We start from the raw sequence: 57,671 nt of genomic DNA, 5'->3' as shown, positions 1-57,671 counted from the left end.
CGGCCGCACCCCCGCGCGGGGCGCTCCTCGCCGGCACGCTGTGCCTACTGTTCGCCCTCACGGTCGGCATCGCCGCCTCCGGCGGCGCGCCCTACCTCCAGAGCGTCGACGACCTCTGGATGCACCGCATGCGGGGCTCACATCACGGCGGAGCCGCCACCCTCGCCGACGCCCTGGACACGCTGGGCGGGCCGCTCGGCCTCGTCGTCCCCCTGACCGTCGCCGGATGCCTCGCCATTTACGGGCGATGGAGATCGGCCCTCTTCTTCTTCAGCACCGCCGTCGGCGCCAACATCATCGTGATACTGCCCCTCAAGCAGCTCGTCGACCGCCCTCGACCTCCGGAGCCGTGGGTCCTGGTCAGCGGTGGCTCCTTCCCGTCCGGCCAGGTCTTCACCATCACCACGCTCGTACTGGCCGCCGGCGTGACGCTCTTCCCCTCTGTCGCACGCAAGGCGTGGTGGGCCTTCTCGGCCGTCGTCGTCGCGGCCACGATGTGGAGCCGCACCTGGCTACACGCCCAGTGGCTCTCCGACACGGTGGCCGGCGCGGCTGCGGGGGCGGGAGTCACGCTGCTGCTGTGGCGCGCCTTCGCCCCCACACTCAAGGAGGAGGCTCGGCGCGCCGCTACGGACCGCCTGTGGGAGTAGCCACCCCCACACAGCGGCGGAGCCGCATGCACCTCGCAACCCCCGTCGAGCCCCGGACGCTCCCGCCCGGACCGCGCGAGAGCAGGTTCTCGCAGATGCGAATCTAGCCCCATCATATTACACGTGTAACATGCGATGGGGTCGAGGCGGAGGGGGTAACGGCCCCTCCGGTCCCGAGTGCGTGCACGACACCACTCGGGACCGGTTACCCGTCGACGACGGCTCTCCCCTTCGACGAAATGGAGTAATCCGTGTCCCATGACGCGCCCGCCCGACCACGCACTCTCCAGGCTCCCGACGGCACGGTCTTCCGCGACCTGAACGGCAACGGAATCATGGAGCCGTACGAGAACCCGACCCTGTCCGTGTCGGAACGCGTCGCCGACCTCACCCAGCGGATGACGCTGGAGGAGAAGGCCGGCCTGCTGTTCCACACCATGATCGGCATCGACCCGGACGGCTCGCTCGTCGAGCCGGAGCCCGGGGCAGCCGACGACGACCCGATGCGCGCCTCCACCAGCACCATGGTCACGGGCAAGCTCATGAACCACTTCAACCTCTTCGGCACCGCCGCACCTCGACGCATGGCCGAATGGAACAACCGCCTGCAGGACCTGGCCGCCACCACCCGCCTCGGCATCCCCGTGACGATCTCCACCGACCCACGGCATGGCTTCCTGGACAACCCGGGAGCGAGCGCACACACCGAGGGTTTCTCCCTGTGGCCGGAGCCGCCGGGCCTCGCCGCCATCGGCGACGACTCCCTCACCCACCGGCACGCCGACATCGTCCGCCGCGAGTACCTCGCCGTGGGCATCCGCCTGGCCCTGCACCCCATGGCCGACCTCGCCACGGAGCCACGCTGGGCACGCGTCGGGGGAACCTTCGGGTCCGATGCCCAGGTGGCCGCCCGCATGGTCGCCGCCTCCGTCAAGGGCCTCCAGGGAGAGGCCCTCGGCCCGACCAGTGTGGCCGCCATGACCAAGCACTTCCCCGGAGCCGGTCCACAACTGAACGGCGAGGATGCCCACTTCGCGTACGGCCGCGAGCAGGTCTACCCGGGCGGCAACTTCGACTCCCACCTGATCCCCTTCGAGGCCGCCTTCGCCGCGGGGACCTCGCAGATCATGCCGTACTACGCCATGCCGGTCGACACTCCCCACGAGGAGGTCGGCTTCGGCTTCAACAAGGGCATCATCACGGGCCTCCTCCGCGACAAGTACGGCTTCGACGGCGTCGTCTGCACCGACTGGGGGCTGATCACCGACACCCGGATCTTCGGCTCGCCCTTCCCCGCACGCGCCTGGGGAGTCGAGCACCTGGACCGGCTCACCCGGGTGGAACGCGTCCTCGACGCCGGAGCTGACCAGTTCGGCGGTGAATCGGCGCCCGAACTCGTCGTGGAGCTCGTCCGCAGTGGGCGGATCACGGCGGAGCGTCTCGACCGGTCGGTGGCCCGGCTGCTTCGGGAGAAGTTCGTCCTGGGCCTGTTCGACGATCCGTACGTCGCCCCGGACGCCGCCGCGCGCGTGTGCGGGAGCCCTGAGTTCCGAGCAGAGGGGCTCGCCGCCCAGAGCCGTGCCGTCACAGTCCTCAAGGACCGTCCCGCCGGCGCGACCACGCCGCTGCTGCCGCTGCCGCCCGGCACCCGCCTGTACATCCAGGGCGTCGACCACGAGGTTGCCTCGCAGTACACGACCGTCGTTAACACGCCCGAAGAGGCCGATGTCGCGCTGATACGGCTCTCCACTCCCTACGACGAACGCACCGAGGGGCTGGAGAGCTACTTCCGCGCCGGCCGGCTCGACTTCACCGAGGAGGAACTCGAGCCGCTGCTGCGGACGGCCGAGGCGGTGCCCACCGTCTTCGATATCTTCCTCGACCGCCCCGCGGTCGTCCCGGAGATAGCCGCGGAGGCGGCGGCCCTCGTCGCGAATTTCGGCGCCTCGGACACCGCGCTCCTGAACGTCCTCTTCGGTCGTGCTCTCGCCGAAGGCCGCCTGCCGTTCGAGCTGCCGAGCTCGATGGCAGCGATCGCCGCAGGCCACGAGGACGTCCCGAACGACTCGACAGATCCCGTCTACGCCTACGGCCACGGCCTGGTGCTCACACCGCGAGCCGAGTGAGGACCGGGCGCCACATCCTTGTTCTGGGACGCTCCTGTGGGGGCGTCTCAGGCGTGCTGGAGGACGCCCGCCACCTCGGCGCCGATAACGCGTGTAACCTGAACACGGTGCGCCGGGGAACCGGTACGCGTAGAGAAAGGGTGTCATGGCCAAGGAGTCGGCTGCGCAGACCGCTGTCACCAGCGCGGATGTGGCGCGTCTGGCGGGGGTGTCCCGCGCCACGGTGTCGTTCGTCCTCAACAACACCCAGGTCCACCGGGTCAGTGACACGACCCGGGCCAGGGTCCTGGCCGCGGCCGACCAGTTGGGTTACGTGCCCCATGCCGCCGCGCGCTCGCTGCGGGCGGGACGGAACAACCTCGTGCTGATGCCTGCGTCCGTCTCCGCGATCGGCCGTCTGGTCAGCGTCTGGATCGACAACCTGCAGAGCGAGCTCGAGCAGTACGGCTACACGACGGTGATGCACGCGGGGCGGTTCCCCGACCCGGTCACGGCGGCGCGCGCCTGGGCGGAGCTGCGGCCGGCCGCGGTCCTCGCCATCGACGGCGGGAGCCTGACACCGAAGGGGGCAGAGGTCCTCCGTCGGGCGGGAGTGCGCGCCCTGGTCACCTTCGCGGGCCGACCCGTGGAGAGCGTGCAGACCATCGCCTTCGACCACGCGCGCATCGGTGCTGTCGCCATGGAGCACCTCGTCGCGCACGGACGGCGCACGGTGGGCGTCGTCATGCCGCAGGAGCGCGGCCTCACGGCCTTCGCCGAGCCACGGCTCGCGGGTGCGCGAGACGTGGCCTCGCGCACCGCCGCGAGCGTGACGGCGGTGGAGATGGCGTACTCGCTGGAGTCGGCCACCAAACTCGCCGAAAGCTGGCCCGGACGCGGCCTCGACGCGGTGTTCGCGTACAACGACGAGTACGCCGCCCTGCTTATGCACGCGCTGCGGGAGAAGGGCATCTCCGTCCCCGAGGAGGTCGCCGTCGTCGGAGCGGACGACCTCGTCCTGTCGGCACTGCAACACCCCGCACTGACGACGATCCGGTTGGACCTCCCCGCACCCGCCCGGATCGCGGCTGCCCTGCACGACCTCATCGAGAGCGGTACGGCCCCGGACGTGCCCGGTGTCGAGCCCGTGCTGGTGCGGCGTCAGTCCTCGTGAAGCCGTCGTTCCCGCTCGAGCAGCCGGGCGAAGAACGACCACAGGACGAGACCGGTGCCGGCGCCTGCCACGGCGCCGGCGAAGGTGTCGCTGAGCCAGTGGGCGTGGAGCCACGTGCGGCTCCACATCATCGCCAGGACGAGAAGGCTTCCGAAGAGCCACCACATCCGCCTGCGGGCCGCCGGGACGAAGAGCGCTCCCACGAGCACCACGAGAAGCGCCATCCCGGCCGCGTGTCCGGAGGGGAAGGAGCCGTGGTCCACCCGGACCAGTGGGTCGGCCGGCCGGGGCCGGTCGACGAGGTGCTTGAGGGCCTGGACGACCAGGACGTTGCCGACGAGGTAGGTGGTCAGCAGGAAGGCCAACGACCGCCAGCGCCTGCGTGCGGCGAGGAACACGACGATGCCGAGCGGAACCACGACGCCCAGCGGGCCGCCGAGCCAGTTGAGCACCGCGGCCACGGCGGCGTAGACCCCGTCGTGCGGGCCACCCATCCACCGCAGCCACTGGTCGTCCATGCCTTGGAAGAGGGGTCGCTCGGGGTGGTTGAGCACCAGGACGACCAGCACCGCGGCGGACAGCAGGAAGATCGTTCCTGACACGAGCGCTGCGACGACGGGGACGGTCCGCGAGGCGGGAACAGGTGCGGAAGCAGGCCGGCGGCGGGAGAGTGCCGGACTGTCGGGATCGGTGGTTGGGATGCCGGTCATGGGATACCTCTCGCGGTCGCGGCGAGCCGTCGGCCGTGTGTTGCGGATGGGGGGCGAGGCGGGAGGAGGAGAGGCGGGGCGCCACGGGGCGCCCCGCTCGGGCGGATCAGTTGCCCAGGTGCCGCGCGAGGAAGGAGACGCTCTGCCTGACGATCGGCGTCACGTCGGGCGCGCCCAGGAAGATGTGGTCGGCTCCCTCGACGGGGCGCAGGGTCACGTCCCCGTCGGCCGCCTCGAGCGCTCCGGCCATTACTTCGCTCTGGGAGTAGGGCACCAGGCGGTCTTCGGTTCCGTGGATGAGGAGGAAAGGAGGCGGAGTGGGGCCCGCGGGCTCGGCGTAGGTGAGGGGGCTGGCGACGCGCGCTCGGGCGGGCCACTCCTCAGCAGTGCCGCCCAGCAGTGCTTCGAAGGGATTGGGGTACTCCCCCGCGCCCGGCGGAGTGGGCGGGAGAGGCTGCGAGAGCAGCGAGCCGATCTCGGAGACCCCGTACCAGTCGACGACGGCGCGAACACCGCTGTCCTCGTCGCGCACGCCTTCCTCGCCTTCCAGCTCCGCACCGTGATCGTCCGCGCGGACGAGTCCCGCGAGAGCCGCCAGGTGACCGCCGGCCGACTCTCCCCAGACGCCGATGCGGTCCTTGTCTATCCCGAACGTGTCGGCGTACCGGCGTACGTAACGGATCGCGGCCTTGACGTCGTGCAGCTGAGCCGGGAACGGCGCCTCAAGGCTGTGGCGGTAGTCGATGCACACGAGTGCGAGGCCGGCGCCCAGCACGGTGTCGTGCAGCAGGCCGACCGGAACGGTCGGCGGCGGGTAGCGGCGGTCACCCTCCAGCCACCCGCCGCCGTGGACCCAGACGACGGCGGGAACGGGTCCCCCTGCTGCCGGAACCTGTACGTCGAGGAGGCGGGGCCGGTAGCCGTACGTGGCCGCATAGGTCACGCCGTCGAAGCGGCGCACACCGTCGGAACCGACCAGGGGTGGAACGGGCTGCATGAACGGCGGGGGCGGCCAGCCCGCGTCCAGCTCGGCGACCGAGGGTTGCGTCATATCCGGGACCTCCTGTGATCAGCATGTGTCCGTGCAATGCGCACGTCTGGATGTTACACGTGTAACTTCGTGTCGACCAGGGCCGCACACCGACAACCACCAGGCGATGCCGTCGCGATCCGGTCGGCCGGTCAGTCGACGCCCAGCAGACGCCGCCGGTCCTCGGGACGGGAGGCGAATTCCGCACAGGCCGTTTGATGGACGATACGGCCCTTCTGCATGACCGCCACGTTCCGGGCCACGGACAGGGCGAGCCCCAAGTTCTGCTCGACGAGGAGGACCGACATCCCCTGCACGCCCACCTCACGGATCGCCTCGCCCACGTGGGCGACGATCGCGGGAGCCAGACCGTCGGACGGTTCGTCGAGCAGCAGCAGGCGTGGATTGCCCAGCAGGGCCCGGGCGATCGCGAGCATCTGCTGCTCTCCGCCGGAGAGCTGGTTGCCGCGATGCCCGAGCCGCTCCCCCAAGCGGGGCAACAGGTCGAGGACGCGGTCCCTCGTCCACGGGCCCCGCACCGGGCGCCGGGAAGCGATCGCCAGGTGCTCGGCCACGGTCAGCGGAGCGAAGACACGACGTCCCTGCGGAACGATTCCCACCCCGGCCCGGGCTATCACGTCGACGCGGGCCCCGGCGATCTCCCTGCCGTCGAGGGCGACGCTGCCTCCGTACGGTCGGACGAGTCCCATGACGGTCGAGACGAGGGTGGTCTTCCCAACCCCGTTGCGCCCGAGCACGGCCACGATCCCTCCCTCTTCGAGGTCGAGGTCGATACCGTCCAGGACAACACCCCCGGCGTAACCGGAGCGCAGGCCGCGCACGCTGAGGAACGGCTTCACGAGGTCACCCCCACGGTGCCGAGGTAGGCGCTCTGGACCTCGACGGAGGCCCGCACCTCGCCAGGCGACCCCGTCTTCAGATGTCTGCCGAGGTGCATGACCGTCACCGTGTCGGCCAGCTCGAAGACCATGTCGAGGTCGTGCTCGATCAGGAGCACGGTCACGTCGCCGGACAGGGCGGCGAGCAGTTCTGTGAGCCGTGCCGTCTCAGCCGGAGACATTCCGGCAGCCGGCTCGTCCAGCAGCAGCAGTCGGGGTTCGGTGGCCAGTGCCACGGCGACCTCCAACTGCCGCCGTTCGCCGTGCGAGAGGGCCGCCGCCAGGGCGTCGTGCCGGGTGGGCAGACCGACTCGCTCGAGCAGTGCGTGCGCCCGCCCGATCGCCGCGGTCCGGGCACTCACCTTCCGCCAGCCACCGAGCCCCGCACCGGGCCGGGACAACACGGCGAGCAGGACGTTCTCCAGCACCGTCTCACGGAGGAACAGACTGGAGTGCTGGAAGGTCGCCGCGACACCGAGTCCGACCCGGCGGTCCACCGGCAGCCGGGTCATCTCCTGCCCGTCGACGACGATGCGTCCGGCACTGGCCGCCAGCGTTCCGGAGATCAGGCCGAACAGGGTCGACTTTCCCGCCCCGTTCGGACCGATGATCGCGTGTCGCGCCCCAGCCCGCACCGTGAGGCAGACGTCGTCCACGGCCCTGAAGGACCCGAAGTCCTTCGATACGTGGCGCAGTTCCAGGAGACCGAGATCTGTCACGCCGTCCTCTTCCGGGTCAGTTTGGACGGGAGCCGTACGCCGGCCAACCCGCGGGGCAGTGCGTAGACGGCGATGACGAACAACAGTCCGAGCAGCAGTGGACCGCGTCCGGCGACGGCTTCGAGGTTTCCGAGGTAGTCACGCGTGAGCCAGATGAGCGCGGCGCCGGCGCAAGCCCCCCACATCGATCCGGAGCCGCCGATGACGACGGCCAGCAACGCCAGGGCGGCAATCTCGAATCCCGCGTCGGCAGGCGAGACGAACCGCTGCACCGACACCCAGAGGGCCCCGGCGATACCGGCCAGTGCCCCTGCGCCGCAGTAGACCGTCAGGGCGTAGCGCCGGGTGGGATATCCGATCGCCCGCATCCGGGACTCGTTGTCGCGGATTCCGCGCAGGGCAAGAGCGAACGGCGTCGAGCCCAGGCGGGAGACCGCAGCGAAGAGCAGCAGGAACACCACCAGAACGTAGAAGTAGACCAGCCCGTCGAGCTCCAGCGCGGGCATGCCGGGCAACGGCACGACGGGCGGGATGCCGGATATGCCGTCGGTGCCGTTCGTCAGCGACTTCCCGTTGACTGCAGCGCTGTGGGCGATCTCGCCGATGGCCAGCGTCAGCATCAGGAACACCACGCCCCGGGCCCTCACCGCCAGCCATCCCGTCGGCACGGCCACCAGCGCGGCGACGCCTGCGGCGATGAGGAGTTGGAGGATACCGACGTCGGTCAGCCGCGTCGCCACGTTCGCCGCCGCAAAGGCACCGACGCCGAAGTACGCCGACTGGCCGAGGGTCGGCAGTCCGGTCAGGCCGGTGAGCAGGTTCACGCTCAGGGCGAGGAGGCCGAACACCAGGATCCGCGACAGCGTACCGATGGCATACGGGCCCAGGACGAACGGAGCCGCCACGAGCCCGACGACGCCGACGGTCTCCGACAGTCTCCGTGCGGAGGACCGGGAACATCCGGACGGGCTCATGCGCGCACCGCCGACGAGACCAGGCCGGACGGGCGGACGGCGAGCACGGCCAGCATGGCGCCGAACAGCAGGAAGGGAGCGTACTCCGGGAGCAGCGCCACTCCGAGTGTCTGCACCTGGCCGATCAGGAGCGCGCCGACGAGTGCACCGCGCACGGATCCGAGACCGCCGACCACCACGACGACGAGCGAGAGCACGAGCACGGTCTCGTCCACGCCGGGCCCGGGGCCCAGGATCGGCGCCCCGAGGACACCACCGACCGTGGCCAGGGCCGCGCCGAACGCGAAGACCCCGTAGAGCACCTTACGGATGTCGACGCCCAGCGCACGGACCATGTCCCGGTCGGCAACGGTCGCCCGCACCAGTGCCCCGAGCGAGCTGCGTTCGAAGACCAGGTGCACGACGAGCGCGAGACCGGCCGCCACTCCGATGAACACCAGCCGGTAGACAGGATAGGCGTGGCCGAAGAGGCCCACCGTCCCGCGCAGTGATGTCGGCGGGTCAGTGGGCAGCACCTCGCCGCCGAAGACCGCGGCAAGGAGGTCAGCGCCGATGAAGGTGATACCGAGCGTGAGCACGGCTTGGTCCAGGTGTCCGCGCCGGGCCAGCGGCTGGGTGAGGAACGTGAGCGCTGCTCCGCCCGAGGCACCCACCAGAACACCGGCGGCCAGCGCGAGGAGCAGGCCCCCCAGGCTCCCGTCGGACAGGACGTAGGCCACGTAGGCCCCTGCCAGGTAGAGCGTGCCGTGCGCGAGGTTGAGCACGTCCATCATCCCGAAGACCAGGGAGAGGCCGACCGCGATCGTGAACAGCAGCAGACCGAAGGCGACTCCGTCGATGATGCTGACGAAGTTGCCGTCCAACCATCCGGTCACGTCAGCCGCCCAGCCGGCCGAGCTCGGAGCGGACGGTGTTGGCGCCCTGCTTGACCTCACGCAGGTACCAGGGCTGGATCGGCGTACCGCCGCTGTTGAACCGCCAGGTTCCGCGCGGGCTGTCGATGTCCCCCACCTTGGCTATGGCGGCGTTGACCGTTTCCGGGGTCACCGTGGAACCGGCCTCCTTGATCGCCTTGTCCAGCACCTGCGCCGCGTCCCATGACGCCATCGCGTAGGTGGTCGGAGCCGACCCGTAGGCGGACGCGTATGCCGGGGCGAACCGCTTGTTGGTGACGTTGTCGAGGTCCGCGCTGTAGTTGAGTGCGGTGAGGATGCCGTCGGCTGCCTCTCCCTGTCCCTTGAGCACGCCGCCCTCGGTGAGGAAGCCGGGCGCGTAGAGCGGGATCTTGCCGGCCAGTCCGAAGTCCCGGTACTGCTTGACGAAGTCGACGGCCGCACCGCCGGCGTAGAAGCAGAAGACGGCCTTCGCTCCGGACCTCTCGATCTGTGCGAGGTACGGCTGGAAGTTCTTGGTCCCGGGGAACGGCGTGTAGACCTCCTCCCCCGCAACCGTGCCGCCGGCCGGAAGGAGGGTGGACTTGAAGCCCTCCACCTCGTCCTTGCCCGCCTGGTAACCCGCGGCGATCAGGAAAACGGGGCCACCGGCCTTCTCCGCCACGTACTTGCCGAGCGCCTTGCCGGGTTCGTCGTTGATGTACGAGGTGCGCCAGATGTACGTGGTCCCGGTCAGCGTCGTCGGCGAGGCGTTCGAGCCGACGAGCGGGACCTTGCTGGTCTCGAACAGGTCCTTGACCCCGTTGATCGTTGCCGAGCTCACCACTCCGCTCACCGCCAGGACCCGGTCCTGCTTGACCAGCTTCTCCGCCGCGGCCTTGCCCGAGTCGGCCGTCTCCCCCTCGTCCGCGACCACGATCTCCACCTCGCGCCCACCGAGTCGGCCGCCGTGCTGTGCGACGTAGAGCTCGAAGCCCTGCTTCATGTCGTCACCCAGGGCCTTGTAGATCCCCGACCGCGGGACGAGGAGCCCGATCTTCACGGGCCCGCCCCGCTTGTCACCGTCGGACCCGAGGCTGGCGCCTCCACATGCCGTGACCAGTGAGAGGGCCACCGCCACGGCGATCAGACCAGCGGGACGAAAACGACCTGTCATGGAAACTCCGTACGTTGTCAACCAGCCCTGGAGGGACGGATGTTGCTGATGGGAGTGCTTGAAGAGCCCTGGGCGAGAGAAGCCCGGCCGCCAAGGGGGCCTGGTCGCCAGTTGAGGGGCATCAGAAGTGACACGTGTCTATCGTGCATTCATAACGATCGTCAAGATATCGAGAGGTTGCGAGTCGCCCACACTCTTCCCTCTTGACTCCACCCCCATGCGTGCCGAAACACTAACCATCGTCAATTTAACGCAATAGCATCTGAGTGTCCGGGCGCTTGCCCGGCCAGGGAGTGAAGCACCATGACCGACGAACCATCGCGACGCAAGCTCCTCAAGAACGGCGGGGTGCTGGCCGGCTCCACGCTGCTCTCCGGCCTGTCCGGTGGGCGACCGGCACAGGCCGCCCCGCGCACCGACGAACCCTCACCCGTCGTGGACCTGCCCACGGGCGGACTGCGCGGAAGCACAGAGGACGGCCTCACCGTCTTCAAGGGTGTGCCCTACGCGGCCCCGCCGATCGGGGCGCTCCGATGGCGGCCGGCCCAACCCCACCCCGGCTGGCAGGGAACCCGCGACGCGACCGTCTTCGGGCCGAGCGCACCGCAGCCCTACCGGGAAGGAGGCGACCAGGTGCTCGGGACACATGGCGCACCCCCCTTCGACGAGAACTGTCTCACGCTCAACGTCTGGACGCCCGGCACCGGCGACGCCAAGCGACCGGTAATGGTGTGGATCCACGGCGGCGGCTTCGTCTCCGGATCCGGATCCCTGCCCATCTACTCCGGCGAGACCTTCGCGCGCAATGGCGACATCGTCGTCGTCACCATCAACTACCGACTCGGGCCGCTGGGATACCTCTACTTCGGCGAGGAGGGCGCCGGCGGGAACTTCTGGCTCACCGACCAGCTCGCCGCCCTGCGGTGGGTACGGGACAACATCGCCGCGTTCGGCGGCGACCCGGAGGACATCACCGTTGCCGGCCAGTCCGGCGGCGCGCTGTCGGTCGCGGCCCTGGCCGGGGCCCGGCCCAAGGGGCGCCCGCTGTTCCGGCGCGCCATCCTACAGAGCCCGCCACTGGGGCTAAAGATCCCCACCCGCACCGAGTCCCTTCAGCGCACCGCCGCGTTCCTGGACATCCTCGACGCGAAGAACGTGGCGGAACTCCGGGCCGTGCCCTGGCCCCGCCTGATCGCCGCTACCTTCGAGATGTTCGGCCGCACCGCACGGTGGGGATACTGGTCGACGCCGTTCCTGCCGGTTCTCGACGAGGTCACACTGGACCGCGACCCCGCCGAGCTGCTGCTCAGCCGCGCCGGTGCGGACATCGATGTCCTGATCGGCTGGACCAGGGAGGAGGCGAACTTCGCCTTCGCTCTCAACGAGCAGTACGCGTCCGCGACCACGGACCAGGTGCTCGCAAGAGTCCGGGACACCTTCGGGAACCGGGCGGTCCAGGCGTACGCCGCGTACCAGGAGGCCCGGCCGGGCGCCCGGCCGGTGGACGTGCTCATGGATCTGATCACCGACGACCTGTTCCGTATGCCCGCTCTGGCGCTCGCCGAACGGCGGGCAGCTCGCGGCCGGCCGGTCTGGGCGTATCAGTTCGATCTCCCGACGCCTGCCCACGGCGGGCAGCTCGCGGCCGCACACTGCCTGGAATTGCCCTTCGTCTTCGACAACTTCGACAAGTGGTCACAGGCCCCGTTCCTGACAGGGCTCAACACCCGGGTCCGTGACGGTCTCGCCGCGACCATGCACTCCTCCTGGATCTCGTTCATCCGCACCGGCAACCCCAACCACGGCCCCATGCCGCGCTGGGACCGCTACGACCGGGATTCCCGCACCACGATGGCCCTCGACTCGGTCACCACCGCCGTCGACGACCTCGCGGGCTACTGGCGACGCCTGCACCTTCCGGCAGCGCCGTAGCCCCACCCGTCAACCTCCGGACGTTCCGCAGAGCGGGACGCTGGATCTGGCGCGAACCACTCACGTGTGCTAGACAGAAACCAGAATAGTTACACGTGTAACATTCCGTGTTCGTGCCGTTGGAGTTGCGGAGCTCTTGATGTTCACCTCACCCGAGCAGCTGCCGCTCCCCTTCTCCTGGGCCGACCAGGAACCCCGTCTGGTCGGCCGCCTCTCGGCTCTGATCCACCTGGACGCCTCGAACCCGTCGGGCGGCGAGATCGCCGTCGCGCGCTGCCTCACCCACGAGCAGCCCCGCGCGGGCATCGCGGACACCGTCCTAAAGTCCGGGCCGGGACGGGCCAACCCAGTCGCCCGGCTGTCCGGGTCGGGGCGGAAGCCTCCGCTCATGCCGTCGAGCCACACCGACGTGATGAGCGGAGGTCCGACGGGTGGAGTCGTCCACCCCTTCGTCCCGCTGGCGATTTCGGCGGTCTCCACGCTCGCCGAGGCCCTGCTCCGCTTGCGCACGTTCGCTCCGGAGTCGGTGCCGCATCCGACCTCGCGCCGGATGCCGAGCACCGTGGCGGACCTGTACCCGGGCGCGGAGGCGATCGAGCGCCTGCTGGAGGAACGCACCTGGGCCCGTGCGAGCAGCCTGCTCATCGATCGCGTCCAGCTGAGTGCGTCGTCGCCCGCACCTTCCCCGACACGAAGGCTGTCGGATTCTTTCAGTCCGTGGGTGACGCGGACATCATGCGGCTCATCCACGCGCCCGACGGGCATGCCCGGATCGCCGACCTGGCGGTCGGCGGGACGTGCCTGCTCGACGCGGTCCTCAGACTCTCGACATAGAAGGAGCAATGCCATGGGTATGGTCATCGAGACCCGGACCGGCAAGATCGAAGGCACAACGGAGAACGGGCTGTCGGTCTTCAAGGGCATCCCGTACGCCCTCCCACCGGCCGGCCCTCTGAGGTTCCAGGCGCCGGCCCCGGTCCCCGCCTGGGACGGCGTCCGCCCGGCCACGTCTTTCAGCTCGGCACCGCCACAGTTGCCGCTGGCTCCAGGAATGCCCCCTGCCTGGCGACCGGAGGACGGCCTGGACTGCCTGAGTGTGAACGTATGGACCCCGGGAGGCGCAGGTGACCGGCTGCCGGTCATGGTGTGGATCTACGGCGGAGGGTGGAAGACCGGCTACTCCGGGGATCCCAGCTACGACGGCGCGGAGCTCGCCCGGGGCGGCGTGGTCATGGTGACCTTCAACTACCGGGTCGGCTTCGAAGGATTCGGGTTCGTGCCGGGGGCGCCCGCCAACCGGGGCTTCCTCGACCAGGCCGCGGCACTCACGTGGGTGCGCGAGAACATCGCGGCCTTCGGCGGCGCCCCGGACAACGTAACGGTCTTCGGCGAGTCCGGAGGAGGCGCATCCGTCGCCGCCCTCCTGTCTGCGCCCGCCGCGCGCGGCCTGTTCCGCCGCGCCATCGTCCAGAGCATGGCCGGGCGCTTCCTGCCCGAGGAGGAGGCCCGGAGGATCGCCGTGATGACGGGGGAAGCGGTCGGGGTGGGTCTCGACGGTCTGGCCTTCGTGCCGCCGGAGGCTCTGCTGGCGGTACAGGACGTGGCTCTGCCCGCGATGCGGGCGGAGCCGGCGAACTGGACGACTCCGGAGGCGATCACCGCGTTCTCGCCCGTCATCGACGGCCTCACCGTGGTCGACAAGCCGTGGCTGGCCATCCGCTCCGGGTGCGCGCGTGACGTGGACCTCGTCTCCGGTTACACGCATGACGAGTTCACCCTGTTCGCCATGGAGCGCGGCCTCGTCAAGATCGGACTCGGCGCGATGGCCAGGGCCGTGCCCATGATGCTCGCGACGGCACGCGCGGGATTCCGCGAACGGGCTTCGCGAAGGCTGGCGCAGCCCTCGGCGAAGTCGGCGAAGATCAGGGACCTCGACCTCGGAGTCGTCGCGGAGGAGTTGGGGCTCGGCCGTCAGGCGGCGGCCGAGTACCGCGTCGCCCACCCGGGCCTGACCGACTCCCAGCTGTACGTCGCCATGTTCTCGGACGCACTGTTCCGGATGCCTGCGACGTGGTTGGCCGAGGCACACGCCGCGGCGGGCGGGCGGGCGTGGCTGTACGACTTCACGTGGAGCAGTCCTGCCTTCGGCGGGGCCCTCGGTGCCTGTCACACCGTGGACATCCCGGCGACCTTCGGCCACGCACGAGGGGCTCTCTCGGGCTTCCTGTTCGGTGGCAAGGCCCCGTCCCAGGACTTCACGCGCCTGTCGGAGCAGCTCCGTGCTTCCTGGCTTTCCTTCGCCGCCTCAGGGGATCCCGGCTGGACCCCCTTCACGACGCAGCACGCGGCGACTCGTCTCTGGGACGTCGAACCGTCTGTCGTCGAGGACCCGCTCTCGGCGTCCCGCCGAATCTGGCACAAGGAGTCCGGTCTCTGACGACGAGGGGAGCGAATCCGGGCCCGGAAGGCTCCGGCGGAACGCGGTCTCTCTGTTCTGCCGGAGCCTGCCGGAAACCCCGGCCACGAGCGGACCCAATGGACAAGTGGAGCAGCCGCTACGACTCGGGCGTGACCTCTGCCAAGCCGGAGACCTCCTGGACGTGCAGCAGGCTCGGTGGGGCGAGTGCCTCGTGCAGCTGCTGGAAGATCCGGCGTGCGGCGACAGCGTTCCAGTCCGCGGGGAGCAGCCCGCTCGGCAGACCGGGATCGAGGTAGGGCAGCCGTCGCCACTGGGTGAGCATCGGAATGTAGTGGCGGAACGCCTCGCCGCCGTCGATGTCACGCCGGCGCGGGAGGTCGGCGGCGACGGGGCCGTACTCCTCGGTGAACGTGGCGTACTGCGCCTGGATCGCCGGGAAGTCCCACCACGAGCTGACCGTCCCGGGCAGGTCGCTGAAGGCCGCATAGTCCGCAGCGAACAGATGCACGTAGTCGCTCAGCCCGCGCCGGACCAGCATCTCGCGGGCGTCCCCGAGGAGCCGACCGGGGGCCAGCCACACGCCCGGAGCGATGTTCCCGAACCCCAGCCAGGTCAGCCGGGTGCGCAGCTGGTAGCGGTACGCACGCTCGGACTCCGGTACGGAGAAGACGGCCATCGCCCAGCCGTCACTCAGCTTCGCCGGTTCCAGGCTCCCGAAGATCCGTCGGTCACCCTCGTCGAAGACGGGCTGCGCGGCCTCGCTCAGCCGGTAGCCCGTGGCACCGCGGCGTTCCGGTTCGAGGACGCCCTTCTTCTTGAGCCGGGAGATCGCCGACCGCACCGCCGGGCCCTCGACGTCCAGTTCGGACATCAGGGTGATCAGGTCGGCGACGGAGATCCAGCCGCCGAGGCGGCGCAGGAACGCCCCATAGACCGTGTTGATCAACGAGCTGGGCCTGAGGGGACTGTCCGCCATGATCGCCTTCCGTCGCATGCGGTCGCGATCCTACCGAGCCGGGCGGACGGAGAATCGTCCGGGCCCGGTTCACGGTCGGCCGGGTGCATGGCGACGGGCCGGCGGGTCATCCTCACTCCGCGTAGGCGCCCGACAGCAGATGGCCTGCTCCGGGGGCCACCGCCGGAAGCTCCAGGGCGCGCAGCATCTGGTGGGCCGTACACACGGCCGCGGAGACGACGGGCTTGCCGAGGAGCTGCTCGGCTTCCTCGATGGCTCCCAGGGAGGGCATCTGAACACAGGCCGACAGCACGACGGCGTCGGCGTCGGCGTGGTCCAGGGCCTTGGCGATCCCGGGAAGCCTCGCCGGGTCGTGCGCGGCGACGTCGAGGTTGCCGGGGATCTCCAGGGCGTGGTAGTCGAGCACCTCGATGCCCTCGTGGGTGAGGTAGTCGACGACGGTCTTCGTCAGCGGGCGCATGTACGGGGCGATCAGGGCGATCTTCTTCGCCCCGAGTGTGTTCAGACCGTGGACGAGGGCTCCGGCGCTGGTGACGACCGGGGCCGGGGCTCCGTTCTCGGCCGTCCGCCTGTGCAGGCGCTCCTCGGACCTGCGATGGTAGCCGAGGCCCATGCTCATGATGGCGACGAGACAGGCGTAGCCGAGCACGTCCACGTGCGCGTCGGAGAGCTCGACGGCACAGCGGTCGGAATCGGCGTCCATCGCCTTGAGCTGCTCGGGAGTCACATGGGTCATGCGCATCCGGCTGGAGTGGAAGGTAAAGCGTTCCGGCGCGATGGATTCCCGGGCTCGCAGGATGGCCGGGACTTCGGTCTCCATGGTGACGTTGGAGCTCGGCACGATCTGGCCGATGCGGTGCGTGGAGTGGACGGGACGGGGCATGATCGCTCCTCAGCGGGCGTCGACGACGGGGTTGGTGAGGGTGCCGAGGCCCTCGACGGTGGCCTCGACGGTGTCACCGGGGTGCAGGAACTCGGGCGGGACCATGCCGGCTCCGACACCCGCGGGCGATCCGGTGGCGATGACGTCTCCGGGTTCGAGGGTGACGCCGGAGGAGATGTCGGCGATGAGGCGGGCGATGGGGAAGAGCATGTGCCGGGTGTTCGACTTCTGCTTGGTGACGCCGTTGACGCGCAGTGAGAGGTCCAGAGCCATGGGGTCGGGGATCTCGTCCGCGGTGACGACCGCGGGTCCGAAGGGCGCATAGGAGTCTTGCCCCTTGGAGAAGAACCACTGGCCGGAGCGGCGCTGGTCGCGGGCACTGATGTCGTTGACGATGCTGTAGCCGAAGATGTGGTCGTACGCCTCTTCCTCGCTCACCCGGAAGGCGGTGCGGCCGATGACGACGGCGAGTTCGCACTCCCAGTCCAGCTGCGTGGTCAGGTCCGCGTTGTGCAGGATCGGCTGACCGGGGCCCGTGACGGCCGTGGCGGGCTTGCTGAAGAGCACGGGGCGGGCGGGCCGCTCCTTGTCGGTGTCGAGGCTGCGGCTGGACTCCTCGACGTGTTCCACGTAGTTCAGTCCGACACCGATGATCTTGCCCGGGCGCAGCGGGGCACGGAGCGACACGTCGTCGAGCCGGTGCACGGCATCGGCCGGCCACGCCGCGGGGCCACCAGCCAGGAGACGAAGCGCGGCGTCCCGAGCGGTCGCGCCTTCCTCGATGAACGACTTCAGATCCAGGGGCAGTTGCACGTCGGTCGGACCGGCCAGGGTGTCGAGGTCCACGACGAGGTCGTCGACCTGCGCTCCCAGGCGCTCGGGCGAGTCGTTCAAGGTGTAGGTGACCAGTCGCATGAACGTTCCTTGTATGTGATGGGAAAAGGGCTGACGCAGAGGAGGGCGAGGCGGCGGCAGAGCTCAGGTCGCTCCACCACCGCCCCCGGTCCGGGGCGGTGCGGGGGCAGGAAGGCCGCACCCGGCTCGGTGCCCCGCCGTACCGGTGCCGGTGTCAGGGCCGGCGGCGTCCGGTACGGCGGAGCGGTTCAGGCGGTGGGCTGTTGCCCGCCGTTGTCGGTGTACGCCTCTTCGCGGTGGAAACCGAGGGAGCGCATCACGGGGAAGTCGTTGAACGAGAAGAGGCAGGCATCCTCGTTCTGGTCGAGGTTGGCGTGCTCGTGCCAGGCCCAGGAGGGGACGCAGAAGATGTCGCCCTGCTTCCAGTCGAAGCGGCGGCCCGCGATCACCGAGTAGCCGCGCCCCTTCGCGGCGGTGTAGATCACCGAGCCGGTGTGGCGGTGGGCTTGGGTGGCCTGGCCGGGGCGCAGCAGCTGCATGTGGGCGCCCATGGTCGGCATCACCGATCCGCCGGTGACGGGGTTGGTGTACTCCATGATGACGCCGTCGTACGGAGAGCCGTCTGTGGCCTTGGCGAGGTTGAGCAGGGCCTGGTATGTGGGTTCCCACGGGTATCCGAAGACCGGGGAGTAGGGGCGGGTCCACTTATCCATGCCGTACGGGAGCAGGTTGCCTCCGTAGCTGAGGACCGAGGAGTTGACGACCTTTCCGGGGGACTGGTAGAGCTCCGGGTGGACTTCGTAGAAGCCCGCGTCCAAGGCGTTGACCAGGGGGATGTCCAGGCCGTCCTGCCAGATGACCGGGGCGTCGTCGGCCTCGTTGCCGTGCTCGTGCCAGGTGCCGTTGGGAGTGATGGCGAAGTCTCCGGGGCCGACCCTCAGCTTCTGGCCGTCGACGATCGTCCAGGCGCCGGTGCCCTCGTGCACGAAGCGGAGGGCGGCTGCCTGGTGGCGGTGTGCGGTCATTGCCTCCCCCGGTCCCATGATCTGCAGGCCCGTGTAGAGAAGGCCGACGGCGGCGCTGACGTCCCTGCGGCCGGGGTTGACCAGCATGACCACACGGCGGCCGGCGTCGTCGGCCTTGACCAGGGGAAGGGCCTTGCGGACCAGCGGGCGCAGCTCGTCGTAGCGCCAGAGCACGGGGACGGACGCGGGCTGCGGGTACCAGGGCTCGATGTCGTTGGCGACCGTCCACAGGGCACCTGCGTCGAGTTCGGCCAATTCGTCGTAGTACGAAAGCAGTTCGGGGCTGTCGGCCACACGGGCGCGACCGAGCCGGTCGTCGTCATGGGTCATGCTTCCTCCTTCGGGATGGTGGTGTCGGCGGGAGTACCGTCCGCCCGGGCCCCCGAGGCGTCGGCCGCGAGGGCCAGGGGGGTGCGGGGGCGGTTGTCGACCTGGAGCTGGAAGATGTCGAAGCGGTTGTAGTGGCCGACGATGTCGTGCATCTGCTTGGGCTGGATGCACTTGGCGAGGTCGATGTCGGCGTAGACGATGCCCTCGTCGTCGACGAGGGGTTCGGTGACCGGTCGGCCGTCGGGGCCGAAGATGCCGGACAGGGCGCTGCGGGGCCGGGCGAGCACCTTGCGGACCTCGGCGTCGTCTCCGGCGATCAGATCGACGATCCCCGGGGAGATGGTGGAGCAGGCGACGACCGAGAAAACCTTGCCCTCGAAGCTGTGTGCGGCGGTGCGCACCGCGATCGCGTCCGCCATGTCGTATTCCTCCGGAGCGACCGGCAGGGCGATGTAGCTTGCGGTGTGCACCAGTTCGCCCTGGGCGAGGAGGGTGAACCGGGCCAGCGTGTTGGTGTTCTCCCCGCAGGCCAGCGCCCCGAGCGGGCCAACGGCCGTTTTGTGGACCTTCAAGGAGCTGCCGTCGCCGCCGGTCCAGGTGAGCTTCTCGGCCCAGGTGGGCACCAGCTTGCGGTGCACGCCGAGCAGTTCGCCGTCGGCGCCGATGACGAGCAGGGTGTTGTAGAGCACGCCGAGGCTGTGCGCGGCCCGCTCGTTGACGCCGATGACCAGCACCACGCCGGCCTGACGGGCGGCCGCGCGCAGCGTGTCGACGTGCGGTCCGGGGACGTCGATCGAGGAGCGCTGGAGCCGTTCGAACCAGGGGGAGCCCTGGACGGGGTTCATCGTCCAGTTCCAGTAGGGGTACCCGGGGACGAACACCTCTGGGAAGACGACGAGTTCGGCGCCGTTGCCGGCAGCCTCGTGGATGAGGGACACCGCCTTGTCGACGGTCGCGGCGGCATCGAGGTAGACGGGAGACGCCTGGACGGCGGCGGCGGTGAAGCGGGGAAGATGGTCCATCGGTTCCTCCGTTGCCGTTGGTGAAGCCGGGATCAGCACGCCGCGGTGACAGCGAGCGGCCGAGCCGGGGGCATGGGTATCCAGCGCCGGCGGACGGGCGCGACCGCCTCCCGCAGCAGGTGCAGGCGGGGCGGGACGCGGTCGCCGCGCGGCCCCGGGGGCTTGCGGCTGCCCGGCCGCCAGGGCTCGGGCCAGGAAACGCCCGGCCCGGTGTAGTCCTGCTCGGCCGCGGCATGCAGGGTCCACAGCGGGTCGTAGAGGTGGGCGCGGCCGACGGCGACGAGGTCGGCGCGGCCCGCCAGGATGATCGAGTTGACGTCGTCATGGGTCGAGATGGCGCCGACAGCGATGGTCGGGATGCCGGTGGCATTGCGGATCAGGTCGGCGAACGGGGTCTGGTAGCTACGCCCGTATGCCGGCCGTTCGTGGGCGACGACCTCGCCGGTCGAGACGTCCACCGCGTCGGCCCCGGCGGCCGCCAACGCGCGGCAGATCGTGACCGCATCGGCCTCGCTGGTGCCGCCCTCCGCCCAGTCGCTGGCGGAGATCCGTACGACCAGGGCCTTCTCGGCGGGCCATGCTGTGCGGACGGCGGTCAACACCTCCAAGGGGAAGCGCAGACGGTTGGCGAGAGTGCCGCCGTACTCGTCCTCGCGCGCGTTGGTGAGCGGGGAGAGGAAGCCGGACACGAGGTGGCCGTGGCCGAACTGGAGTTCCAGTACGTCGAATCCGGCGCGGTCGGCCCGCACTGCCGCGTCGGCGAAGTTCGTGGTCACGGTCGCCAGCTCGGCTGCGGTGGCCTCCCGCGGGACGGGGGACTTCTCGTCCCACGCCAGGGCCGAGGCGGCCAGGGTCGGCCAACCCTCCCCTCCCAGCGGCAGGCCGACCCCGTCAGGACCGGGAACCGCGGTGGATCCGCGGCGCCCGGCGTGGGTGAGCTGGATGCCCAGCGGCGTGTCGGAGACCGTCCGGACGGCCTGGACGATCGACGCCCATCCCGCCTCCTGTTGGTCGTTCCACAGGCCGGAGCAACCTGCGGTCAGACGGCCGTCCGGGCTGACGGCCGTCAGCCCGGTGAACACCAGGCCGGCTCCACCGAGGGCTTGGGCGGCGAGTTGGGCGTGCTCGAACCCGCCGGGCTGTCCGTCCACCGCGGTGAACGTCGCCATCGGGGGCACGACGATGCGGTTGCGCAGCGTCAGACCGCCGAGCCGCATCGGCCGGAACATCGGCGGGACACCGTCGCCCTCGCCGACAGCGGCGTCGACGGCGTCCATGAAACCGGTGTCCCGGGCACGCAGATTGTCGTAGGTGACCCGTCGGCTGCGGGTCAGCAGATTGAAGGCGAACTGGTCAGGGCTCTGGCCGGTGTAGCGGCCGATGTTCTCGAACCACTCGAGGCTGGCCTGGGCCGCACGCTGGACGGACTCGACCGCGGGCCTGCGCTCGGCCTCGTAGGCGACCAGGGCCTCGGCCACCGTGGGGTTCTCGTGCAGGCTCGCGACCAGTGCGAGCGCGTCCTCCATGGCGAGCTTCGTGCCCGATCCGATGGAGAAGTGCGCGGTGTGGGCGGCGTCGCCCAGCAGGACGACGTTGCCGTGGCTCCAGCAGGCGGTGCGCACCATGGAGAAGGTGATCCACTTCGAGGCGTTGGGGATCAGGCGGTGCCCGTCGAGGTGGTCGGCGAGAATCTCCTCACAGCGCCGCACACTGGCCTCGTCGGTCTCGCCACGGGCGAACTCACGGTCCGCGAGGGTCGCGAAGCCGGCCCGCCGCCACGCCTCCTCCTCCATCTCCACGATGAAGGTGGACCGCTGGTCGTCATACGGATAGGCATGGACCTGCATGACGCCGAAGTCCCGTTCCTCGACGATGAAGGTGAACGCCTCGAAGACCCGGTCGGTAGACAACCACATGTAGCGGCACTTCCGCTCGTCCAGCACGGGCCGGAAGGTCTCGGCATAGGCCTCCCGGGTCGCGGAGCGAATGCCGTCGGCGGCGACCACCAGGTCGTACTCCGTCGAGAGCCGATCCACCGGCGGCGCCGGCGTGCCGTAGCGCACGTCCACACCGAGCTCCACGCAGCGCTTCTGCAGCATCTCCCGGAGGCGGTTGCGGTCCAGCGCGGCGAAGCCGTGCCCTCCGGAGGTACGAACCTCACCGCCGTAATGGATGTCGATGTCGCTCCAGCGGGCGAACTCCGAGGACATCACGGCGAACACCTCGGGATCGCCTTGCGTGATGCCGTCCAGCGTCTCGTCGGAGAACACGACGCCGAAGCCGAACGCGTCATCACGGGCGTTGCGCTCCCAGAGCGTGACCTCCCACTCCGGTGAGAGCTGCCGGGCCAGGGCGGCGAAGTAGAGACCGCCGGGCCCTCCTCCGATGACTGCTACACGCACGGTGTTCCTCCAAGTGGTTCCGAAAGAGAATCTATGTCGTAAAACTTGCGTCCGTCAATAAATTTGTATATTCGGCTTGGCGCACCATGCCCGATCACGCGAAGAGCTCTGGAGCCTGCGGCCCCGCCTTCGTCAGGACCTCTCGCACCTCGCCGGGCCAGGCCGCGGACTCCGTGGCGTGCGAAGCCGAGTGGGCGATCACCATGCGCCCGAGAGCAGCCACTTCCGCACCCTCGTTACGGACGGTGAAGGCGTAGTGCAAGGAACTGGTCCCGACCTTGACGACCTTCAGCTCGGTACGGACGGTCTCGCCGAACCACAGCCGGGCCCGGTAGTCGGCCTCGAAGTGGACACGTGGCGTACTGCCGAAGAGGTGGGACAGCCCCAGGCGCCGCAGCAGGACGGCCTCGGCCGCCTCGACCCAGCGCACCACGGTGGAGTGGTGGTAGTGGCCGGCCGCATCCGTGTCGAGCCATTCGACGCGCCGCTCGACGACCACACTGGGCAGATTCCGCGTGGCGGCGTCGGGGCATCCGGCGGCGCAGCTGCCCGTCGGCCCGGAGTCCGTCGGTCGGGTGCTGGAGATTTCCATGTTCATTCCTTTCGTTCGACTGCTAGCCGGCGGCGGGGCGGGACTGGGCGCGCTTGCGCAGCTCGGCGCGCTGGAGCTTTCCGTTGCTCGTGCGCGGGAGGTCGGTGACGAACTCGACGGCGCGCGGGTACTTGTAGGGCGCGACGGTCCGCTTCACGTAGTCCTGGAGTTCCTTGACCGTCGTCTCGTCGGGAGCGACACCGGGGCGCAGGATCACGTATGCCTTGACCAGCATTCCGCGCTTGTCGTCCGGGGCTCCGACGACGCCGCACTCCTCGACGTCGGGATGAGAGGCGAGCGCCTTCTCCACCTCGGGGCCGGCGATGTTGTAGCCGGAGGAGACGATCATGTCGTCACTGCGGGCCACGTACCAGAAGTAGCCGTCGGCGTCGCGGATGTAGGTGTCGCCGGTGATGTTCCAACCGTTCCTCACGTACACGGTCTGCCGTGGGTCATCCATGTACCGGCAGCCCGTCGGGCCGGTGACCGCTAGAAAGCCGGGCTGCCCGTCCGGAACGGGATTCCCTGCTTCATCGACCACCCGGGCCCGATACCCGGGAACGGGCCTGCCCGTTGAGCCGGGGCGTATGTCGCCGTCGGAGGCCGAGATGAACACGTGGAGCATCTCGGTGGCGCCGATGCCGTCGATGATGCGCAGTCCGGTGGCGGCGTGGAACTCCTCCCACACGGCCGCCGGCAGCGCCTCCCCGGCGGACACACAGCGACGCAGGCCAGCCAGTCGAGACACCGCACCGGACGCCATGATCGCCCGGTAGGCGGTGGGCGCCGTGAAGAGCACGGTGACTCCGTGTTCCTCGACGAGGTCGACCAGCTGTTGCGGTCCGGCCTGCTCGATCAGCAAGGTGGCCGCGCCCACGTGCAGCGGGAACACCACCAGTCCACCGAGCCCGAAGGTGAAGGCCAGGGGTGGAGTCCCGGTGAAGACGTCGTCGCGGCGGGGTCGCAGGACGTGACGGGAGAAGGTGTCGGCGTTGGCCAGTACGTCACGATGGAAGTGCAGGGTCGCCTTCGGTCGCCCGGTCGTTCCCGAGGTGAAGGCGATCAGGGCAACGTCGTCCGCAGCGGTGGCGACGGCGGTGAACCGCCCCTCCTTCGCGGCGCAGCGCGCGACCAGGTCGCCCTCGCCCGGGCCGCCGTAGGCCAGCACGGCGGGACCCTCGTCGCCGGTGACGGTGAGTTCGTCCAGGTAACGGTGGTCGCACACGGCGACGGTCGGCCGGCCGATCTCACAGAGCTCCGCCAGCTCGCCGGCCCGCAGCAGCGGCATGGTGGTGACGGCGACGCCACCGGCCTTCAGGACTCCGAGCCACGTGGCGACGAGCCAGGGATTGTTGGGTCCGCGCAGGAGGACCCGATTGCCGGGGACAAGGCCGAAGTCCTCAGTGAGCACTTGGGCGACCTGGTTGGCACGTCGCAGCAGCTCACCGTATGTCCACCGGTCCGTGGGAGTCAGCAGACAGGGCCGGTCGGGGCCCCAGTGCCGGACGGCTTCATCGATCAGCCGCTCGGCGCAGTTGAGCCGAGCGGGGTAGTTCAACTCCGGCAGTTCGAAGCGCAGTTCGGGCCAGAGGGAGAAAGGAGGGAGGCGATCTCGACAGAACGGATCGACATGAGCAGACGGGGAGAGCTCCATGGGGCGGCACCTCAATCTCGGGGGCAGCGGGGAGAGTGCAGCAAGTATCTCGCTAAATTTTCGACCGTCAATGATTCGCGATACTCGACTTTGTTAACAGCGCGTTGCGCAACCAGCCGACGGACACCCGGGGGGCGGACCCCGACCCGCTGATTACACGTGTAACACGCTAGACTCCACCCAGGCGAAGCTCAACCATTTCGGACAAAAATCAGAAACGTGACCTCACGCACCCACACCACCGAGAGCGTCGAGCACCGCCCAACAAGCCTCACGCACGGGACCACAAGGTGACCTTCGACCCCGTCAAGCCACCCGACGACCCCCGCCTCTAGCCGGGACCCTGGGCCGCGTGCTACACAATGCCCCATTCATGTAACACGTGTAACTCCCCCAGTGGAACGCACTCCGAGCGTCGTACACCCGCCCGGTCCCTCCGCTTCACCCTCCCTTTCTCCAAGGAGCACGACATGAGACGCAAGCAAGTCATGCCGCTGGCCGCCCTCCTGATGTGCACGCCCCTCCTCTCCGGGACAGCCCCGGCAGCGGCGTCATCGCAGCACGCGCCTTCTGGTCCGCTGCGGATCCTGCTCACCAACGACGACGGCTACGACGCCCCGGGCATCCGCACGGCCTTCCAGCTTCTGACCGCCGCCGGGCACGACGTCACCATCGTCGCGCCGCTGACCAACCAGAGCGGGACCGGGACGAAACTGCTCAGCGGCCCGACCGTGACGGTGAAGCATCCCGCGCCCAAAGTGTGGGCCGTCGACGGCACCCCGGGCGACTCGGTGGCCTTCGGGCTCTCCGAGGTCTTCGAGGGAAAGGCCCCCGACCTGGTGGTGTCCGGCACCAACTTCGGCCCGAACGTCGCGGGGCTCGCCACCCACTCCGGTACGGTCGGCGGGGCCGTGGCCGCCCTCGAGTACGGCGTGCCGGCCATCGCACTCAGCACCGGCGGCTTCGCCGCCCCCGACCCTGTCGCCACGGTGAACGCCATGCGCCCCACCGTCGACTTCGCCGTCAAGCTCATCGATCGGCTGCGGGACCGCTCGGGCTCCGGCCCGCTGCTGCCCCAGGGCGTCGGGCTGAACATCAACCACCCGGTCGTGGGAGCGGACGGCACGGGAACCGCCGCCGGCGTCACCATGACCTTCCAGGACCCCCAGCAGCCGCTGACGCCCGACTTCACCGACGGCGGGGACGGCACATGGAAGGTGGCGGTGAGGTTCGCGCCGCGGCCTCCCGCCAAGGGCGGCGACGTGGAGGCCGTGATCGCGGACAAGGTCGCGATCAGCCCCATCTCCGCCGACTGGAACACCGGACCGGCCCGCTTCGCCGCCACGAGTGCCCTGCTCGCCGGCCTGCGGCTCTGATACAACCCTGCGCACACGGAGGGCGGAGCTCGCGTGCGCTCCGCCCTCAGCGCGGCCTACGGCGGCAGGTCGCAGCGCCTCGTCACAGGTGTCGCAGGACCTCGGTGGTGAATTCGGTGGTGGAGGCGGAGCCGCCGAGGTCACGCGTCCGCACCGAGGTGGTGGCCAGAACGCGGGCGATGGCGTCGGTAATGTCGGCTGCCGCCCGGGGGTGGCCGAGGTGGTCGAGCATCATGGCGGCGGACCAGATCGCTCCGATCGGGTTGGCGACGCCCTGCCCGGCGATGTCGGGGGCCGACCCGTGGACCGGCTCGAACATGGAAGGATACTCACCGCCGGGGTTGAGGTTGGCGGACGGAGCGATGCCGATACCGCCGGCCATGGCCGCTGCCAGGTCACTCAGGATGTCCCCGAAGAGGTTGGACGCAACGACGACATCGAAACTGGCGGGGTCGAGGACGAACTTGGCGGCGAGCGCGTCGATGTGCTCCTGGCTCCAGCCGACCGCGGGGTATTCGGCGGAGCGCTCGGCCACCAGTTCGTCCCAGAACGGCATGGTGTGCACCATGCCGTTGGACTTGGTTGCCGACGTGAGACGACCGCCGCGCCGCTCAGCGAGTCCGAAGGCGAAGTCGAGGACCCGTGTCACTCCTGGCCGTGTGAACACGGCCTGCTGCACGGCCGTTTCATCGGGACACCCGCGGTTCGTCCGACCACCGATCTCGCTGTACTCGCCTTCGGTGTTCTCCCGGACGACCACGAAGTCCACGTCTCCGGGCGTGGCCGCGCGTACGGAGCTGGGCAGACCGTCGAACACGCGGATCGGGCGGAGGTTCACGTACTGGTTGAAGGCCCTGCGTATGGGGATGAGCAGCCCCCACAGCGAGACGTGATCGGGCACCCCTGGGTACCCGACCGCGCCGAGCAGGATCGCGTCATGACGCCGGAGCCGTTCCAGGCCGTCCTCGGGCATCATCGATCCGAGACGCAGGTACCGCTCACAGGACCAGTCGAACTGCTCATAAGTGAACGCGACGCCATGGGTCTTCCCGACGGCCTCGATGACCTCGCGGGCCGCAGGGAGGACTTCGGTGCCTATGCCGTCACCGGGTATGAGGGCGATGCTGTGGTTCGTCATGGTCCGCATTCCAGCAATCAGGCGCCGCTCGGGTCCAAGACGTATCGCCGATGTGCCTTATAGGCGGTCCCTATGAGTCGGTGGAACGGCGATCTCCAGGAAGGCGCGGGCAGCAGGCGTGAGCTGCGCCTTCCGGCTCACCAGAATGTTGTGCTGGCAGGAGGCCGGCTCCAGATCAAGGACGAGGGCTCCGGTCCGCTCGGACAACTCGGCCCAGGATTCCGTGACCACCGCCAGCCCTACCCCCGCCAGCACCAGGGGTAGGAACGCCATGCGGTGTTCCGTCTCCACCGCGATGTGAATGTCGATGCCTCGCGCTCTCAGGTCGTCCACGTAAGCGCGGATCCCGGTCCCCCGCTGCCCGACGATCAGCCGCTGCCCTCCGAGCTGCTCGCGTTGAACCGGCTGCCCCGCCGGGAAGGGGCCATCCAACGGGGTGACCAGGACGAGCCTATGATCCCCGACGTGGTACGGCACGACGTCCGTGCTCGGCAGCGGCGACGAGGTAGTCAGCAATCCGAGTTCGCAGCCTCCGGTGCGTACCGTGTCGATCACGTCCGCTGAGGTGAGGGCGGCACGCAGGCTGAGCGACACCTCTGGATAGCGGTCGGCGAAGCACCGGGCCATGGTGCTGAGTGGTTCGACCATGGGCGAGGCCATCACGGCAATGTCCAGGCGCCCGCCTCGCAGTTCACGGACGGCGCCGACACTGGCTCTGGCCAGTTCCAGCGCGTGCAGGGCTTCGCGCGCCGACGGAACCAGGGCGCTGCCGGCCTCGGTGAGGACCGCCTTCCTGCCGATCCGGTGAAACAGGCTGCCGCCGACGTGGCGCTCCAGAGCCCGGATGGCCTGTGGCCGGGACGGCTGGGACACATACAGCGCGGCGGCAGCACGGTTGAAACCACCGTGGTCCACGATGGCGAGGAAGTACTCGAGCTGCCGGAAGTCCATGCTCAGCGTCGCCGGTCGTCCTCGACGAACCACCCGTCCCGTCACCTCCGCGCTGGAGGAGACCTACCGCGAGGGCGGGGGAACCCGATCCGATGACGGGCGTTTCCGGTTCGGTGCACGGGACGAGCCATGCCTGCCGGATGGCGGTGGCCGGCTGCGCGTCGGCGTCGGCGTCGGCGTCGGCGTCGGCGTCGGCGTCGGACCAGCCAGGCGCACCAGGGGCGCCGCACTGCACCGGATGGTGCACGAGGTTCTTTGTGACCACTGCATGCCCCTCTCCCCGATTCGGCCGTGCCGTGGCCTTCCCCAGGGAGTGGCCAGGAACGGCCTCCGTGCGGACACCGTCGCGCGCACGGCTCAGACCAGCACGGGTCCAGTCCGCCACGGCCCGTGCTCTTGGCGGACGCTCGTACGGCAACAGTGCATGGGCGCCTTCGTCCGCCGGCGCCCACAACCCATCGGAGTGATCGGGGGGGCAGAAGTTCCAGGCGAACACGCGGGCCGGACAGGACGAACAGGCGAGCAGGGAAGGCCCTAAGAGACACCGGCAACTCCTCAGTTCCGGAGACGGCCGGACAGCACACGGACAGCGGATCGCTATTAACACGTGTAACCATCTCCGCGCCGCGCGGGACGGCGCTACACCGGGGTCTCGACGGACTGTTCCGACCAGATGGTCTTGCCACCGGGAGTGAAGCGACTTCCCCAGCGGTCGGCAAGCTGCGATACGAGGAACAGCCCGCGGCCTCCTTCATCGGTCTCGCGGGCCCGTCGCACGCGGGGCTGAGTAGTGCCGGTGTCGGACACCTCGCACACGAGCCCTTCCGGTCCGTGGAGGAGTCGGAGACCGACCGGGCCACCGACATAGCGGATCGCGTTCGTCACCAGCTCGCTGACGATCAGTTCGGTGACGAACGCGGCCTCGTCCAGGCCCCATGCGGCCAGCTGCGACGTGACGAGTTCACGGGCTCGGGCGACATTCACCAGATCCGGTTCCAGCTCCCAGGCAGAGACATCACGCGCGGGCAGTGTGCGGGTGCGGGCGAGGAGGAGGGCCGCATCGTCGGCCGGGTCGGGCGGTGTGAGCAGCGCCAGGAGGTCCCGGCTGGCCTCCTCCACCGGTGTGTCGCCCACCTGCCCCAAGGCCTGCGCCAGCCGGGTCATGCCCTCCTCGACACCACTGGTCCTGCTGACGACGAGGCCGTCCGTGAACAGAGCCAGGAGGGAGCCAGCGGGAATCTCGAAGTGCGTCGTGGCGAAGGGCATCCCGCCGACCCCGAGCGGCGGTCCGGGAACCACATCGGGATAGGCGGGCACGTCGCCCGACGGCAGCAGGACGGCAGGAGGCGGATGTCCGGCGCTGGAGACGGAGCAGGTGCCGGAGACCGGGTCATAGACGGCGTACAGGCAGGTTGCGCCCAGGACAGAGGGGTCCGGTCCGCGGCTGTCGGTGGCGTCGGAGAAGCCCAGAACCAGGTCGTCGAGGTGGGTGAGCAGCTCGTCGGGGTCGAGATCGAGGTCGGCGAGGACGCGGACGGCTGTTCGCAGACGGGCCATCGCCGTGGTGGCCTGCAGGCCGTGACCGACGACGTCCCCCACGACCATGCCGATGCGGAAGGAGGGCAGGGGTATCACGTCGAACCAGTCGCCACCGGCCCCCGGGCCGCCGGCCCTCGGCTGGTACACGCCTGCTATCTCGGCTCCCGGGAGATGTTTGGCCGCGCCGGGCAGGAGGCTGCGCTGCAGAGTGACTGCGGAACGGCGCTCGCGGGCGTAGCGGCGGGCGTTGTCGACGCCGAGGGCGGCATGCGAGGCAATATCCTCCAATGCCGCGCCGTCCACGTTGGTGAAAGGCTCGGAAGGCGGCCCCCGCCACAGGGTGAGGCAGCCGAGTACGACTCCCCTGGCATACAGCGGAACGGCCACGGACGAGTGCGCGCCGTCAGGGATGAGCAGACTCAGAGTTGCGGAGTTCGCTCCGAGCCCCGAACTGAGCAGCCCGATGTCGGAGGCGACGACTGCCCTGCCCTCCATCAAGGGGCTCATCACGGCGCTCTCAGGAAGGGGCGGCACGGCTTCGCCGACCGGCAGGAGATGCTCTGCGGACACACCGGGGCTCTGCGCCGCTGCGACACGGCGCAGCCGCACTTGGCTGCTGGCATCGAGCCGTGCGGGCTCGTCGCCGACCAGCACGGCCTCGACAAGATCGACGGTAGCCAGGTCCGCGAAGCCGGGGACGAGGAGATTCGCCAGCGTCTGGGCGACCTCCGTCACGTCGAGGGACTCCCCCAGGGCCAAAGCGGCCAGGTGTGCCAACTCGGAACGGCGGCGTGCAGCAACGGCAGCCGCCTCCCCATCAGCGTCCCCCAAGAGAACGAGCCACGGCCCCTCATCGGCAGCGGAGCCACCTTCTGACGCCAGCGGGACGACGGCGCAGCTGAACGTGTGGGGAGGAGCTGACGGCCCTTCTCCCGCAGGCGCCACCCCCGCCACAACGTGGCCGGCTCTCCGCAGAGCTGCCACGAGAACGGGACAGGGCGATCCGGGCGAACACCCGAGCAAGGCCGTGGCTCTCGGCGTACTGAACAGCACCAGACCCGCCCGATCGACCACGACCGCCGCCGCACCGGCACCCACGGCCGCCCGTACCTGCAGCCGGTCACCACTGCTGGATTTGCGCATGTCACGCCTCGCCTGCCGAGCGATACCGCCTCCATTGTGGCCCGGTGCCCCCCGCCACGGCGAGGCGACGGCGCACGTATGCACCACGTTCATGCTTCCCGACGACTGCGGCGCCACAGAGAAGCATGCTGATCACTCACTGATCAGGGAGGCACCCATTACACCTCTGAGCTGGACAAACGCCAGAAAGCGAGGCCCCGATCCTAAAATCGCGTGGTGGCCGAGGGTCATGGCCTGGCTCCTGCCCGCCGGCGGTTGATGTTCGGCCGGGGGAGTGGAGCCACGGTCCACCACCCGGCCGCATTTGCCCGGACCACTCTCCGACGCCGAGCCCAAGAACTGCTGTCGACTCGCCGAACAAGCAGGTCACAGCCGTCCCGGCCTCATGCAGCGGCTACCACGGCACGGTCCGCGCCGTGGCCATCCGGCACGGGCAGACGTGGGCCGATCACTGCTCCCCGCGCAGGCGGAGGTGGGTCGTCGGGGTTCCAGCAGTCCGTCAGATAGTCAGCACCCCCTCCGGGTGACCGAACCAGGTGAACGAGACAAATGAGTCCCGCGTAAGCAGGGCGTGCAACCATTCGGAAGGCCAAGCGACGAACCCTGACAGGGGAGAAACTCCCAGGCGCGACCATCACGCACAGTGCTCACCCCGACCGGCCGCACTCCCCCGACGCTCCGCGGATCCGCGGCCTGAGCGGACTCGAACCGGCATCGCCCATCACCCGTGCTGGTTCGGTGCTGACCTCATCGCCTTCCTGGCCTTGTTTCCGCAGGTCCTAGCCTCGATCGGATGAGTTGTCGTACCACTCGATCCACTCGATGGTGGTGCCGATGAGACTGGCAGCGACGATGCGTCTGAGGGAACCGGGGGGCGTGGGAGCGTGTGTTGCGGCGGCCATGTGCACCACTTCCGGGCGGGTGACGGGGACGTGTACGTGTCGCCACACCGTAGGAACGCGCAGGTCAGCGGTGTATGTGACGGGACACCACAGTCCTGCGCCGCGAGCGCCTGTACCACTCCCACGTCACCGAGTGGCGGGCCGCGCGCGATGCCGGCGCATTGGAGAACCTGGTCGACCGGCGCACGAGCCCGGCCCGTCCGAAGAAGTCCGCCGCCGAGGTCGAGAACGAGAAGCTCCGCCGGCAGGTGGAACGGCTGGAGAAGGAGCTCGCCCGGAACAAGGCCGCGCTGGAGGTCCTGGGAAAAGCGTCGGCGCTCTTGGAAATGATCTCCGAGAGCGCGGACTGACGCACGCCGCCGACCCCGTCGTGGACGAGGCTTTCACCGCCGTCGAACACGAACTGGGCACCACGGCCGCGTGCCGGCTCACCGGCCGCTCCCGGGCCACCCACTACCGCAGGCTGAAGCCGCTGCCCCCGCGCCGGCCTCGCCGGCCCCAGGTCCAGCCCTCCGCCCTGACAGCCGAAGAGCGCGATGCGGTCCTGGCGTTGATGAACAGCCCTGAGTACGCCGAACTGCCGCCCGCGCAGATCTGGGCCCGTGAGCTGGACACCGGGCGCTACCACTGCTCGGTCTCCACGATGTACCGGATCCTGCGCGAGCGCGGGCAGTCGGGCGAACGCCGCCGCCAGGCCGCCCACCCGGCCAAGACGGTGCCCGAGCTGGTCGCCGACGACCCCTCCCAGGTGTTCACCTGGGACATCACCAAAGCGGCCGGCCCCCGCAAGGGTGTCTGGTACCACGCCTACGTCATCATCGACATCTTCAGCCGCTACATCGTCGGCCACACCGTCGAGTCGGCCGAATCAGCCGAGCGGGCAAAGGAGCTGATCCGCGAGACCATCGCGCGCAACGGCATCGTCCCCGAGACCGTGCACGCCGACCGGGGCACCTCGATGACCTCCAAGAAAGTCTCCCAGCTGCTGATCGACCTCGGCGTCACCAGGAGCCACTTGCGCCCCAAGGTCTCCAACGACAACCCCTACAGCGAGGCCCAGTTCAAGACCACCAAGTACATGTCCGACTACCCGGAGCGGTTCGACTCCCTGGCCCACGCCCGCGAATGGTTCGACGCCTTCATCTCGTACTACAACCACGAGCACCGGCACTCGGGCGTCGGACTCCACACGCCCGCCAGCGTCCACTTCGGCACCGCCGAGGAGATCCCTGACCAGCGGGCCGTCACCCTCGCCGAGGCCTACGCGCGCCACCCCGAACGCTTCGGCCGCCGCCCCAGACCGCCCGAGATCCCGAAGACAGCGTGGATCAACGACCCTCCAAGCGCAGGGAACCCGCACCACAGACCTCATAGCGTCACGACCGTCTCACTGGACTTGAAATCTTCCGGCCTGCCGGCCGCGGCTCGATGCAACACCACAGCGTCGTTCCTGAACTCCTCCGGATACGGAGACCTACGCCCCACCAGGACACCTTTCCTCAGACCCTCAAGATCCATTGTCGAGCGTCCACACCAAAGGGGTCACCTCAGCGACTGCGCGCCCCCGGCGGACAGGGCGGGCAACCGCGCGCCTCCGGTACTGGCGCAGGGCTCCGAAAGGGCCGTCGAGCCGTCGTCGACCGTTCTGCAGGGATGACATCTGACCAGGTCAGGTGGCGTGCGTCAGGTAAGATGCGCCTCTTGGCTTATCGGATGGCTTCGGAGGATAGTGTGGGCGATTCGCCGGAGAAGAGCCCTTCGTCGATCGCGGAGGTGCGATTCACCTTCCTCAGTGGTGTCGAGGCTCTGCGGGGCGACCGGCGACTGCCTCTGGGGCCCCCTCAGCGCAGGGCGGTGCTGTGCGCGCTGGCGTTCCGGCGCCGCCAGTGGGTGTCCACCCAGAGCCTGCTCGCCGCCCTCTACGAGGACTCCGCACCGGCGAGTGGTGTCGGGGTGATCCAGACGCATGTGGCCGGACTGCGCCGAGTGCTGGAGCCGGAGCGAAGACCGAGGTCTGCCGGTACCGTGCTGCTGTCGGGACACGGCGGCTACCAGCTGCGCATCGAGGACGATCAGACGGACCTGGGCGAGTTCGAGCACATGGTGGCCGAGGGCAACCATGCACGCGAGCACTCCGAGTGGCAGAAGGCCGAGCAGCTCTACGACCGAGCACTGCGGCTGTACCGCGGCGAACCCCTGGCAGGTATACCCGGCCCGTATGCCGCCATGTGGCGCGCGACCTTGACCGAGCGCCGTCTGGCCGTCCTGGAGGACAGTCTCGATATCGAGATCGCGCTCGCCCGGCACGACTCCGTGATCGACCGGCTGAGGGTGCTGACGGCCGAGCACCCGTTGCGCGAACGCCCGCGTGCCCTCTTGATGCGCGCACTGCACCTGGCCGGCCGCCAGTCCGACGCACTGGAGGTCTACACACGGACCCGGCGGCTCCTGATCGACGAACTAGGGGTCGACCCAGGCCCCGAGCTGCGCGCCCTCCACAGCCGGATCCTGTCCGGGCCGCCATCCGGCATGTACGAGGAGGCGTCGCCCGTCACTGTCACCGCCATGGCTCCCGCTGTGCTTCCGCCGGCACCGAAGCCCTCCACCGAGGCCACTCCATTGGTGGAGCGAGAGGACCAGCTCGCCGCGATCGTGACGCTCGCCGAGCGAGCGGCAACGGCCGAGGGTGGCTTGGCCCTCGTGTCCGGCATCTACGGGCACGGCAAATCGCGTTTCCTCGATGAAGCCGCTCGCCTGGTACCGGCTGCGCGGCGGCTCAACCTGCCGAGGACTCCTTCCGTCGGGGACGTACCTCTCGGGCTGCTCAACGCGATTCTGGGCGGTCTCGGTCATAAAGCAGGTGACGATCTTGTGGATTCGTCCGCTCTTCAGGACCGCGTCACGGATCACCGGCTGGCAGAGCAAATGGCAGCCCTTCTGGTCGACAGTGCCGCAGGTGCCCCGTTGGTCCTCCTGGTGGACGATGTCCTGTGCATCGACGAGCGCTCGATGCAGATCCTCACGCTGGTGGCACAGCGGCTGCGTGCCACGCGCGTCCTCCTGGTGCTGGCGGTGGAGGACCGCCCCTGGGACCCGGAGGCGTACCGGCGGACTCTGGACCTGGGAAACGTCTCCTCGGCGACTCTGCACCTCGGCAGGCTCACCCGATCCGGGATCGCCGAGCTCGCGGCGGCTCGGGTGGACGCTCCTCACCTGCAGGAGTTCGCCCGGAGTGTCCATGAGGCGACAGCCGGTATCCCCAAGCTCGTCGTGGCGCTGATCGCGGACCTGTGTGCCCTGCCCGATGCCGACCTGCGGCGTGTGCCCGAGCACACCCCGGACGTCCGCTTCAAGCGGGCGATGGCGCTGATGCTGGACAACTACACGGACGACCGTGCCCTGTTGCTCCGAGCGATCGCGGTCCTGCACGAGTTTCAGCCGACGCCCCACGTACTCGCGGAGGTGTGCAAGGAGGCTGTGGCCGAGATTCAGGCCCGGTGCGAACGCCTGACGGCGATCGGCATCCTGTCCACGGCCGACCCCGCCCGCTTCCGGCACCCCCTGGTGCCCAACACCCTGCGCTGGCTCTGTTCGCCGGACGAGGACAGCCGGCTTCGGGTGGCAGCCGCGCGGTACTCCCTGAGCTCAGGGCACAGCGCCCGGCAGGCCGCCCGGTACCTGGACGCGCTGACGGGCACGCACTGGTCCTCCTGGACGACCGTCCTGGTGGACGCGGCCGACGAATGCCTTCGGCAGCACGCGGTCCGGGAGGCCCTCCACCACCTCCAGGCGGCGCTCCGCATCGCCGGCCACGACCAGCGCGCCGCCGTGCTCGTCCAGCTCGGTCAGCTGGAGCTGTGGGTCAACCCCACCGCTTCGCTGACCCATCTCCACGAGGCACTTGAGGAACAACGTGCCGCGCGGAGGGCACCGACCGCGCTGATCCCCCTGGCCTGGACGATGGCGTCCAACCGTCGCGGCGGAGCCGCCCTCACCCTCATGGACGAAGTGATCGCCGAAACCGAACCGCGCGATCCGGCCGCGGCGGAGGCCGCTCGTGCCTCTGCCTGGATGGTGGCCGCGCTGACCCCCGAAAGCTGGGCCGTACATATCGAGCGGCTACGTGCGGCGCGAGCGTCAGGGGACCGGGCCGACGACCTGGTGACGAACGCCGTCCTCACCTGGGAGGACACGTACCAGGTGCGGTACAGCGCCGCGGAAGCGATGTCCCGTTTCCCCGCGGAGTGCCACCAGGACGGTGCGTGGGAGAAACTGCCGCGCGAAGTGGTGGGCATTCTGACGCACATCGCGAAATGGGCCGGGCAGTTCGCTCTCGCCGGACAGCTGAGCGATCTCCACGAGGACCGCTACTTCGGGACGATGGACATCTACCGACGCATCATGCGTTCCGAGGTCCACATGCGGGGCGGCGACTACCGGCGGGCCCTCGAGACATGCGCCCCCGTGGCCGGACTGTCCCTGGAGCAGGTGCCGCGCCGCCCGGCCGCACTGGTCGCCCAGTACGCCCAGGCGCTCCTGGGTCTCGGCCAGGCGGACGAAGCCGAGAAGTGGCTCGACAGCGCGACGGAGCACGCCAACACCGAGACGTGGGAACTGCCGGTGGTGAAGTGGGTACGCGGCCTGCTCCACTCCGCGCGCGGGCAGGCACACCAGGCGGCAGCCTGTTTCGTCGACTGTGGTCGTCGCAACGCTGCCTGGGGTCTGCACAATCCCGGGTACCTCGCCTGGCGCAGCTCCGCCGCCATGGAACTACTCAAGACCGGTGAACGCGAGCGCGCCAGGGAGCTGGCGGCGGCCGAACTCGCGCTCGCACAGAGATGGGACACCGCCGTGTCGCTCGGTCGCGCCTGGCGGGCCGTCGCGCTGACGTCAGGTGACGACAGCACCCTGCCCCTGCTGGAACGGGCCGTCGGCCACCTGCGGGGCAGCGAGGCGGTGACCGAGCTGATCGCGGCCCTCATCGACCTGGCCCGTGCCCGCGCCGACCAGGACGACCACAGGCAAGCCCGCGAGCTCCTGCTGGAGGCTCGCGCGCTGTCCGAGCCCCGAGGGCTGGCCCTCTTCACCGCCGAGATCGACAGGATCCTGCGAGACCTGCCCCGTGTCGACTGAGTCACCCCACGTCGACACAGCGTTGTTCGGAGGACGTTGAGAGCGCGTTGAGAACGGGCTGCGAGAGTCCTCCCATGAACCTTGCGACATCGTCGGCCGAGACCACGGCCATGAGGGAGCGGTACGACGAGAGTCGTACAGCAGGGGTCGCTCATCGGTTCAGCCGCGTCGGCGGCGCTGCGCAGCCAGGTAGGCGGCGCTGCGGTCTCTCGCCAGCCGGTCGAGTGGGGCGGCGATGCCCTGCGGCAGGCGCAGCGGATCGAAACCGAGCTCCGAGGCGGGGACCTCCGCCCGTTCGAGGGTCAGGGTGCCCAGCGTCACCGACTGCTCCGAGGACCACAGACGGGTGGGGTCGTGGACCTCGTCCTGGGCGGCCGGAAGGTGGGCCACAAGGTCGAAGCGAGCAGGCAGTTCGGCGTGCAGCCCGGCACGGAGATAGTCCCGCGGCCGGCTGCGGGACTCCTCGGGGATCAGCGGCTGCGCCGCGCGGAGCGGCCGCCAGCTCAGCCGGGCCCACAGGGTCGTACCGGTCGGGTCCAGCAGACCGAACGCATGCACCGAGTGGTACGTCAGGCCCGTGAAACTCGCGGCAGGGCGGGCCTGCTGGGCCAGGTCGAGGGCGACGGCCGCCTCGGGGTGGCGGGCCACGTACGCGGGTACGGCCGTCGCCGGGTCCGGGGAGTTGGCGGCCCGGAGGAACTCGACCATGTCCGCGCCGGTGCGTGCGAAGAAGACCGGAAGAGTGAACATCACGAGGTCGAGGCCGCCGATCCGGGCGGCCATGCCGTGGTCCGACGGGTCCCCGTCGTGCCCGTGTGCGCCTCCGAGCGTGCTGGAGAAGCGGACCGTGGCAGGAGTGCTGGATACGGCGAAGATCTCAGCCGTACTCAGGGAGGCGGCGATCTCCGACGGAGTGAAGGCACCCGCCGCCCAGGCACCTCGGGTGTGCAGGAGACGGTCGCTCGGATCGGCGCCTGTCGCCGAGGCGACCTGGTCGGCGAGCCGGGCGCCGTCTTCGAAGGAATGACTGCTCATGGCGGTGACGGTAGGCGGCCCGGCCGGACGGGCGCATCGGTCACCGTATCGGTCGCATCTGACTGCGACATCCCCCTCGCTCGCGAGGGGAAGCACGTGTGGTGTACGGGGAAGAAGCGGGGAGCACGGAAGTGAATCTGTACGGACGGGATCGAGAGCGGCAGGAGCTCGACCGACTCCTGGAGGAGGCACGGCGGGGAAACGGATCGGCCCTCGTGCTCTGGGGAGATCCAGGCATCGGAAAGACGGCGTTGCTCGAGTGCGCCGCCGCCCGAGCGGCCGGCTTCACGGTCCTGGGTTGCCGGGGCAGCCGGATGGAGTCCAGACTGGCCTTCGCCGCCCTGCACGGGCTGCTGTGGCCACTGGTCGACCGGATCGGCACGCTTCCGAAGCCGCAGGCCGACGCGCTTCACGGGGCCCTGGGACACACCCAGCACGCGACCGACCAATTCCTGATCGGCGTGGCGACCCTCACCTTGCTCACCGAGCTCGCGGCTGAGGAACCCTTGCTGATCACCGTGGACGACACGGACCAGTTGGACGAGCCGACTGCGGCGTGCCTGGCCTTCGTCGCCCGACGGCTGGACACATCACGGGTGGCCATGCTGCTCGCCGCCCACAGCGATCCGGCGGCCGAAGGCCCCTGGGAGGGCCTGCGAGCGATCGGCCTGGCCCCGATCCGCGACGCCGACGCGAAGCGGCTGGTCCGCACCGAACATCCGACGGCACCCGAGGAAGCCGTGCGCCGTACCGTCGCGGCCGCCTGCGGAAACCCGCTGGCACTCCGGGAACTGCCGACCCTCACGGCCGGCCCGGGGGCGCGGCTTCCCGTCGGCCCCCTACTGCGCCGCGCCTTCGGAAGCCGCACCTCGGTACTCTCCCCCGGTGCGCGGTCTCTGATGCTCGTCGCGGCCGCGGAGGACCGCGGCGATCAGCACCTGGTGCGCGCCGCGGCTGCGACGCTCGGGGCCGGCGCGGCGGCCTGGGACGAGGTACTGCGGTCGGGGCTTCTCTCCCTCCAGGGCCCCTCGCTCCGGTTCAAGGCACCGCTGGTCGGAGCCGTCGTGTACGACGCGGCCTCCTTCGCCGAACGCCAGGCGGCCCACAGGGCCCTGGCCCAGGCACTCGAGCGGGACGCCACCGAGGAGGGACTGCGGGCCTGGCACCTGGCAGCGGCCACCGACGTGGCCGACGAAGCGGTGGCGGAACTGCTGGAACGCACCGCACGCCATGACGCGGCCTCCGGCGGCAACGCATCGGCCGTCCGAGCACTGCTCCGGGCCTCCGAGCTGTCGCCCGACCCCGTTGACGCGGCCCGCCGCCTGTCACTCGGGGCCCTCGCGGCCTGGGAGTGCGGGCAGGTGGCCAGGGCTCGGGATCTGCTGGACCAGGCGGGCCGGCTGGCGCCCACGCAGACAGTGGCGCAGGACAGCGGCGGTCTGAGCGGCCTCATCGAGTTCGCTCACGGCGACCAGGAAGTCGCGCACCGGCTGTTGCTGCGCGACGCGAGTTCGGTGCCGGACCGTACCAAGGCCATGGAACTGGCCTGCCTGGCGGTGCGGGCCGGCTGGGCCGCGGGATCCCCCGACCGGCAAGCCGCGGCTTTGCGCCGGTTGTCGGAGCTGACGTGCGGGGCGGACACGCCGGAGGCGAGCGTCCTGTCCGCTCTCGCTCCGTGGTGGAGCGAGGCCGAAGCGGTGCCGCCCTTCGCGGAGGATGTCACGGCTCCTCTCGGCACCGTGTCATGGCGGCTGATGCCACCCGCACCGCTCGCCGCGGCGTGGGGTGCCGAGCGGGCGGTCTCCGACGTGCTCGGCCGCAAACTGGAGGTGATGCGTCGTACGGACGCGACGAACGCCCTCGTCCTGACGGTGCCGCAGACAGCCACCCTGGACATCGTCACGGGTCGCTGGAGCCAGGCCCGCGCCAGCGCCACGGAGACGCTGCGGCTGGCCGAGGAGATAGGAGCCGACCACGCCGCCTCGCAGTGCCGCAACTCCCTGGGCTGGCTGGCCGCGCTGAGCGGTGACGAGGAGGAGGTCGCCGAACTCAGCGCTGTCACCCTGCGGCTGTCGGTGCCACGGCGCGTGCGTGCGCTGACCGCCGCCGCCTACTGGAACCAGGGCCAGGCCGCCCTGTTCGCCGGGCGCGCCGAGGAGGCGCTCGAACTCCTGGTCCGGCTGACCGAAACCGGTCATGACGCGGCCCACGGCACCTTCGCGCTGCTCGCCGCTGCCGACACGGTGGAAGCGGCCGTCCGGGCCGGTCGTCCAACGGTCGGCGAGGCCGCCGCCGAAATCCTCGGTTCCTGGGCCCGGCGCGCGGGCGTGCCCTGGGCCGTTGCTGCGGCGCACCGCAGCACGGCGTTGCTCAGCGGCGACCGGGCGGAGGAGTGTTTCGAGCGGGCGCTCCGCGTGCCCGGGGCCGCCGACCGGCCGTTCTGGCACTCCCGCACCCGTCTGCTCTACGGGGAGTGGCTGCGCCGGGCGAAACGGCGCACCGAGGCACGGCTGCATCTCGCCGAGGCCGCCGAGACCTTCGCCCGGCTCGGCGCCCAGCCGATGCTCGTACGGGCACGCAGTGAACTGGAGCTGACCGGGGCCCAGCCGAGGCCGGCCGGCGTGGCCGAGAAGTCCGTGCTGACACCTCAGGAGCTGCGGGTGGCCAAACTCGCCGCGGAGGGCCTCACCAACAAGGAGATCGCCTGCCACCTGCTGATCAGCCCCCGCACGGTGGGCCACCACCTGTCCAACGTGTTCCCGAAACTCGGGGTGGTGGCCCGCTCGGAGCTGGCCCGTGTGGACTTCGACAACGGGCTGCGGATGATCGCGTGAGGGCAGGAGCCATCGCCGCTCACCTGACGGATACGGTGACCGATGCCGGGACGCGCGCACCTGCCTAGCGTCGTCGGCATGAACGACGCAGCCTTCACCACCATCGTCGTCGGGGGCGGTTCCGCCGGAGCCGTCCTCGCGACACGTCTCACCGAGAGCCCCGACCGCCGCGTGCTCCTGCTGGAAGCCGGCCCCGCCTACGCACCGGACGCCTACCCCGCGGGGGTGGCCGACAGCGGCACGCTGGGCGGCTGGACCGGGCACGACTGGGGCTACCGGTCCGAGCCCGGGTTCATCGGCCACCCCGTCGACGCCTTCCGCGGCAAGGTCCTCGGCGGCAGCTCGGCCGTGAACGGCTCCGTCGCGGTGCGTTCCCTGCCCTCGGACTTCGCCCGCTGGTCGGAGCGCGGTCTCAAGGGATGGACCTACGGAGACATCCTGCCCGCGTTCAAGACGCTGGAGGCCACCGAAGCCGGCGACGACGAACTGCACGGCCGCTCGGGTCCGCTCCCCGTCTCCCAGCTCACGCGCAACGACCTCAGCACCATGCAGCGCGCCTTCGTCGACGCTGCGCTGGCCGACGGCATCCGGCCCACCGACGACTTCAACGGCGCCGACCCGCACGGCGTGGGACCGTACCCGATGAACGTGCGCGAAGGCGTGCGCGTGAACACCGGCATGGCCTACCTGACCGAGGAAGTCCGTTCCCGGACCAACCTGACGATCCGTGCCGGTGTCCTCGTCGACCGCGTGCTCTTCGACGACGGGAGGGCGACGGGCGTACTCCTCGCCGACGGCACCGAGCTGCGCGCCGCCGAGGTGATCCTCAGCGCGGGCGCCTACGGCAGCGCGGCGATCCTGCTGCGATCCGGCATAGGTCCGGCAGACGACCTGCGCGCGCTGGACATCCCGTTGATCGCCGATCTCCCGGTGGGCCTGAACCTCCAGGACCACCCCTTCTACTACAACGCCTACGCCGCCGATCCCGACCTGATCGGCGAGCAGACACCTGTGATCGGCGCCAAGTCGTGGACGGCCAGCTCGACCGCAGCCGAAGGCGAACTGGATCTCCACATCACCGCCACCCACCTGTTCGACCACTCCACGAGCCCGACCGGCGTCGGCTTCGTGCTCGCCGTCGCCCTGGTCCGCCCCCATTCCCGTGGCACCCTCACCCTGGTCAGCAGGGATCCGGCGGAGGCCCCCAGGATCGACCTCAACTTCCTCGCCGAACCGGAGGACCGCCGCCGGCTCCTCGAAGGCGTCAAGCTCGCCCGCCGGCTCGGGGCCACCGAACCTCTGGCCGGGCTGGTCAAGCGTGAGCTCAACCCGGGCCCTCAGGCGAAGGACGACACCGAGATCCTGGCCTCCGTACTGACCACCCTGGACACGTACCACCACCCGACGTCCACGGCTCCGATGGGAGGCGAGGGCGACCCGGCGGCCGTCACTGACCGGCTCGGCGCGGTGCGCGGAGTGCCCGGCCTGCGGGTGGTCGACGCATCGATCTTCCCCGACGTCCCCTCCGCCGCCACGAACCTCACGGTCATCGCCGCGGCGGAGCACATCGCCCGTCAGATCTGAGCCGACGCCGCAACGGCCGTTCCGCTGGCGTGGCCGGCCGTAGTCGGGTCTCCGACCGGGTCCGGCCACCGCAGGCCGAGCGACGGATCACGTGACGGATGCGGCGCGCGCCCCGCACGGACCCAGTGGTGCCGTGCCGCCCGGGCAGGTCCGGCCGACGGCTCCCTGACCCGGTCCGACAGGCATACCTGAAACAAGAGGACAGCAATGAGCACCAACGAGTTCGACAACATCGTCGTGGGCGCCGGTTCGGCTGGCGCGGTGATCGCACGGCGCCTGGTGGACGCGGGCCGCAGGGTCCTCCTCCTGGAGGCGGGCCCCGTGGACGACACCGAGGCCATCCACGACCCCACCGGCTCGATCCAGCTGTGGAACAGCGCCTGGGACTGGGCTTTCCAGACCGAGCCGCAGACCTACGCGGACGGCCGCCGGCTCCCCTGGCCGCGTGGCAAGGGACTGGGCGGTTCCAGTTCGTTCAACGGCATGATCTACGTCCGGGGCGCCGCGGCGGACTACGACTCCTGGGCGTACCAGGGCGCGGCGGGCTGGTCCTGGCAGGACGTCGAGCCCTACTTCCGCCGTCTGGAGGCCTTCGAGGGAGGTGCGGCAGGAGGACGCGGAACGGACGGACCGCTACACGTCCAGCGCAACCCCGGGCCCGACGCACTGGTGCGGTCCTGGGTCGAGGCGGCCCAGCAGTACGGCCTGCCGTTCAACGACAGCTACAACAGCGGCGACCAGTACGGAGTGAGCTACACCGAGCACACCATCAAGCACCACCGCCGCCAGTCGACGTGGGTAGCCTACGGCCGCCCGGTGCAGGACAGTCCCCTGCTCACCGTGACCACCGGCGCCCTCGTGACCCGCATCGTGTTCGACGGTGACCGCGCGACCGGCATCGCCTACGTCGTCGAAGGCCAGGAGCGCATCGCCCGGGCCGTGGACGACGTGGTCCTCTCCGGCGGCGTCTTCGGCACCCCTCAGCTGCTGATGCTGTCGGGCATCGGCCCCGCCGACCACCTGCGTGACCTCGGTCTGCGGGTGCGGGACGACCTGCCGGGGGTGGGTCAGAACCTGCAGGACCACTGGTCGGCTCCGCTGGTCTGGAAGTCCAGGCAGCCGCTGCCGGCATGGTCGGCACAGGGCCTGGAGGCCCACTACTTCGCCTCGACCCGTCCGGGCCTGCCTGCGCCCGACATCCAGCCGCTCTTCCTGTCGTTCGCCTACCCCGTACCCGGAGCCGACCTGCCGGAGCACGGCTTCTCCGCCGTGGGCCAGCTGCTGCACCCGCACAGCCGCGGCGAGGTACGGCTGCGCTCCACCGACCCGACGGCCCCGCTGGTCCTCGACCCGAAGGTGTTCTCCGATCCGCGCGATCTGGAGACGCTGGTCGACAACCTCGAAATGCTCCGCGACATCGCCGCACAGGGCGCGCTCAAGGAATGGAACGACGGCGAGGTGCTGCCCGGTCCCGGGACGGCGACCCGTGCCCAGCTGCGCGACCACGTCCGTGCCACGGTCGTCTCCGGGCACCACCAGATCGGCACCGCCCGGATGGGTCTGGACTCCCTGTCCGTCGTCGACCCGGAACTGCGGGTCCACGGCGTGCAGAACCTCCGCGTCGCCGACGCCTCCGTCATGCCGCACGAGCCCAGCGGGAACACCAACGCCCCCAGCATCATGATCGGCGAGAAGGCCGCCGACCTGGTGCTCGGCCGCTCCGCGCGCTAGTCGATCACAGCAGGGGTGGTGCGGCCCCGCGCTGCCTCACCGCCCCCTCACCACCCCTGCCGGTCTCTCCCGCGGTCCCCGGACTCACACCGGCACCGCACTCCTCAGCCTGAGAATGCGAGCACATCGCCATGCCCACCTCGGTCACCGCCGCCGTGTCCCGAAACGCCGGTTCGGAATTCCTCATCGAGGAACTGACGCTCGACGACCCGCGCCCGGACGAGATCCTGGTCCGCTACGAGGCCGTCGGAATCTGCCACACGGATCTGGAGGCGGCAGCAGGCCACCTTCCCACCCCGCACCCGGTCGTCCTGGGACATGAGGGTGCCGGCACCGTAGAGGCGGTCGGCGCGGCCGTGACCGGTTTCGCACCCGGCGACCGCGTCGTACTGAGCCTGGACTCGTGCGGCGCCTGCCGCAACTGCCTGGCCGGCCAGCCCGCCTACTGCGAGCAGCACATCCCGCTCAACTTCCACGCCCGCCGCCCGGACGGCACGGTCGGCCTGCGTGACGCGGCGGGCCGCCCCGTCCACGACCACTTCTTCGGCCAGTCCTCCTTCGCCTCGCACGGCCTGGCGCACCCCAGGAGTCTGGTCAGGATCGCCGACGACAGCCTGCCGCCGAGCACGCTGGCCCCGCTCGGCTGCGGGATCATCACCGGCGCAGGAGCGGTCCTCAACTCCCTCCAGGTCCGGGCCGCGAGCACGGTGGCGGTCTTCGGTCTCGGCACCGTCGGCCTGGCCGCCCTGATGGCCGCCGTCGCAGCGGGCGCCACCCGCGTCATCGCGGTCGACCGCAAGCCCGAACGACTCCTGCTCGCCAAGGAGCTGGGCGCCACCGACGTGGTGGACGCCGCGACCGCTGACGCCGCCCAGGCCGTCATGGACCTCACGAACGGCCGCGGGGTGGACTACAGCGTGGAGTCAACGGGTGTCATTCCCGTGATGAACACCGCCGTCGCGGTCCTCGCGCCGCTCGGCACAGCCGCCGTCCTGGGAGTGGCCGCCTTGGACGCCGACCTCAACGCGAACGCCTTCGAACTCCTCAAGGGCCGCACCGTCACGGGTTCCGTGATGGGCCACCAGGCCCCGGGCGTCCTCATCCCCCGCCTGCTGGATCTGCACCGCCAGGGCCGCTTCCCCTTGGACCGCCTCATCAGCACCTACCCGCTGGCCGAGATCAACCAGGCCGTCGCCGACGTCCAGGCCGGCATTGCGGTCAAAGCCGTCCTCACCCACCACGCGTAGCCGTCACCCGGCACACCACAACGCATGAACGATCGCACGCCGTCCCGCTCCAATCCAGCGGATTCCCCCAGTGTCAGAAGGCCCCATACGCATGCCCAGCTCCCCGTTCAAGCGCTCAGCCGTCGACCGTTCGCTGCCGCCAGAGGCGCTGGGCGGTGCTTACCAGCCGATCACCGAGACCGGCGATCCGGTGCTTCACCGGCGATGTGCCGACGTGGTGGAGTTCGGGACGCCGTATCTGGCCCGACTGCTGCGGGACATGTACTTCACGATGCACGCCGCTCACGGAGCCGGTCTGGCGGCCAACCAGGTGGGCGTCGACCTCAGGCTCTTCGTCTACGACTGCCCGGACGAGGAAGGCACTCGGCGTATCGGCCACGTCCTCAACCCCGAGCTCCGGCTCGTCGGTGACGTCTGGAGTACGCGTGGTGAAGGCTGCCTGTCCGTCCCCGGCGCCCAGCAGGAGCTGAGGCGCCTGACGGAGGCCACCGTGCACGGGCAGGACTGGGAGGGAAACGCCGTCACCGTCCATGGCACCGGCCTGCTGGCACGCTGCCTCCAGCACGAGACAGACCACACCAACGGCACCCTCTACCTCGACCGTCTCGGCGTCGAAGCCCGTACCAGAGCGCTGCACCAGATGCGCAGGAACCGCGCCCGCACCGTCGCCGAGCGCGACGAGCGAGCCCGGCTTCTGGCCGCCCGGACCCAGAGCCGGTGACGGCCGATCCCCACGCGCGAGGGCGGGTCCGCTCCGCCCGCAGGCGACCGTTCCCCACCTCCCGGGCTGCTCCTCGACACCACCGCGGAGCAGCCCCACCAGCGAATCCGGAAACCACCATGGCACGACCGTGCAAGACCGCCACCTTCCCGCCCGCAGCCTTCGCACGTGGCCTCGTCGCCGCTGTCGGGGCCGTGTCGGTACCTCTCCTGGCATTCGCTGCCGTCTACCTCGTCGCGGTATGGACGCCGTTCGGACAGCGGGCGGAGAACGCGCTGGTGGTCGGCTATGCCGACGGTGCGTGGATGGCCGACGCCTCCCAGTCCTGGGGGCCGCCGCCGCTGACCCAGGACCTGGAGACCATCGCCGTGGGCCTGACCGCGATCGCCTCCATCGCCCTCGCCCGGAGGCGTTGGCTCGCCGGCTGTACGGCGATCGTGACCGTCCTCGCCACCATCGCCGCGTCACAGGTGCTCAAGAACGTTCTCCTCATCCGCCCGGACCTCGTGGGGGCGGACGACAACCTCGTCGAGGTGAGCTTTCCGAGCGGCCACGTGGCACTCACCGCCGCCCTCGTCGCAGGTGTCGCGCTCGTCGCCCCGGAGCGCTGGCGGCCCGCCCTCGCCGCCGTCGGTGCCGCCTGGCTCGCGTTGACCGCCGGAGCGGTCCAGGCACTGTACTGGCACCGGCCGAGCGACGTGTTCGGCGCAACACTCCTGGCCTGCGCGGGCTACTGTGCCGCCCACCGCTTCCTGCGCCCCGGCAGCAGACCGAGCATGCCCCGGCCTTTGGCGTGGACAGCGCTCCTCCCGGCCGTGGCGGCCGCCGCGACAGGCGCCGGCCGCGAGGGGACCGTAGCGGGCCCGCTCGTGTTCGGCTCGGTCGCCTGGGTCTGCTCGGCCCTCCTGTGGATCGTCATCGCCCGCACCGAGGCGGCTCCGCCTCGGCACCCATGCCCCGCACCGCCACGGCGATGACAGCACGTCCGCGCGTTCCGCCGGACGCACCGCCCGTCCACAGCCTCCACACGACCGGGCCGATCGCGCTGACCCGGCGCACGGCCAACTCCGATGCGGCTCTTGCCGCACACACCCCATAAGGAATCACGTGAGCAAGCAGAAGCGGACTCGTCGCTCCGTCGCCCTCGCCGCCGCAGCCGCCGTCGTGGCGGCCGCCTCCGTGGCCTCCCTGCCCCTCGCATTCGCGGACGCGGATTCCGACGCGGACCTCGGCGCGGACAGGGCGGCGCCCAAGCCCACCGTCGTCCTGGTTCACGGGGCCTTCGCCGACGCCTCGGGCTGGAACGGCACCGCCGCCAGACTGCGCGACCAGGGCTTCACGGTACGGGCGGTGGCCAACCCCCTGCGGGGCCCGGACTACGACGCGGCCTACCTGCAGAGCCAGCTCCAGAGCGTCAAGGGCCCCAAGATCCTTGTCGGCCATTCGTACGGCGGCGCCGTCATCACCAACGCGGCCACCGCCATCCCCGACGTCAAGGCACTCGTGTACATCGCCGCGTTCATCCCGGAGAAAGGCGAGTCGCTCGGCGGGCTGATGGAGCAGCATCCCGACACGGGGGTCCCGCCCCTGCCCACGGCGCCCTTCCCGTTCACCCGGCCCGACGGCACCAACGCCACCGAGGTCATGCTCGATCCCGCCAGGTTCCACGCCGCCTTCGCGGCCGACGTCCCGGCCGCGACATCCGCTCTGATGGCCGCCTCCCAGCGGCCGATCGCGGCGGAGGCTTTCGGTCAGCCGCTCAAGAACGCGGCGTGGAAGGGCATCCCGTCGTGGGCTCTGGTCGCCAGGAACGACCAGGCGATCGGCCCGTCTCTGGAACGCTTCATGGCCAAGCGTGCCGGCGCCCGTATCACCGAGGTCAACGGCTCGCACGCCGTCATGGTCAGCCGCCCCGACGCGGTCACGAACCTCGTCAAGCAGGCGTACCGAGCCACTCGCTGACACCGCCGCACCGCCACCGGCCAGCTCTTCTCTTCCGAACGGGCCCCCGCCGATCAGCGCAGGGCCCGCTCCCACCTCCAGGCACCACCGATCGGATCACCTCAATGCCCGTCAAGACGTTCCTCGCCATCTCCGGCAGCCTCCGCCGGTCCTCCCACAACACCGGCCTTCTGCGCGCCCTGCAGGCACTCGCACCGACCGGCGTCACCATCGACCTCTACCAGGGCCTGGACACCCTCCCCTTCTTCACCCAGGACCTAGAGAACGGGGCGGGACCGGCCGCCGTCGCAGATCTGCGCCGACGCGTACGCGAGGCGGACGGCGTCATCATCGCCACGCCCGAGTACAACTCCGCCATCCCCGGTGTGCTCATGAACGCCCTCGACTGGCTCTCCCGTCCCGCCGACGGCGACCCGGTACTGCGCGAGAAGCCGACCGCCATCCTCGGCGCCTCCCCATCCCAGTTCGGCACCGCCCGTGGCCAGCTGGTCCTGCGCCAGATCCTCCACCGCATCCAGACTCCTGTCGTCGCCCATCCCGAGGTCACCGTCTTCCAGTCCCACCAGCGCTTCGCCGCCGACGGCACCTTCGCCGGGGACGACTTCACCGAGAGCCTCCTGAAGGCTCTGCTGGCGGAGCTGGTTCTGCTGACCGAGCGCAAGTCCCTGGCCGGCATCGCCTGACCCGCACCGTCGCCGGCCCCGCCCTGGCGGGGCCGGCCTGGGCACCCCACCGAGGTCCCCCCGGTCGTCATGACCGATACCGTGACCGATTTCGCGAGGCAGACACCGCCGTAATGTCGAAGCAGTCGGGGTTGTCGACCGACGAGCAGCTCTACTCGCCGAGCTCGTGGGACCCCCGCCCCGCGCTGACGGGACCTCATCGCCCACCGGAACCGCCCGCACGCTCCCCCACGCCAGAGCCTGCACCTCACACATGCAAGGACCCATCACCATGCAGCACGCCCGCAACTTCATCGACGGCCAGTGGGTCGACTCGGCCAAGCAGACCGAGTCCCTGAACCCCTCCACCGGCACGGTCCTCGGCACCTTCGCCGACGCAGGAGCGGAGGAGGCGACAGCAGCGATCGCCGCCGCGCGTCGTGCCTTCGACACCACCGGCTGGTCGCGTGACCGCAACCTGCGCGCCCGGGCGCTCTTCGAGATGGCCGACCGCTTGGCCGAGCGCCGTGACGAGTTCGTCACGATGCTCGCCCGTGAGAACGGCAAGATCCTCGAAGAGGCCGCCTTCGAGATCGATCTCACGATCCCCAAGCTCCGCTACTACGCCGCGCTCGCCCTGAGCGACCACGGCAGCTCGGCCGAGGTCCGTCCAGGCCTCTACTCCATGACGCTCCGCGAGGGCGCGGGGGTCGCCGCCGTCATCGCCCCCTGGAACTCCCCCGTCGTCCTGGCCGTCCGCTCCTTCGCCCCTGCCCTGGCCGCCGGCTGTACCGTGGTCATGAAGCTTCCGGGCCAGACCGGTCTCGTCAACGGTCTGCTCAGCGAACTCGTCGCGCAGACCGAGAGCCTCCCGGCGGGCGTGGTGAACATCTTCACCGAGTCGGGCAACGACGGTGCGCCACTGCTGATCAGCTCGCCGGATGTGGACGTCATCAGTTACACCGGCTCCACCGTGGTGGGCCGCCTCATCGCCGCGAACGCCGCGCCCACCCTCAAGGCGCTCTCCCTGGAACTCGGCGGCAAGAGCCCGATGATCGTCTTCGACGACGCGGACCTGGACGCCGCCGTCCCGGTCCTCACGAAGGCCATCACCACCTTCACCGGCCAGTTCTGCATGACCGGCAGTCGCATACTGGTCCAGAGCGGCATCGCGGACGAGCTCCGGCGCCGCATGGTCGCCTCGCTGCAGGCCGTGAAGGTCGGCCCCGGAGACGATCCGGCCAGCGAGATGGGCCCGCTCATCGACGAGCACAATGCCCGGCGCGTCGAGGGCGTCGTGGCCGACGCTGCCGCGTACGCCAAGGTCCTCGTACACGGCCGACGCGACGGAGCGTTCCTTTCGCCCTCTCTGGTCGAGGTCGCCGACCTGAACGCCCCGATCGTGCAGCAGGAGGTGTTCGGACCCGTCGCCACCTTCGAGGTGTTCGACACCGAGGCGGAGGCCGTCACCCGGGCCAACGCCACCGAGTTCGGCCTGGCCGCCTCGATCTGGACCCGCGACGTCGACCGTCCGCTGCGTGTGGGACGCGAGATCGAGGCCGGGACGGTGTGGACCAACACCTGGGCGATCGTTCACGACATGTTCGAGGAGGGCGGCTTCAAGCAGTCCGGTGTGGGCCGCCTGAACGGAGTGCGCGGCCTGGAGGAGTTCCAGGAGACCAAGCACTACGTCCACGCCGCACCCCGCGCCTGAACAACGGCTGTGGCCCCGCCATCACATCCCATCAGGAGCCCCGTGAACGCCCCCGCCGAGAGCACGGTCCTCAGTTCACGCGGAGACATGGCCCTGATCGCCGCCCGGATCGTCGAGCACGGCCACGAGGAAGCGTTTCAGCGGTGGGCACAGGACGTCCTGGCAGCAGCAGCCACCATTCCCGGCAACCTGGGCGGCGGCCTCTTCCGCCCGGTGGATATCAGCGGCTCCTGGCTCGTCGTCCACCGTTTCCGGGACCGCGAAGCGCTGGAGCGCTGGCTCAAGTCTCCGGTGAGAGAAAAGCTGTTCACACACCAGGAGCATCACCACGAGGTCGCCCGCCGGGAACTGGCCGGCCTTGAGGCCTGGTTCGCCGAACCCGGCGGGACGGCGCCTCCTCCGCCCCGGTGGAAGACGGCGGTGAGCTCCGCCATCGGAATCTTCCCGATCTCCCTGCTGGGCAGCGTGTACCTCGCCCCCTTCTTGACGGTGCTGCCGCAGGTGGCACGAACCGCCGTCTTCGCCCTGCTGTTCAGCGTGCTGATGACCTACGTGGCCATGCCCGCCGTCACCCGCGTGCTACGCCGCTGGCTCAACCCCGACACCCCGCCTCGTCCCGTACCGAAGGAACGCCTCTCATGACCACAGCCATCATCGGCACCGGCAACATCGGCGGCCGACTGGCCGCGAACCTCGTCCAGGGCGGCGAAGACGTCCTGATCGCTGGCAGCGACCTCAAGGCCGCGCAGTCCCTCGCCACTTCGCTGGGCAGCCACGCCACGCCGCTGACGGTAGAGCAGGTGATGGAGCAAGCAGACGTGATCGTCTTCGCCGTCTGGCTGGACACGATCAAGGAGTTCATCACCCGGTACGGCGGCAAAATGTCCGGCAAGATCCTGGTCGACCCGTCCAACCCGATCGCACCAGACGGTGCCGGCGGCTTCGTCAGGACCATCGGAGCCGGAGAATCCTCCGGCCAGCTCCTGGCAGACCTCCTCCCAGAAGGCGCCAAGCTCGTCAAGGCGTTCGGCACCCTCTCGGCCGGAAGCCTGACCTCCGCCTCCCGCAGGGCGCCCGAACGCGCAGTCGGCTTCTACGCGACCGATGACGACACAGCCGGCCGGGTGGTGGCCGAACTGATCACGGCCGCGGGCTTCGACCCCGTCAAGGTCGGGGGCATCGACGAGTCGATCCGCATCGAGGTCTTCGGCGACCTCCACGAGTACGGGGCGCTCGGGAAGGCGGTGACCCGCGACGAAGCGTGCGCAGCCCTGTGACGCCGACCACCTCGGCTCAACCCGGCAACCCCTCGATCTGAAAGAGCAAGCACATGACAGAGCCAAGGCCCCTCACCGCCACGGACCGGTTCGAGATCTTCGAACAGCTCACACTCCACCAGCGCTGCATCGACAACGACGCGAGCCGCGAATCCGCCGACAAGTACGTGGACCTGTACTGGCCCGAGGCCACCTTCACCGTTCACGACCTGCGCAGCCAGACCTTCACTGGCCGCGACGAGCTGAAGAACCTCTACGACTACGCGCACAGCGTGTTCCCGCTGGAGAAGTGGTTCCACGAGGTCGGATGGTTCGAGATCACCGGCGCGGGGGACGTCGCCACCGTGTCATGGCGCTGGCGCGTCAACTGGAAGCAGGACGGCGAAGGGGTGGTGTCGAGCGGCACTTACCAGGATCGCTTCGAGCGCCGGGACGGCGTGTGGAAGGTGATCGAGCGCGTCTCGGACATCGACCCGAACTGGCCCGCAGCACTTTTCCAGCCGTACGTCGACCGCCAGAACGAGCTGTTCAGGGCGTCCTGACCGCCTACGAGACCCGAGGCCGCGGCGGTAAGACGGCCGCGGCCTTTCTCAGCCCCCGGCGCCGCGCGCCGGTGCACCCGTCGAAGTATGGGAACCGAACCGAACCGAACGCCCGGGCGCCGTTGCGGCATACGGAGTCGGCAAGCGCACTACGCGCTGGATCTGGCACATGTCTCCAGGACAGTCCCGACGCGAAGCAGCCGCGTGAAGCGACTCCGCAATAGCCCGCGTGAAGGGCTCGGTCTCTCCAAGCGCACACCTACGGCTGATGGGCGTCCCCGAACCGCGAGCTGACGGTCTCGGGCTCTGAGGCGGCCTCACCGGAGACCCAACCTGGCTTCACGGAACGTCACTACCGAGAGACGGATGGGGCTCCGGTGCCCAACAGCTCGAACCCGTGCTCCAGCCGCTTCAAAATCCCCATCCGTCACACAGGCAAGAGCTCCGCCCAGCAGCCGCCGAGCAGAGGTGACGGCCCATCAGAACGTACGCCGTTCGTGCGTCAAACGTGCGTCACGTGCGTCGAATATGCGTCAAGATATCGCACCTAACGCACGTAACGCCCATAACGCACACTCGGAGAAACCCCAGGTCGGCGGTCCTTTTCGGCGGGCTCAAGGATCGCGACGCACTCTACGTGCTGGGTCATCGGAAAGAGGTCGGCTTCCGACGGCGCGCTCGAACTTGAGCGTGCTCAGGCAGAGTCAGACTCACGCCTTGCGCTCATCCGCTCAGCGCCAGGCTCCCGCCCTGCCCCCGCAGGAAGTCACTCAACGTGCCCATGACAGCGCCTTCAGTGGCATGACGCCCCGTGCCACCAGGCCCGCCACAACGGCACTTCCTGGGGAGAATCTGGGGAGTATCGAGGGCCCTGGGGAGCGCGTGGGGAGAACCGGCCGCGTAACGCCGCACGATCCCGAAAGACGCTGAAAGACTCATCCGCGCAGATCAGGGGCGAGTACAGCTGCATCCATACAGGCCAGCGCCGCCAGGTAGACAACTTCATGACGTACGTGCCGAGATCGTCGGCCTCGACGATCCCCGGGAGCGATCCCCCCTCCCGCAGGGGCGTGACATAGCGGGTCGCTACGACCTCTTCCAACACGTTCCCGGACCACCCGTCTCTTCGACCTTGCCTGAGCCGGCTTGCCTGAGCCGGCTTGCCTGAGGCCAGCATAGTAACGGAGGGTGACCGTCGAATGCCGTTCGCGTCCCGGAGGGCGTGACGCCCCTAGGCTTGTGGGCGTGACGGAAGCGCTCCCCGAGGCGGTGCAACCCTTCGACGGCCGGTGGTGTTTACGCCAGTGATGGACGACATCCCACCTCCGCTGACCGAGCTGCTCGCCGCAGATCTCGACCGTGGGTTCGCAGAGCTCGTGCGCACCCACGGCGGCGCCGTGTACGCGGTGCTGCTGCGGCTGTCCGGCGCGCCGCGCGACGTGGAGGACCTCGTGCAGGACACCTTCCTGCGGGCCTACACGGCGCTCCGCGACTACACGCCAGACCGACGGCTCGCCCTGCAGCCGCGGGCCTGGCTGCTCGCGATCGGCACCAACGTGTGGCGGAACCACGTGCGCACGCTGACCAGGCGGCCGGCCGCCGAGGACGGGGTGGACGTCCAGGAACTGCCGCTCGCGGACGGGCGCCCCGGCCCCGAGCGGCGTGCCGAGCACGCCTTCGAGAGGGAGAGACTGGTGGCCGCCCTCGCCGAACTGCCCGAGCACCACCGGCTTCCGGTGGTCCTGCGACACGTCGGCGAGCTGAGCTACGCGGAGGTCGCGGAGCTGCTGGACTGTCCGGTCGGCACCGTGAAGGCACAGGTGTCACGAGGTCTCGCCGCGCTGCGCGGCAAGCCCCAACTGGCGGAAGAGGAGGTGATCGGATGAGCCGGCTCCACTCCGGATCCGACGACGAGCCGGACAGACGGAACGGTACGGCCAGACCCCAGGTGTCCTCAGTGAAGATCGCGGACATCTCGCCGCCGGGCGTCGACGACCTGCGCGTGCCGATGCCGGCGGACCTGGCGATCCGCATCCTGGAGCGCGCTGGTGTCGCCGAGCGCGAGTACGACCGGTATGCCGTGGTCGAGGGCCCGGTCGCCGCCCTGTTCGTGGCCTACGGCAGGGGCGCGGTCACCGGCTGCGCGCCGGTCGACTGGTTCGCACGCCCGGATGCCTTCGAGGAGGCTCATCTGCGCCGTACGGGCCGTACGGCTCTGCCGACCGCCAAGCCGCTGCCCGGCGTCACCGGGGCGCTGCGCACCGGCCGCGACCGGATGTTGCGCTACGACTACGGTGACTTGACGGAGGCCGAACGGAAAGTCCTGGAGGCGGTGCGAGCCATTCCGCGCGGCCAGCTCCGGCCGGCCGGGTGGCTGGCGAAGGAGGCGGGGCTGCCCGAGTTCACCGCGGTGGAGATACTGCGGGCGGTGCGGGCCACCCCGGCCCCGGTGCTGATTCCGGTCCACCGGCTCAGTGACGAGGACGGGAGGCCCGTCGACTGCGGACTGCCACCGGATCTGGTGGATCGGCTGTGGGCCCATGAGGGCATCGACGCGGATCGCCTCGACCGGTTCTCCGCCGAGGGCACCCAATACCTGGGCAGCGACACCACCCGGATCTTCTGCTATCCGACCTGCGCGCACGCGCGCCGCATCACCGACCGGCACCGGGTGCCGTTCGGTTCGGTGGACGCGGCCCGCGCTGCCGGCTACCGGGCCTGCTTCAGCTGTCGCCCCGTGGTGGCCTGAGCCGGGCACGGGGAAACGCGGTGAACTCCGGTGCGTCCTGGGACGGCACCGGAGGGCAAGGGGCGGACGAAGATCCAAAAAGGCTCCTGGCTCGGGTTCCCGGTTTCTTGGGTTCCCGGGGGCGGCTCAGGAGGGCCGCCCCCGGGAGGGTCGCTCACGTCCCGGCGTCGAGTTCCGGGGACACCGGAAGATGGCCGAGTTCCACCGGCGCGTCCACCGGACCTCGTACCACCGCGGTCACGGTGTCGCCCGAGCGGACGGCCGGAACGCGGCGGCTCAACCGGGCGAGGGAGACGGTCTGTTCGTGCCACGGGCACACGAGCCGCCGCCCGGTCGCGTCGACCGAGGCGAGGTTGAGCGGGCCGCCCCGGTGCGGGCAGGAGGCCGGCAGCACCGCCCCGCCCGCCTCGGTGCGGATGTAGACATAGGGCAGGCCCGCGACGCGGACGCAGTTCTCCGCGCCGCTGACCTTGAACGTCACGACAGGCATGCGCGGTGGTCCCCGACCGAGAAGATCTGGTACACGCACTCGTCGGACTCGATGATCGCGCCGTGCAGACGGTTGCTCTGGATCACGGTGCCCTCACCGGCTTCCAGGATCCGGTACGAGTTGAAGCCGCTGACGAACCTCATCGTGCCGCTCACGATGTGGCAGAGCTCGTCGCCCTCGTGGCTGTGGGTGTTGGACAGTTCGCCGTACGGCTCCACGATGTCGGCGACCGGCGGCGTCACCCGGCCCTCCTGGATCGCCGCGTACACCGGGTCGTGTAGCTCCTTGTAACGGTCGGCGTCGTCCATCCACGCGATCTGCGTGGCGAAGTCTTCGTCCGCGATGGCGCTGAGGAGCCGGAACTCCTCGATGCCGCGCACGATCTCCGGGATGATCTGCTCCCCGTGACGCTCGATCAGCGGCTTCACCAGCTTGTCCAGTGCCATGCGGCCGTGGTGCTGGTCGATGTGGACGTGCTCGGTGAAGTACCGGACGTCCGCGGCACCGTCGAAGACGTCCGTCAGGAGGCCCTCCGCACGCCGGCAGAAATCGACGAGGGTGCTTTCCGTGTAGTAGAGCGCGCCGATGTAGCGGAAGAAATGTTCGTGGTTCTTTCCCAGGTAGTGGAAGTAGTTGTTCAACGCCAGGCTCGACACGAGGTAGTACTGCCAGTACCGGTGGACGTCGGAGCCGAGATCGACGGATTCGAGGGTGGCCTCGAAAAGGGTGCTGTGCTTCGTGTCGTGCACACCGTACCCGTACTCGTCGAGCAGGATCTTGAACCATTCCGACTGTTCGGGACCGTAATACCCAAGCACATTGCGCGCCATCGGGGAGGCCTCGGAGAGGAAGTCCGGGGCAAACTGGATCAGCCACATGCGGGCGGCCCGCTGCCGGTCCGAGGAATCGCGGATCGCCTTCTCGGCCGGGGACGCCTCGCCCTCGGCATAGACGTCCAGGTCCTCCAGGTAGGCCAGCAGGCGCTCGGTGGTCCACTCGCCGGACACCTCGACCTCCTCGTCGAGGAAACCGAAGGCGAAACGTTCCAGCGCGGGACGGATGAGCTCGCCGCGGGCGCGGTTGCCAGGGCTGTAGTAGTGGCGGAAGTCCTCGGACAGCTCGCCCAGGCCGGCCTTCGGGAAGAAGACGAGATCGGCCTCGTAGATGCTGGTGAGCAGGCGCTGCGCGGCCAGGCTGCTGTACTCCAGGATCCGGTCGCGGCCCGGCACCCGGTCGAAGTCCAGGTACGGGAGGACCTGCGGGCGCAACTGCCTGCGATAGGGGTTGTCGGAGTTCTCCCACTCCTCGTTGTCCGTGTACACCGGGTTGGCGGCGTAGGCCAGGATCGCCTCGCGCAGGGCGTCCCCGCTCAACTCGAACGGCTCGTACGGGACACGGGTGTGCGACATGTGCGGGACTGCCTTCCACTGATCGGTGGGGTTCGTGGAGCAAAGGGGCGGGGTCGGGATCGGTGCCCGTACCGGGGAGGGGCGGTCAGGCCAGGGAGAGACGGGTCTCGCTCCAGACGAGGTCGAGCTCGACCGTCGTGCCGGCCTCCGCCTCGACGGGCTCGGCGAGTGGGATCAGCGCCTGCATCCAGTGGGAGCCGATGTTCTCCGGCGAGTTGCGGAGCACGACACCGCCGCCGAGCTCCATCTCGAACCACACGACCAGGGCGTGCACGGTCCCGGATTCGCGCACCGGCAGGACGAGCTTGCGCTCGCCGGGGCCGAGTGGGTCCACGGCGAAGTCGAAGGAGACCAGCTCCGCCGGGTCGGAGAGCGTCCGGTGCGGCCAGGTGTGCAGCCGGATCGGGAAGTGGCCGGGGGTGGAGAAGGCGTTGAGCCGCGAGACGTCGAAGCCGCCCGCCCGGCTGACCCGGTTGAGGTTCACCGCGTTCTCGCTCTGCAGCAACATGCCGAGGAGGCGCGCCCGCTCCGGGAGCATGACCCCGTCGGTGGCGAGGAGTTCGCGGCGGGCGTGCCGGATCGTGGGAAGGATGCCTTCGCCGATGAGCCCGCAGTCCACGATCTCGGAGATCACCGCGTCCACCCGGCGGGGCAGCTCGCGGCCGACCACGAGCTCGTCGGAGCGGCAGGCGAGGATCGTGATCTGGTCGGCGAAGCCCTCGGCCGCGACGACCTGTCGGGCGACCTCGACCATCAGCGGGTTCGCCTCGCAGCTGTAGACGTGGGCGGCGCCGGCCCGTATCGCCATCATGGCGAGCAGGCCGGTGCCGGCGCCGATGTCGAGGACCGTGCCCCCCTGGGGCACGACCCGCTCCAGTGCGGTGGCGAGGGCGTCGTTGCGCTCGTGGTCGTTGAGCATGGCGAAGTGCCAACGGGGCACCGCTTCGCGGGCGAACTCCCGGAAGGCCGGGATCTCCATCGACAGGCCGTCCGGCTCGGCCAGGACCCTCTCGGTCGCCTCGGCGACCCGGCTCAACTCCTGGGCCCTGGCACGCAGTCCCGCCAGGACCACGCGGGCCTCTCCCTCGTCCGTCAGGCTTGTGACACTCGTCAATTGGGGCATGTCGCTTCG

General features: G+C 69.8%; 45 protein-coding genes (1 of these 45 running past the window's edge). 23 read left to right on the top strand and 22 right to left on the bottom strand.

Annotation, left to right across the window (positions count from 1 at the left end; translation table 11 throughout):
• From ACFW22_RS15715 to ACFW22_RS15705, 3 genes are all read left to right on the top strand, one after another.
• Positions 1–650 carry the 3' portion of a phosphatase PAP2 family protein gene (locus ACFW22_RS15715; protein WP_384878765.1) on the top strand. The gene continues 4 nt to the left of window position 1, outside the view, so 650 of the gene's 654 nt are visible here — the last part of the coding sequence; its start codon lies beyond the left edge, outside the window; its stop codon occupies positions 648–650.
• 251 nt (positions 651–901) lie between these two features.
• Entirely contained in the window at positions 902–2,776 is a 1,875-nt protein-coding gene (locus tag ACFW22_RS15710; protein WP_384878767.1) for a glycoside hydrolase family 3 protein, read from the top strand.
• A gap of 145 nt (positions 2,777–2,921) precedes the next feature.
• Positions 2,922–3,929, top strand: coding sequence for a LacI family DNA-binding transcriptional regulator (locus tag ACFW22_RS15705; protein WP_384878770.1), 1,008 nt, complete (start codon positions 2,922–2,924; stop codon positions 3,927–3,929).
• Here ACFW22_RS15705 and ACFW22_RS15700 read toward each other — a convergent pair.
• The 7 genes from ACFW22_RS15700 to ACFW22_RS15670 all read right to left on the bottom strand — a co-directional run bounded on the left by ACFW22_RS15700 (position 3,917) and on the right by ACFW22_RS15670 (position 10,310).
• The gene (locus tag ACFW22_RS15700) at positions 3,917–4,639 is read right to left on the bottom strand and encodes a phosphatase PAP2 family protein (protein ID WP_384878773.1); all 723 of its coding nucleotides are present in this window, start codon (positions 4,637–4,639) and stop codon (positions 3,917–3,919) included. The genes ACFW22_RS15705 and ACFW22_RS15700 overlap by 13 nt on opposite strands.
• 106 nt (positions 4,640–4,745) lie before the next feature.
• The gene (locus ACFW22_RS15695; protein ID WP_384878776.1) at positions 4,746–5,690 is read right to left on the bottom strand and encodes an alpha/beta fold hydrolase; all 945 of its coding nucleotides are present in this window, start codon (positions 5,688–5,690) and stop codon (positions 4,746–4,748) included.
• 131 nt (positions 5,691–5,821) lie between these two features.
• Complete coding sequence (locus tag ACFW22_RS15690) at positions 5,822–6,529, bottom strand: ABC transporter ATP-binding protein (RefSeq protein ID WP_384878779.1); 708 nt, start codon at positions 6,527–6,529, stop codon at positions 5,822–5,824.
• Positions 6,526–7,287 (bottom strand): ABC transporter ATP-binding protein, encoded by a 762-nt coding sequence (locus ACFW22_RS15685; protein WP_384878782.1) that lies wholly within the window; start codon positions 7,285–7,287, stop codon positions 6,526–6,528. Before ACFW22_RS15685 ends, ACFW22_RS15690 begins: the two co-directional genes overlap by 4 nt.
• The gene (locus tag ACFW22_RS15680; protein WP_384878785.1) at positions 7,284–8,261 is read right to left on the bottom strand and encodes a branched-chain amino acid ABC transporter permease; all 978 of its coding nucleotides are present in this window, start codon (positions 8,259–8,261) and stop codon (positions 7,284–7,286) included. Before ACFW22_RS15680 ends, ACFW22_RS15685 begins: the two co-directional genes overlap by 4 nt.
• On the bottom strand, positions 8,258–9,136 hold the full coding sequence (locus ACFW22_RS15675) for a branched-chain amino acid ABC transporter permease (RefSeq protein WP_384878787.1): 879 nt from the start codon (positions 9,134–9,136) through the stop codon (positions 8,258–8,260). Before ACFW22_RS15675 ends, ACFW22_RS15680 begins: the two co-directional genes overlap by 4 nt.
• A 1-nt stretch (position 9,137) precedes the next feature.
• A complete protein-coding gene (locus ACFW22_RS15670; RefSeq protein WP_384878790.1) occupies positions 9,138–10,310 on the bottom strand; it encodes an ABC transporter substrate-binding protein in 1,173 nt (390 codons plus the stop codon).
• A gap of 303 nt (positions 10,311–10,613) precedes the next feature.
• Here ACFW22_RS15670 and ACFW22_RS15665 point away from each other — a divergent pair, with 303 nt between their 5' ends.
• Together ACFW22_RS15665 and ACFW22_RS15660 are read left to right on the top strand one after the other, a co-directional pair.
• Positions 10,614–12,242 carry a carboxylesterase/lipase family protein gene (locus tag ACFW22_RS15665; RefSeq protein ID WP_384878792.1) on the top strand — a complete coding sequence of 543 codons (1,629 nt, stop codon included), beginning with the start codon at positions 10,614–10,616 and terminating at the stop codon, positions 12,240–12,242.
• 139 nt (positions 12,243–12,381) lie between these two features.
• A complete protein-coding gene (locus ACFW22_RS15660; RefSeq protein ID WP_384878794.1) occupies positions 12,382–14,679 on the top strand; it encodes a carboxylesterase family protein in 2,298 nt (765 codons plus the stop codon).
• A 118-nt stretch (positions 14,680–14,797) separates the two neighbouring features.
• On the opposite strand, the gene ACFW22_RS15655 is transcribed toward ACFW22_RS15660, so the two are convergent.
• From ACFW22_RS15655 to ACFW22_RS15620, 8 genes are all read right to left on the bottom strand, one after another.
• Positions 14,798–15,637 carry a PaaX family transcriptional regulator C-terminal domain-containing protein gene (locus tag ACFW22_RS15655; protein ID WP_384878797.1) on the bottom strand — a complete coding sequence of 280 codons (840 nt, stop codon included), beginning with the start codon at positions 15,635–15,637 and terminating at the stop codon, positions 14,798–14,800.
• 112 nt (positions 15,638–15,749) lie between these two features.
• Complete coding sequence (locus ACFW22_RS15650; protein WP_384878800.1) at positions 15,750–16,520, bottom strand: Asp/Glu racemase; 771 nt, start codon at positions 16,518–16,520, stop codon at positions 15,750–15,752.
• Between the two features lie 9 nt (positions 16,521–16,529).
• Positions 16,530–17,435: a fumarylacetoacetate hydrolase family protein gene (locus tag ACFW22_RS15645; protein WP_384878802.1), complete on the bottom strand. Its 906-nt coding sequence runs from the start codon at positions 17,433–17,435 to the stop codon at positions 16,530–16,532.
• A gap of 188 nt (positions 17,436–17,623) precedes the next feature.
• The gene (locus ACFW22_RS15640; RefSeq protein ID WP_384878804.1) at positions 17,624–18,730 is read right to left on the bottom strand and encodes a cupin domain-containing protein; all 1,107 of its coding nucleotides are present in this window, start codon (positions 18,728–18,730) and stop codon (positions 17,624–17,626) included.
• Entirely contained in the window at positions 18,727–19,752 is a 1,026-nt protein-coding gene (locus ACFW22_RS15635; protein ID WP_384878806.1) for a carbon-nitrogen hydrolase family protein, read from the bottom strand. Before ACFW22_RS15635 ends, ACFW22_RS15640 begins: the two co-directional genes overlap by 4 nt.
• 32 nt (positions 19,753–19,784) lie before the next feature.
• Positions 19,785–22,154, bottom strand: a complete 2,370-nt coding sequence (locus tag ACFW22_RS15630) for an FAD-dependent monooxygenase (protein WP_384878809.1) — start codon at positions 22,152–22,154, stop codon at positions 19,785–19,787.
• A 94-nt stretch (positions 22,155–22,248) separates the two neighbouring features.
• Positions 22,249–22,746, bottom strand: a complete 498-nt coding sequence (locus ACFW22_RS15625; RefSeq protein ID WP_384878810.1) for an acyl-CoA thioesterase — start codon at positions 22,744–22,746, stop codon at positions 22,249–22,251.
• Between the two features lie 22 nt (positions 22,747–22,768).
• Positions 22,769–24,400: an AMP-binding protein gene (locus ACFW22_RS15620; protein ID WP_384878813.1), complete on the bottom strand. Its 1,632-nt coding sequence runs from the start codon at positions 24,398–24,400 to the stop codon at positions 22,769–22,771.
• A 470-nt stretch (positions 24,401–24,870) separates the two neighbouring features.
• Here ACFW22_RS15620 and surE point away from each other — a divergent pair, with 470 nt between their 5' ends.
• Entirely contained in the window at positions 24,871–25,776 is a 906-nt protein-coding gene (gene surE, locus ACFW22_RS15615) for a 5'/3'-nucleotidase SurE (protein WP_384878815.1), read from the top strand.
• Between the two features lie 82 nt (positions 25,777–25,858).
• Here surE and ACFW22_RS15610 read toward each other — a convergent pair whose 3' ends face one another.
• The 3 genes from ACFW22_RS15610 to ACFW22_RS15600 all read right to left on the bottom strand — a co-directional run bounded on the left by ACFW22_RS15610 (position 25,859) and on the right by ACFW22_RS15600 (position 30,181).
• Positions 25,859–26,914, bottom strand: coding sequence for a tartrate dehydrogenase (locus ACFW22_RS15610; RefSeq protein ID WP_384878818.1), 1,056 nt, complete (start codon positions 26,912–26,914; stop codon positions 25,859–25,861).
• A gap of 57 nt (positions 26,915–26,971) precedes the next feature.
• Positions 26,972–27,865 (bottom strand): LysR family transcriptional regulator, encoded by an 894-nt coding sequence (locus ACFW22_RS15605; protein WP_386403753.1) that lies wholly within the window; start codon positions 27,863–27,865, stop codon positions 26,972–26,974.
• A 639-nt stretch (positions 27,866–28,504) separates the two neighbouring features.
• Complete coding sequence (locus ACFW22_RS15600) at positions 28,505–30,181, bottom strand: SpoIIE family protein phosphatase (RefSeq protein WP_386403750.1); 1,677 nt, start codon at positions 30,179–30,181, stop codon at positions 28,505–28,507.
• 1,429 nt (positions 30,182–31,610) lie between these two features.
• Here ACFW22_RS15600 and ACFW22_RS15595 point away from each other — a divergent pair.
• The 3 genes from ACFW22_RS15595 (at position 31,611) to ACFW22_RS15585 (ending at position 36,582) form a co-directional block, all read left to right on the top strand.
• Positions 31,611–31,799, top strand: a complete 189-nt coding sequence (locus ACFW22_RS15595; protein ID WP_153466800.1) for a hypothetical protein — start codon at positions 31,611–31,613, stop codon at positions 31,797–31,799.
• Positions 31,800–31,819: 20 nt separating this feature from the next.
• Positions 31,820–33,106 carry an IS3 family transposase gene (locus ACFW22_RS15590; RefSeq protein ID WP_386403745.1) on the top strand — a complete coding sequence of 429 codons (1,287 nt, stop codon included), beginning with the start codon at positions 31,820–31,822 and terminating at the stop codon, positions 33,104–33,106.
• Between the two features lie 74 nt (positions 33,107–33,180).
• Positions 33,181–36,582: a BTAD domain-containing putative transcriptional regulator gene (locus ACFW22_RS15585; RefSeq protein WP_384878830.1), complete on the top strand. Its 3,402-nt coding sequence runs from the start codon at positions 33,181–33,183 to the stop codon at positions 36,580–36,582.
• A gap of 159 nt (positions 36,583–36,741) precedes the next feature.
• Here ACFW22_RS15585 and ACFW22_RS15580 read toward each other — a convergent pair whose 3' ends face one another.
• On the bottom strand, positions 36,742–37,617 hold the full coding sequence (locus ACFW22_RS15580) for a catalase (RefSeq protein WP_384878833.1): 876 nt from the start codon (positions 37,615–37,617) through the stop codon (positions 36,742–36,744).
• 131 nt (positions 37,618–37,748) lie between these two features.
• On the opposite strand from ACFW22_RS15580, the gene ACFW22_RS15575 reads away from it, so the two are divergent.
• The 14 genes from ACFW22_RS15575 (at position 37,749) to ACFW22_RS15510 (ending at position 54,640) form a co-directional block, all read left to right on the top strand.
• Positions 37,749–40,451, top strand: coding sequence for an AAA family ATPase (locus ACFW22_RS15575; RefSeq protein ID WP_384878835.1), 2,703 nt, complete (start codon positions 37,749–37,751; stop codon positions 40,449–40,451).
• A 78-nt stretch (positions 40,452–40,529) separates the two neighbouring features.
• Positions 40,530–42,035, top strand: coding sequence for a GMC family oxidoreductase (locus ACFW22_RS15570; RefSeq protein ID WP_384878837.1), 1,506 nt, complete (start codon positions 40,530–40,532; stop codon positions 42,033–42,035).
• Positions 42,036–42,242: 207 nt separating this feature from the next.
• The gene (locus ACFW22_RS15565; protein ID WP_384878839.1) at positions 42,243–43,766 is read left to right on the top strand and encodes a GMC family oxidoreductase; all 1,524 of its coding nucleotides are present in this window, start codon (positions 42,243–42,245) and stop codon (positions 43,764–43,766) included.
• A 131-nt stretch (positions 43,767–43,897) separates the two neighbouring features.
• Complete coding sequence (locus tag ACFW22_RS15560) at positions 43,898–45,013, top strand: NAD(P)-dependent alcohol dehydrogenase (protein WP_384878842.1); 1,116 nt, start codon at positions 43,898–43,900, stop codon at positions 45,011–45,013.
• Positions 45,014–45,104: 91 nt separating this feature from the next.
• Positions 45,105–45,734 carry a peptide deformylase gene (def, locus tag ACFW22_RS15555; protein ID WP_384878844.1) on the top strand — a complete coding sequence of 210 codons (630 nt, stop codon included), beginning with the start codon at positions 45,105–45,107 and terminating at the stop codon, positions 45,732–45,734.
• Between the two features lie 194 nt (positions 45,735–45,928).
• Complete coding sequence (locus ACFW22_RS15550) at positions 45,929–46,711, top strand: phosphatase PAP2 family protein (RefSeq protein WP_386403736.1); 783 nt, start codon at positions 45,929–45,931, stop codon at positions 46,709–46,711.
• A gap of 130 nt (positions 46,712–46,841) precedes the next feature.
• The gene (locus ACFW22_RS15545) at positions 46,842–47,696 is read left to right on the top strand and encodes an alpha/beta fold hydrolase (protein WP_384878850.1); all 855 of its coding nucleotides are present in this window, start codon (positions 46,842–46,844) and stop codon (positions 47,694–47,696) included.
• 104 nt (positions 47,697–47,800) lie between these two features.
• Entirely contained in the window at positions 47,801–48,379 is a 579-nt protein-coding gene (locus tag ACFW22_RS15540; protein WP_384878852.1) for an NADPH-dependent FMN reductase, read from the top strand.
• Between the two features lie 271 nt (positions 48,380–48,650).
• Positions 48,651–50,072, top strand: coding sequence for an aldehyde dehydrogenase family protein (locus tag ACFW22_RS15535; RefSeq protein ID WP_384878855.1), 1,422 nt, complete (start codon positions 48,651–48,653; stop codon positions 50,070–50,072).
• A 42-nt stretch (positions 50,073–50,114) separates the two neighbouring features.
• Positions 50,115–50,714: an antibiotic biosynthesis monooxygenase gene (locus ACFW22_RS15530; protein ID WP_384878857.1), complete on the top strand. Its 600-nt coding sequence runs from the start codon at positions 50,115–50,117 to the stop codon at positions 50,712–50,714.
• Positions 50,711–51,349, top strand: a complete 639-nt coding sequence (locus ACFW22_RS15525; protein WP_384878859.1) for an NADPH-dependent F420 reductase — start codon at positions 50,711–50,713, stop codon at positions 51,347–51,349. The genes ACFW22_RS15530 and ACFW22_RS15525 overlap by 4 nt, the downstream gene beginning before the upstream one ends.
• A gap of 53 nt (positions 51,350–51,402) precedes the next feature.
• The gene (locus tag ACFW22_RS15520; protein WP_384878862.1) at positions 51,403–51,891 is read left to right on the top strand and encodes a nuclear transport factor 2 family protein; all 489 of its coding nucleotides are present in this window, start codon (positions 51,403–51,405) and stop codon (positions 51,889–51,891) included.
• A 1,307-nt stretch (positions 51,892–53,198) separates the two neighbouring features.
• A complete protein-coding gene (locus ACFW22_RS15515) occupies positions 53,199–53,777 on the top strand; it encodes an RNA polymerase sigma factor (RefSeq protein ID WP_386403728.1) in 579 nt (192 codons plus the stop codon).
• Positions 53,778–53,848: 71 nt separating this feature from the next.
• Complete coding sequence (locus tag ACFW22_RS15510) at positions 53,849–54,640, top strand: Ada metal-binding domain-containing protein (RefSeq protein ID WP_386403725.1); 792 nt, start codon at positions 53,849–53,851, stop codon at positions 54,638–54,640.
• Positions 54,641–54,794: 154 nt separating this feature from the next.
• Here the strand turns inward: ACFW22_RS15510 and ACFW22_RS15505 are convergent, their stop codons facing one another.
• From ACFW22_RS15505 to ACFW22_RS15495, 3 genes are all read right to left on the bottom strand, one after another.
• The gene (locus tag ACFW22_RS15505) at positions 54,795–55,130 is read right to left on the bottom strand and encodes a Rieske 2Fe-2S domain-containing protein (RefSeq protein WP_386403722.1); all 336 of its coding nucleotides are present in this window, start codon (positions 55,128–55,130) and stop codon (positions 54,795–54,797) included.
• Positions 55,118–56,539, bottom strand: a complete 1,422-nt coding sequence (locus tag ACFW22_RS15500; RefSeq protein ID WP_386403719.1) for an iron-containing redox enzyme family protein — start codon at positions 56,537–56,539, stop codon at positions 55,118–55,120. The genes ACFW22_RS15505 and ACFW22_RS15500 overlap by 13 nt, the downstream gene beginning before the upstream one ends.
• Before the next feature lie 85 nt (positions 56,540–56,624).
• Positions 56,625–57,662: a 50S ribosomal protein L11 methyltransferase gene (locus tag ACFW22_RS15495; RefSeq protein ID WP_386403716.1), complete on the bottom strand. Its 1,038-nt coding sequence runs from the start codon at positions 57,660–57,662 to the stop codon at positions 56,625–56,627.
• Positions 57,663–57,671: the final 9 nt, after the last annotated feature.

This window comes from Streptomyces sp. NPDC058872 (assembly GCF_042743065.1).
GTDB lineage: Bacteria > Actinomycetota > Actinomycetes > Streptomycetales > Streptomycetaceae > Streptomyces.
The sequence above is the reverse complement of the archived record's forward strand: the minus strand, read 5'-3'. Positions and strand labels throughout refer to the sequence as shown.

Bases quoted from the DNA above. Each gene is read 5' to 3' on its own strand.
- ACFW22_RS15705 (WP_384878770.1), top strand. From the start codon at position 2,922: ATGGCCAAGGAGTCGGCTGCGCAGACCGCTGTCACCAGCGCGGATGTG.
- ACFW22_RS15700 (WP_384878773.1), bottom strand. From the start codon at position 4,639: ATGACCGGCATCCCAACCACCGATCCCGACAGTCCGGCACTCTCCCGC.
- ACFW22_RS15695 (WP_384878776.1), bottom strand. From the start codon at position 5,690: ATGACGCAACCCTCGGTCGCCGAGCTGGACGCGGGCTGGCCGCCCCCG.
- ACFW22_RS15680 (WP_384878785.1), bottom strand. From the start codon at position 8,261: ATGAGCCCGTCCGGATGTTCCCGGTCCTCCGCACGGAGACTGTCGGAG.
- ACFW22_RS15670 (WP_384878790.1), bottom strand. From the start codon at position 10,310: ATGACAGGTCGTTTTCGTCCCGCTGGTCTGATCGCCGTGGCGGTGGCC.
- ACFW22_RS15665 (WP_384878792.1), top strand. From the start codon at position 10,614: ATGACCGACGAACCATCGCGACGCAAGCTCCTCAAGAACGGCGGGGTG.
- ACFW22_RS15660 (WP_384878794.1), top strand. From the start codon at position 12,382: ATGTTCACCTCACCCGAGCAGCTGCCGCTCCCCTTCTCCTGGGCCGAC.
- ACFW22_RS15655 (WP_384878797.1), bottom strand. From the start codon at position 15,637: ATGGCGGACAGTCCCCTCAGGCCCAGCTCGTTGATCAACACGGTCTAT.
- ACFW22_RS15650 (WP_384878800.1), bottom strand. From the start codon at position 16,520: ATGCCCCGTCCCGTCCACTCCACGCACCGCATCGGCCAGATCGTGCCG.
- ACFW22_RS15645 (WP_384878802.1), bottom strand. From the start codon at position 17,435: ATGCGACTGGTCACCTACACCTTGAACGACTCGCCCGAGCGCCTGGGA.
- ACFW22_RS15640 (WP_384878804.1), bottom strand. From the start codon at position 18,730: ATGACCCATGACGACGACCGGCTCGGTCGCGCCCGTGTGGCCGACAGC.
- ACFW22_RS15635 (WP_384878806.1), bottom strand. From the start codon at position 19,752: ATGGACCATCTTCCCCGCTTCACCGCCGCCGCCGTCCAGGCGTCTCCC.
- ACFW22_RS15625 (WP_384878810.1), bottom strand. From the start codon at position 22,746: ATGGAAATCTCCAGCACCCGACCGACGGACTCCGGGCCGACGGGCAGC.
- ACFW22_RS15620 (WP_384878813.1), bottom strand. From the start codon at position 24,400: ATGGAGCTCTCCCCGTCTGCTCATGTCGATCCGTTCTGTCGAGATCGC.
- surE (WP_384878815.1), top strand. From the start codon at position 24,871: ATGAGACGCAAGCAAGTCATGCCGCTGGCCGCCCTCCTGATGTGCACG.
- ACFW22_RS15610 (WP_384878818.1), bottom strand. From the start codon at position 26,914: ATGACGAACCACAGCATCGCCCTCATACCCGGTGACGGCATAGGCACC.
- ACFW22_RS15605 (WP_386403753.1), bottom strand. From the start codon at position 27,865: ATGGACTTCCGGCAGCTCGAGTACTTCCTCGCCATCGTGGACCACGGT.
- ACFW22_RS15580 (WP_384878833.1), bottom strand. From the start codon at position 37,617: ATGAGCAGTCATTCCTTCGAAGACGGCGCCCGGCTCGCCGACCAGGTC.
- ACFW22_RS15570 (WP_384878837.1), top strand. From the start codon at position 40,530: ATGAACGACGCAGCCTTCACCACCATCGTCGTCGGGGGCGGTTCCGCC.
- ACFW22_RS15565 (WP_384878839.1), top strand. From the start codon at position 42,243: ATGAGCACCAACGAGTTCGACAACATCGTCGTGGGCGCCGGTTCGGCT.
- ACFW22_RS15560 (WP_384878842.1), top strand. From the start codon at position 43,898: ATGCCCACCTCGGTCACCGCCGCCGTGTCCCGAAACGCCGGTTCGGAA.
- def (WP_384878844.1), top strand. From the start codon at position 45,105: ATGCCCAGCTCCCCGTTCAAGCGCTCAGCCGTCGACCGTTCGCTGCCG.
- ACFW22_RS15540 (WP_384878852.1), top strand. From the start codon at position 47,801: ATGCCCGTCAAGACGTTCCTCGCCATCTCCGGCAGCCTCCGCCGGTCC.
- ACFW22_RS15535 (WP_384878855.1), top strand. From the start codon at position 48,651: ATGCAGCACGCCCGCAACTTCATCGACGGCCAGTGGGTCGACTCGGCC.
- ACFW22_RS15525 (WP_384878859.1), top strand. From the start codon at position 50,711: ATGACCACAGCCATCATCGGCACCGGCAACATCGGCGGCCGACTGGCC.
- ACFW22_RS15520 (WP_384878862.1), top strand. From the start codon at position 51,403: ATGACAGAGCCAAGGCCCCTCACCGCCACGGACCGGTTCGAGATCTTC.
- ACFW22_RS15515 (WP_386403728.1), top strand. From the start codon at position 53,199: ATGGACGACATCCCACCTCCGCTGACCGAGCTGCTCGCCGCAGATCTC.
- ACFW22_RS15505 (WP_386403722.1), bottom strand. From the start codon at position 55,130: ATGCCTGTCGTGACGTTCAAGGTCAGCGGCGCGGAGAACTGCGTCCGC.
- ACFW22_RS15500 (WP_386403719.1), bottom strand. From the start codon at position 56,539: ATGTCGCACACCCGTGTCCCGTACGAGCCGTTCGAGTTGAGCGGGGAC.
- ACFW22_RS15495 (WP_386403716.1), bottom strand. From the start codon at position 57,662: ATGCCCCAATTGACGAGTGTCACAAGCCTGACGGACGAGGGAGAGGCC.